Source organism: Gymnodinialimonas mytili (assembly GCF_037544085.1).
Taxonomy (GTDB): domain Bacteria; phylum Pseudomonadota; class Alphaproteobacteria; order Rhodobacterales; family Rhodobacteraceae; genus Gymnodinialimonas; species Gymnodinialimonas mytili.
This window is the reverse complement of sequence record NZ_JBBIFW010000001.1, coordinates 223,347-280,422: the sequence shown is the minus strand read 5'-3', so window position 1 is coordinate 280,422 and position 57,076 is coordinate 223,347. Positions and strand designations below refer to the sequence as shown.

Annotated in this window: 53 protein-coding genes (2 of these 53 only partly in view); 31 read left to right on the top strand and 22 right to left on the bottom strand. The window is 62.2% G+C overall.

The window, feature by feature from the left end; genetic code table 11:
- The 5 genes from V8J82_RS01465 to V8J82_RS01445 all read right to left on the bottom strand — a co-directional run.
- On the bottom strand, positions 1-221 hold the beginning of the coding sequence (locus V8J82_RS01465) for a DUF4962 domain-containing protein (RefSeq protein ID WP_339971379.1). It extends 2,098 nt beyond the left edge of the window; only the first 221 of its 2,319 coding nucleotides appear in the window; the start codon lies at positions 219-221; the stop codon falls past the left edge of the window.
- 102 nt (positions 222-323) lie between these two features.
- Positions 324-1,892: a type 2 periplasmic-binding domain-containing protein gene (locus tag V8J82_RS01460; RefSeq protein ID WP_339971377.1), complete on the bottom strand. Its 1,569-nt coding sequence runs from the start codon at positions 1,890-1,892 to the stop codon at positions 324-326.
- Positions 1,893-1,923: 31 nt separating this feature from the next.
- On the bottom strand, positions 1,924-2,805 hold the full coding sequence (locus tag V8J82_RS01455) for a carbohydrate ABC transporter permease (RefSeq protein WP_339971375.1): 882 nt from the start codon (positions 2,803-2,805) through the stop codon (positions 1,924-1,926).
- Positions 2,806-2,815: 10 nt separating this feature from the next.
- Positions 2,816-3,799: an ABC transporter permease gene (locus tag V8J82_RS01450; protein ID WP_339971374.1), complete on the bottom strand. Its 984-nt coding sequence runs from the start codon at positions 3,797-3,799 to the stop codon at positions 2,816-2,818.
- Positions 3,796-4,899: an ABC transporter ATP-binding protein gene (locus V8J82_RS01445; RefSeq protein ID WP_339971372.1), complete on the bottom strand. Its 1,104-nt coding sequence runs from the start codon at positions 4,897-4,899 to the stop codon at positions 3,796-3,798. The genes V8J82_RS01450 and V8J82_RS01445 overlap by 4 nt, the downstream gene beginning before the upstream one ends.
- Before the next feature lie 191 nt (positions 4,900-5,090).
- Between V8J82_RS01445 and V8J82_RS01440 the strand changes: the two genes are divergently transcribed.
- The 3 genes from V8J82_RS01440 to V8J82_RS01430 all read left to right on the top strand — a co-directional run bounded on the left by V8J82_RS01440 (position 5,091) and on the right by V8J82_RS01430 (position 8,509).
- Positions 5,091-6,341, top strand: coding sequence for an enolase C-terminal domain-like protein (locus tag V8J82_RS01440; protein ID WP_339971370.1), 1,251 nt, complete (start codon positions 5,091-5,093; stop codon positions 6,339-6,341).
- 67 nt (positions 6,342-6,408) lie between these two features.
- Entirely contained in the window at positions 6,409-7,095 is a 687-nt protein-coding gene (locus V8J82_RS01435; protein WP_339971368.1) for a GntR family transcriptional regulator, read from the top strand.
- A 49-nt stretch (positions 7,096-7,144) separates the two neighbouring features.
- Entirely contained in the window at positions 7,145-8,509 is a 1,365-nt protein-coding gene (locus tag V8J82_RS01430) for an MATE family efflux transporter (protein WP_339971366.1), read from the top strand.
- Here the strand turns inward: V8J82_RS01430 and kduD are convergent.
- From kduD to V8J82_RS01415, 3 genes are all read right to left on the bottom strand, one after another.
- Positions 8,506-9,231: a 2-dehydro-3-deoxy-D-gluconate 5-dehydrogenase KduD gene (gene kduD, locus V8J82_RS01425; protein WP_339971363.1), complete on the bottom strand. Its 726-nt coding sequence runs from the start codon at positions 9,229-9,231 to the stop codon at positions 8,506-8,508. The two genes, V8J82_RS01430 and kduD, sit on opposite strands and share 4 nt — an antisense overlap.
- Entirely contained in the window at positions 9,228-10,004 is a 777-nt protein-coding gene (kduI, locus tag V8J82_RS01420; protein ID WP_439650042.1) for a 5-dehydro-4-deoxy-D-glucuronate isomerase, read from the bottom strand. The genes kduD and kduI overlap by 4 nt, the downstream gene beginning before the upstream one ends.
- Before the next feature lie 63 nt (positions 10,005-10,067).
- On the bottom strand, positions 10,068-10,379 hold the full coding sequence (locus V8J82_RS01415) for a cupin domain-containing protein (RefSeq protein WP_339971360.1): 312 nt from the start codon (positions 10,377-10,379) through the stop codon (positions 10,068-10,070).
- Positions 10,380-10,530: 151 nt separating this feature from the next.
- Between V8J82_RS01415 and V8J82_RS01410 the strand changes: the two genes are divergently transcribed.
- On the top strand, positions 10,531-11,460 hold the full coding sequence (locus V8J82_RS01410) for a sugar kinase (RefSeq protein ID WP_339971358.1): 930 nt from the start codon (positions 10,531-10,533) through the stop codon (positions 11,458-11,460).
- 21 nt (positions 11,461-11,481) lie between these two features.
- Here the strand turns inward: V8J82_RS01410 and V8J82_RS01405 are convergent, their stop codons facing one another.
- Positions 11,482-13,452, bottom strand: a complete 1,971-nt coding sequence (locus V8J82_RS01405) for a putative bifunctional diguanylate cyclase/phosphodiesterase (RefSeq protein WP_339971356.1) — start codon at positions 13,450-13,452, stop codon at positions 11,482-11,484.
- 271 nt (positions 13,453-13,723) lie between these two features.
- On the opposite strand from V8J82_RS01405, the gene V8J82_RS01400 reads away from it, so the two are divergent.
- From V8J82_RS01400 to V8J82_RS01385, 4 genes are read left to right on the top strand one after another with little or no spacing between them, the layout of a single operon-like run.
- Positions 13,724-14,083, top strand: coding sequence for a hypothetical protein (locus V8J82_RS01400; RefSeq protein ID WP_339971354.1), 360 nt, complete (start codon positions 13,724-13,726; stop codon positions 14,081-14,083).
- A complete protein-coding gene (locus V8J82_RS01395) occupies positions 14,080-15,165 on the top strand; it encodes a Rieske 2Fe-2S domain-containing protein (RefSeq protein WP_339971352.1) in 1,086 nt (361 codons plus the stop codon). Before V8J82_RS01400 ends, V8J82_RS01395 begins: the two co-directional genes overlap by 4 nt.
- Positions 15,162-15,920 (top strand): hypothetical protein, encoded by a 759-nt coding sequence (locus V8J82_RS01390; RefSeq protein ID WP_339971350.1) that lies wholly within the window; start codon positions 15,162-15,164, stop codon positions 15,918-15,920. The genes V8J82_RS01395 and V8J82_RS01390 overlap by 4 nt, the downstream gene beginning before the upstream one ends.
- Positions 15,917-16,123 (top strand): hypothetical protein, encoded by a 207-nt coding sequence (locus V8J82_RS01385; protein ID WP_339971348.1) that lies wholly within the window; start codon positions 15,917-15,919, stop codon positions 16,121-16,123. The genes V8J82_RS01390 and V8J82_RS01385 overlap by 4 nt, the downstream gene beginning before the upstream one ends.
- 137 nt (positions 16,124-16,260) lie before the next feature.
- On the opposite strand, the gene V8J82_RS01380 is transcribed toward V8J82_RS01385, so the two are convergent.
- From V8J82_RS01380 to V8J82_RS01345, 8 genes are all read right to left on the bottom strand, one after another.
- Positions 16,261-16,977, bottom strand: coding sequence for a hypothetical protein (locus V8J82_RS01380; protein WP_339971346.1), 717 nt, complete (start codon positions 16,975-16,977; stop codon positions 16,261-16,263).
- Positions 16,974-17,360, bottom strand: coding sequence for a hypothetical protein (locus V8J82_RS01375; RefSeq protein ID WP_339971344.1), 387 nt, complete (start codon positions 17,358-17,360; stop codon positions 16,974-16,976). Before V8J82_RS01375 ends, V8J82_RS01380 begins: the two co-directional genes overlap by 4 nt.
- Before the next feature lie 86 nt (positions 17,361-17,446).
- Positions 17,447-18,319 (bottom strand): dynamin family protein, encoded by an 873-nt coding sequence (locus V8J82_RS01370; protein WP_339971341.1) that lies wholly within the window; start codon positions 18,317-18,319, stop codon positions 17,447-17,449.
- On the bottom strand, positions 18,316-20,421 hold the full coding sequence (locus tag V8J82_RS01365) for a dynamin family protein (RefSeq protein ID WP_339971339.1): 2,106 nt from the start codon (positions 20,419-20,421) through the stop codon (positions 18,316-18,318). Before V8J82_RS01365 ends, V8J82_RS01370 begins: the two co-directional genes overlap by 4 nt.
- A gap of 29 nt (positions 20,422-20,450) precedes the next feature.
- Complete coding sequence (locus tag V8J82_RS01360) at positions 20,451-21,641, bottom strand: hypothetical protein (RefSeq protein WP_339971337.1); 1,191 nt, start codon at positions 21,639-21,641, stop codon at positions 20,451-20,453.
- Between the two features lie 4 nt (positions 21,642-21,645).
- A complete protein-coding gene (locus V8J82_RS01355; protein ID WP_339971335.1) occupies positions 21,646-22,530 on the bottom strand; it encodes a PP2C family protein-serine/threonine phosphatase in 885 nt (294 codons plus the stop codon).
- Entirely contained in the window at positions 22,523-23,524 is a 1,002-nt protein-coding gene (locus V8J82_RS01350; RefSeq protein WP_339971333.1) for an FHA domain-containing protein, read from the bottom strand. The genes V8J82_RS01355 and V8J82_RS01350 overlap by 8 nt, the downstream gene beginning before the upstream one ends.
- Before the next feature lie 26 nt (positions 23,525-23,550).
- A complete protein-coding gene (locus V8J82_RS01345) occupies positions 23,551-24,909 on the bottom strand; it encodes a serine/threonine protein kinase (RefSeq protein ID WP_339971331.1) in 1,359 nt (452 codons plus the stop codon).
- A 434-nt stretch (positions 24,910-25,343) separates the two neighbouring features.
- Here V8J82_RS01345 and pufB point away from each other — a divergent pair, with 434 nt between their 5' ends.
- The 4 genes from pufB to V8J82_RS01325 all read left to right on the top strand — a co-directional run bounded on the left by pufB (position 25,344) and on the right by V8J82_RS01325 (position 28,081).
- The gene (gene pufB / locus V8J82_RS01340; RefSeq protein WP_339971329.1) at positions 25,344-25,499 is read left to right on the top strand and encodes a light-harvesting antenna LH1, beta subunit; all 156 of its coding nucleotides are present in this window, start codon (positions 25,344-25,346) and stop codon (positions 25,497-25,499) included.
- Positions 25,500-25,515: 16 nt separating this feature from the next.
- Entirely contained in the window at positions 25,516-25,878 is a 363-nt protein-coding gene (locus tag V8J82_RS01335; protein ID WP_339971327.1) for a light-harvesting protein, read from the top strand.
- Between the two features lie 102 nt (positions 25,879-25,980).
- A complete protein-coding gene (locus V8J82_RS01330; RefSeq protein WP_339974486.1) occupies positions 25,981-27,402 on the top strand; it encodes a PucC family protein in 1,422 nt (473 codons plus the stop codon).
- Between the two features lie 37 nt (positions 27,403-27,439).
- Complete coding sequence (locus tag V8J82_RS01325) at positions 27,440-28,081, top strand: hypothetical protein (protein ID WP_339971325.1); 642 nt, start codon at positions 27,440-27,442, stop codon at positions 28,079-28,081.
- Here V8J82_RS01325 and V8J82_RS01320 read toward each other — a convergent pair.
- The 3 genes from V8J82_RS01320 to V8J82_RS01310 all read right to left on the bottom strand — a co-directional run bounded on the left by V8J82_RS01320 (position 28,078) and on the right by V8J82_RS01310 (position 30,022).
- Positions 28,078-28,452 (bottom strand): DUF1801 domain-containing protein, encoded by a 375-nt coding sequence (locus V8J82_RS01320; RefSeq protein WP_339971323.1) that lies wholly within the window; start codon positions 28,450-28,452, stop codon positions 28,078-28,080. The genes V8J82_RS01325 and V8J82_RS01320 overlap by 4 nt on opposite strands.
- Before the next feature lie 15 nt (positions 28,453-28,467).
- Positions 28,468-29,007 (bottom strand): GNAT family N-acetyltransferase, encoded by a 540-nt coding sequence (locus V8J82_RS01315; RefSeq protein WP_339971321.1) that lies wholly within the window; start codon positions 29,005-29,007, stop codon positions 28,468-28,470.
- A 169-nt stretch (positions 29,008-29,176) separates the two neighbouring features.
- The gene (locus V8J82_RS01310; RefSeq protein WP_339971319.1) at positions 29,177-30,022 is read right to left on the bottom strand and encodes a LysR family transcriptional regulator; all 846 of its coding nucleotides are present in this window, start codon (positions 30,020-30,022) and stop codon (positions 29,177-29,179) included.
- A gap of 149 nt (positions 30,023-30,171) precedes the next feature.
- Between V8J82_RS01310 and V8J82_RS01305 the strand changes: the two genes are divergently transcribed.
- From V8J82_RS01305 to V8J82_RS01235, 15 genes are all read left to right on the top strand, one after another.
- Positions 30,172-32,622, top strand: coding sequence for a GcvT family protein (locus V8J82_RS01305; protein ID WP_339971317.1), 2,451 nt, complete (start codon positions 30,172-30,174; stop codon positions 32,620-32,622).
- A complete protein-coding gene (locus V8J82_RS01300; protein ID WP_339971315.1) occupies positions 32,619-33,191 on the top strand; it encodes a hypothetical protein in 573 nt (190 codons plus the stop codon). Before V8J82_RS01305 ends, V8J82_RS01300 begins: the two co-directional genes overlap by 4 nt.
- Complete coding sequence (locus V8J82_RS01295) at positions 33,188-34,066, top strand: homocysteine S-methyltransferase family protein (protein ID WP_339971313.1); 879 nt, start codon at positions 33,188-33,190, stop codon at positions 34,064-34,066. The genes V8J82_RS01300 and V8J82_RS01295 overlap by 4 nt, the downstream gene beginning before the upstream one ends.
- Positions 34,063-34,482, top strand: coding sequence for a DUF2867 domain-containing protein (locus V8J82_RS01290; RefSeq protein ID WP_339971311.1), 420 nt, complete (start codon positions 34,063-34,065; stop codon positions 34,480-34,482). Before V8J82_RS01295 ends, V8J82_RS01290 begins: the two co-directional genes overlap by 4 nt.
- The gene (locus V8J82_RS01285; RefSeq protein WP_339971309.1) at positions 34,479-35,309 is read left to right on the top strand and encodes an isocitrate lyase/PEP mutase family protein; all 831 of its coding nucleotides are present in this window, start codon (positions 34,479-34,481) and stop codon (positions 35,307-35,309) included. Before V8J82_RS01290 ends, V8J82_RS01285 begins: the two co-directional genes overlap by 4 nt.
- A gap of 1 nt (position 35,310) precedes the next feature.
- Positions 35,311-36,846: a trimethylamine methyltransferase family protein gene (locus V8J82_RS01280; RefSeq protein ID WP_439650041.1), complete on the top strand. Its 1,536-nt coding sequence runs from the start codon at positions 35,311-35,313 to the stop codon at positions 36,844-36,846.
- A 125-nt stretch (positions 36,847-36,971) separates the two neighbouring features.
- The gene (locus V8J82_RS01275; protein WP_339971305.1) at positions 36,972-37,946 is read left to right on the top strand and encodes a membrane dipeptidase; all 975 of its coding nucleotides are present in this window, start codon (positions 36,972-36,974) and stop codon (positions 37,944-37,946) included.
- Positions 37,943-39,613: a hypothetical protein gene (locus V8J82_RS01270; RefSeq protein ID WP_339971303.1), complete on the top strand. Its 1,671-nt coding sequence runs from the start codon at positions 37,943-37,945 to the stop codon at positions 39,611-39,613. Before V8J82_RS01275 ends, V8J82_RS01270 begins: the two co-directional genes overlap by 4 nt.
- Complete coding sequence (locus tag V8J82_RS01265; RefSeq protein ID WP_339971301.1) at positions 39,610-40,221, top strand: DUF3726 domain-containing protein; 612 nt, start codon at positions 39,610-39,612, stop codon at positions 40,219-40,221. Before V8J82_RS01270 ends, V8J82_RS01265 begins: the two co-directional genes overlap by 4 nt.
- A 170-nt stretch (positions 40,222-40,391) precedes the next feature.
- Positions 40,392-41,000, top strand: coding sequence for an FHA domain-containing protein (locus tag V8J82_RS01260; RefSeq protein ID WP_339971299.1), 609 nt, complete (start codon positions 40,392-40,394; stop codon positions 40,998-41,000).
- On the top strand, positions 40,997-42,964 hold the full coding sequence (locus V8J82_RS01255; RefSeq protein ID WP_339971296.1) for a PP2C family protein-serine/threonine phosphatase: 1,968 nt from the start codon (positions 40,997-40,999) through the stop codon (positions 42,962-42,964). The genes V8J82_RS01260 and V8J82_RS01255 overlap by 4 nt, the downstream gene beginning before the upstream one ends.
- Positions 42,965-42,995: 31 nt before the next feature.
- A complete protein-coding gene (locus V8J82_RS01250) occupies positions 42,996-43,859 on the top strand; it encodes a hypothetical protein (protein WP_339971294.1) in 864 nt (287 codons plus the stop codon).
- Between the two features lie 9 nt (positions 43,860-43,868).
- Complete coding sequence (locus V8J82_RS01245; protein ID WP_339971292.1) at positions 43,869-45,866, top strand: FHA domain-containing protein; 1,998 nt, start codon at positions 43,869-43,871, stop codon at positions 45,864-45,866.
- 16 nt (positions 45,867-45,882) lie between these two features.
- Positions 45,883-46,341, top strand: coding sequence for a hypothetical protein (locus V8J82_RS01240; protein ID WP_339971290.1), 459 nt, complete (start codon positions 45,883-45,885; stop codon positions 46,339-46,341).
- Positions 46,342-46,345: 4 nt separating this feature from the next.
- Positions 46,346-47,296 (top strand): TSUP family transporter, encoded by a 951-nt coding sequence (locus tag V8J82_RS01235; protein WP_339971288.1) that lies wholly within the window; start codon positions 46,346-46,348, stop codon positions 47,294-47,296.
- Between the two features lie 279 nt (positions 47,297-47,575).
- On the opposite strand, the gene V8J82_RS01230 is transcribed toward V8J82_RS01235, so the two are convergent.
- The gene (locus V8J82_RS01230; protein ID WP_339971286.1) at positions 47,576-50,524 is read right to left on the bottom strand and encodes a protein kinase domain-containing protein; all 2,949 of its coding nucleotides are present in this window, start codon (positions 50,522-50,524) and stop codon (positions 47,576-47,578) included.
- A 107-nt stretch (positions 50,525-50,631) separates the two neighbouring features.
- Between V8J82_RS01230 and V8J82_RS01225 the strand changes: the two genes are divergently transcribed.
- Complete coding sequence (locus V8J82_RS01225) at positions 50,632-51,288, top strand: tyrosine-protein phosphatase (RefSeq protein WP_339971284.1); 657 nt, start codon at positions 50,632-50,634, stop codon at positions 51,286-51,288.
- A 1-nt stretch (position 51,289) separates the two neighbouring features.
- Here the strand turns inward: V8J82_RS01225 and V8J82_RS01220 are convergent, their stop codons facing one another.
- Positions 51,290-53,512, bottom strand: a complete 2,223-nt coding sequence (locus tag V8J82_RS01220; protein WP_339971281.1) for a protein kinase domain-containing protein — start codon at positions 53,510-53,512, stop codon at positions 51,290-51,292.
- Between the two features lie 187 nt (positions 53,513-53,699).
- Between V8J82_RS01220 and V8J82_RS01215 the strand changes: the two genes are divergently transcribed.
- The 3 genes from V8J82_RS01215 to V8J82_RS01205 form a co-directional block, all read left to right on the top strand.
- Entirely contained in the window at positions 53,700-55,076 is a 1,377-nt protein-coding gene (locus V8J82_RS01215; RefSeq protein ID WP_339971279.1) for a 5'-nucleotidase C-terminal domain-containing protein, read from the top strand.
- Between the two features lie 137 nt (positions 55,077-55,213).
- Complete coding sequence (tig, locus tag V8J82_RS01210; RefSeq protein WP_339971277.1) at positions 55,214-56,542, top strand: trigger factor; 1,329 nt, start codon at positions 55,214-55,216, stop codon at positions 56,540-56,542.
- A gap of 77 nt (positions 56,543-56,619) precedes the next feature.
- On the top strand, positions 56,620-57,076 hold the 5' portion of the coding sequence (locus V8J82_RS01205; protein WP_339971275.1) for a GNAT family N-acetyltransferase. 56 nt of this gene lie beyond the right edge of the window; 457 of the gene's 513 nt are visible here — the first part of the coding sequence; its start codon is at positions 56,620-56,622; its stop codon lies beyond the right edge, outside the window.

The following is a 57,076-nucleotide window of genomic DNA, read 5'->3' as shown; positions in this document are numbered from 1 at the left end:
TCGTGGGGCGTGAAGAAGTTCAGCGGAATGCCGGTATAAACCCGCGTTTTGCCGTCAGGAAATTTCGCATTCTGCGACAGGCGCAAGACATAAAGCGCGCCGTCTTCGATCACCGGCAGCCATGAAAACCGCGGTGGGTTCTCTACAATGGCGCTGTCCGCATCGGGCGCGTATTGGATCGTCAAGCGGCCCGGTTTCGGCTCGTCGAGGAATGTGGCCATCTTGCCTTGCATCACGTGTCTGTCCTGTCGGTCTGGCGCAGAGGATCTATCGGAGCTCTGCGGCCCGGATCCGGGCCGCAGAGCGGGTTGGTTCAGGGCATATTAGCCGCCATATTGGCGTTCATAGGCCGAGTTCATGACCTCAATCACCTCGGCGTAGCCCATGTTGTTCAGGTCATCCATGTAGTCGTCCCAATCGGCCTGGATGTCGCCGGAGCCAAGAACCCATGCCTGCTGGCGTTCCAGCATGTAGGTCCGCAGGGACGGCCAATAGCGGTCGTAGATCGCCTGTTCATCTTCATTGAACGCAACGCCCAGGAATTGCGGCACCAGAAGATCATTGGCTTCGTAAAGCTCGATGCCTTCGCGTGCCGCCTCGGACGTCCACTGCCATTCGTAGCGATAATCCTGCCAATAGCCGCGCTGGATCTGGGCGCCTTGGTCATACATCTGGCTGTTGACCGCACGGTCGGAATTCAGCACCTCATCGGTGAACACAGGCTCCCCATCGACCATATTCCAGGTCTCGCCCTCGACACCGAAGTTGGACAGAAGGCGGCCTTCCTCGGTGAACCAGAAGTCGAAATAGCGGATCGTCTCCACCACATGTTCATTGGTGTAGCTGATCGCCCAACCATCGGGCTTCACCGGGATGCGGCGGTGTTCTTCCATCCGCACGCCGCCCGCGCTTTCGGGTGGCAGGAAGGGGATGAAGTTGAACCCGTCAATCTGGTCGGCCAGGGCCGCATTGTAGCCCGAAGTCGAGGCGAACCAATCATGGGTGAACCCACCCAGGTTTTCCGATAGCAGGTAATCGCGTGAGGATGATCCGCGGGTGAAGACTTCGGGGTCGATCAGGCCCTCTTCGTACCATTGCGCCACATTGGCCAGCGCATCGCGATAAGCCTCTTGTGCATAGGGATGAATGACTTGGCCCGCGTCGTTCACGTAGAAATCGTGATAGGTATCCGACCCGGAGGAGCGGGCATCCCACAGCGTCACCAGGCGAATGGTCTCTTCCCAATTGCGCGCGAAGAACGGGATCTCGTCCTGAAGGCCGTTGCCATTGGGGTCTTGGTCGCGGAAGGCGACAAGCGTCTCGTAGAGCTCATCGACATTGTCGGGCTGCTCCAGACCCAGCGCGTCCAGCCAGTCCTGGCGGATGAAATAGGCGCGACCGAACTGACCATCGGGCAGATAGGGGATGTAGTAGATGTTCCCGTCATAGGCCTGGATCGATGCGAAAACCTCGGGGTGGCTATCAAAATAAGCCTGAATGTTGGGCGCATGTTCGGCGATCAGATCGTTCAGCGGCACAAAGGCGCCTTGTGGCCCGTACTGGTTGACCGGCTGACGGATCAGGTGACCCCCGACGATATCGGGCAGATCGCCCTGGGCCAGCAGCAGGTTCATCGCCTCGCCAGCATCGGTGGAATTGCGGCCCGCCGTGGCGTCGGTCAGGTGGATGCCTGTCATCTCGCGGGCGGCCTGTTCGACGGGGTAGATCTCGCTTGGGCTGCCGCCGACGCCATAACCTTGGGCGCGCGGCCAATGCATGTGGATGGTCAGTTCCAGCGGTTCTTCGGTGATCCTCAGGTGACCATCCGCCAAAACCGGGCCGCTCAGCGCGGTTGTGGCCAAGGCAATAGATGCCAATGTCAGTTTACGCATAATTTCCTCCCATTTGCGTTCGTCTCTCGGGTCATTCCTTCACCCCGCCCAGCAAAATGCCCTTGCTGAAGTATTTCTGAAGGAACGGGTAAATCAGCAGCACGGGGATGATCGAACAGACGATGATCGCGGCGCTGACAGTCTCGACCGAATAGGCGCTGTCCAGCAGGGTCGAGGCGAATTCCTCATCATCCTGCAGTTCCAGGATCACGTGCCGCAGATAGACCTGTAGCGGGATCTTGTCTTCGTCCTGCAGCAGAACCATCGCCCAGAAAAACCCGTTCCAGCGTGACACGATACAAAACAGAGCTACGGTTGCGATGGCCGGTTTGCTGAGCGGTACGAACACCTTCCACAGCACCTGGAATTCATTGGCGCCATCCATCCGCGCGGCTTCTTCGAAGCTTTTGGGGATCGATTCAAAGAAGTTGCGCAACAGGATCAGGTTAAAGCCATTCACCGCAAACCCGATGATGATCCCGAAATAGCTATCGAGCAGCCCCAGATCGCGCATGTTCAGGAAGAATGGGATCAGGCCCGCATTGAACCACATGGTAAACGCCACCATCAGGTTCCAGAACCGCCGCCCGTAAAGTTGCGGGCGCGACAAAGCGTAGGCGCCGGGGATGATGAAGGCGAGGCTCATCAACGTTCCGCCAATCGTGTAGATGAAGGTGTTGCGGTAGCTGATCCAGAACAGCGGCTCGGATAAGACCTGCTTATAGGCTTCCAGTGTGAAGCCCACGGGTGTCAGGATCACGTTTCCGGCGCGCGCCTCGAACCCCGTGCTCATCGACAGCGAGGCGATGTAGATAAACGGATAAAGCGTCGAGATCGCGAACAGCCCGACCAGCACCATGTTGAGGATCACAAAGGCTTTGTCGCCGCGGGAATAGAGGTTCATTTTGGCCATGTTGCGCCCCTCACCACAGGCTGGTGCGCGAATAGCGCTTTGAAACGGCGTTGGCGCTCATCACCAGGACAAAGGCCACCACTGCGTTGAACAGGCCCGCCGCCGCGGCCAGATCGTATTGGCCGCCTTGGATGCCCTGGCGATAGATGAAGGTGTTGACCACATCCGCGGTCTCATACGTGGCGGGCTGGTAGAGCAAGATGATCATCTCGAACGAGACTTCCAGCATGTTGCCGATGCGGATGATGAGCATGATGATGATCGTCGGCATGATCGAGGGGATGGTGATCTTCCACATCATCTGCCAGCGGCTGGCGCCGTCAACCACGGCACTTTCGTAGAGCGTGGGCGAGACACCTGCGATGGCGGCCAGATAGACGATGGATTGGAACCCGGCCTCTTGCCAGATCCCGGTGCCGATGAAGATTGGCCTAAACCATTCCGGGCGTGTCAGGAAGTAAATGGAATCCACCCCGAACCAGCCCAGGATCGTGTTCACGATCCCTGCCGAGGGCGAAAAGGCCGTGATTACGATGCCCGCGATGATCACAGACGAGATGAAATGCGGCAGATAGACAATGGTCTGCGCGGTTTTCTTGAAGGTCTGGTGCAGGATCTCGTTGAACATCAAGGCCAGAAGGATCGGCATCGGAAAGCCGAAGATCAGGCTGTAGAAGCTTATAACAATTGTATTGCGCAGGGCGCGGATGAACTGATCGCTGTTGAACAGCGTCTCGAAATGCTCGAACCCGATCCAGGGGCTGGCCGCGACGCCTCGGAAAATCGAATAATCCTTGAAGGCGATCTGCAGGCCATACATCGGCTTATACAAGAATAGCAAAAGCCAGATGATCGTCGGCAGCAGCATCGCGTAGATCTGCCATTCGCGCTTGAGGTGATCGATAATGCGCTGCGAACGGGTCAGTTTGCCCATGGCCATCGGCGGCGCGGGTTTGCTCGGCGCGGCGCCGCGGATATCGGGCTGCGTGGTCATGCGGCGTGGACCTGGCCGGGCAGGGCGGCGCCGGTTTTGGCATCAAAGACGCGGATCAAATTCGGCGTGATGGTGAAGCCCGAGACGGCGTTCAAGCTGTCCATCTTGCCCAAGGTTTCGGTACGGATCACAAAGGGTTCCCCAGCAAGACGGGCGTGGATCAGCGCCTCTGATCCCAGCGTCTCGATCAGATCCAAGTCAATGGGAACGCCACCGGGCGTCTCGCCGCTGGTCACCGACACAAATTCGGGACGAATGCCCAGGATCACATCGCGCCCGATGCTGTTCTCCAAGGCGGTCAGCGGGGGCAGGGCGATTGTCGTGTTTTCAAATTTCGCGGCAGGGCCGCTATCGCCGCCGGTGATCTCGGCATTGATCATGTTCATCGGCGGCGCGCCGAGGAACCCGGCGACGAAGGTGTTGGCGGGGTTCAGAAACAGATCCATCGGCGTGCCGATCTGCTCGATCCGACCGTCATGCATAACCACGATCCGGTCGGCGAGGGTCATCGCCTCGACCTGATCATGGGTCACATAGATGCTGGTGGCGCCCAGCCGCTTGTGCAGGCGCTTGATCTCGGCCCGCATCTGCGTGCGCAGCTTGGCGTCGAGGTTCGAGAGCGGCTCATCGAACAGAAAAACCTTAGGGCGCCGCACAATCGCGCGCCCCATGGCGACCCGCTGGCGCTGCCCGCCGGATAGATCGGCCGGGCGCCGATCCAGATAGTCGGTCAGCCCCAGAATACCGGCAACCTCGGACACAGCCGCATCGATATCCGCCTTACGCTCTTTGCGGATGCGCAGACCGAAGGCAATGTTGTCGGCGACATTCAGGTGCGGGTAAAGCGCGTAGTTCTGAAACACCATGGCCACGTCGCGATCTTTCGGGGCCACGCGGTTCATCGTGGTGTCGTCGATGGTCAAATGCCCATCAGTAATTTCCTCAAGGCCGGCGATCATCCGCAGCGTCGTGGATTTGCCGCAGCCCGACGGGCCGACCAGCACCACAAATTCCTGTTCCTGCACCTCCAGATCGATGCCGTGCACAACCTGCAGGGCACCATAGGCCTTCACTATTCCGTCCAGCCGAACACCTGACATGGCGCCTCCCCTTCCCGGATTGTCCAATCTGCGTTGGATGTGCCGGGCAACATTCTGGATTTTCGACACGCAACTCAGGGTGGAGTACGATTCGAAAAGTTTCCACTGGTATACTAGTAACAAATCTGGGATACTAGTCGGAAGATGAAAAAAGATGCACTTGATAATATTTCTCTAAGGGGCGCCGTGCGATGAAGGTGGCGGAGGTTCGGATCACCCCGATTGCGATCCCGGATGTGCCTTTGGCCAACACCAAAGGCGTGCATCCGGCGGTGTTTCTGCGCGCGATTGTTGAGGTCACGACCGATTGCGGGCTTGTGGGCCTGTCTGAGACCTACGGCGCCACCCGCACGCTTGAGGGTCTGCGCGCCGCTGTCCCCGGGTTGACCGGGCTCGATCCCTATGACCTGCGCGATCTGCGGTATCGTATTGAGATGGCGCTTCCGGGTGCGGGTGGCGTGAATGCGCCAACCGCGCTGGCCGATCACAAGGTTGTCGATGTCGTGTACAGCGCGTTTGAGATCGCTTGCCTGGACATCCGCGGCAAAGAGGTCGGACGCCCGCTCTACGATCTGCTGGGGGGCGCGGTGCGCAAACAGATCCCTTTCGGCGGCTACCTGTTCTTCAAATTCGCCAAGCAGGATCTTACCTTCGGCCCTGATATCATGGGCGAGGTGATGAGCCCCGATGCCATGGTCGCCCAAGCCCAGCATATGGTCGCTGAATACGGCTTCAAATCGCTGAAGCTGAAAGGCGGCGTGCTGGAGCCCGATCTTGAGATCGAAACGATGCTTAAGCTGCGTGCAGAATTCCCCGACCACGGTTTGCGCATCGATCCGATGGGCGCTTGGACGGTGCCGACGGCCAAACGGGTCGTTGATGCCCTGGGCAATATTCTGGAATATCTCGAAGATCCCTGCCGCGGCATGGATGCGATGGCGGAGCTCTCGGCGCAGATCGAAATGCCCCTGGCCACCAATCTGGTTGTGGTGGAATTCGAACAGATCATCGAAGCGGTCAAAAAAGATGCCGTACAGATCATCTTGTCCGATCACCATTATTGGCGCGGCGCGACGGGCGCCGTGCATCTGGGTGAGATTTGTCGCGCTGCGGATCTGGGCGTGTCCATGCATTCCAACTCGCATCTGGGCATATCACTGGCCGCGATGTGCCATGTTGCCGCCGCGACGCCGAACCTGACCTATGATTGTGACACGCATTATCCGTGGTCCACGAAAGAAATCATCAAGGGCGGGCGCCCGCCTTTCGTGGATGGCACGCTCGCCGTGCCCGAAGGCCCCGGCCTGGGGGTTGAGCTGGATCTCGACGCCGTGGGGGAACTCCATGACCTCTATCGCGCGGCCATGGTGATCGACCGCGACGACACCGATGAGATGCTGAAATATGTGCCGGATTACATTCGCAAGGTGCCAAGATGGTAACCGCTTATTCCCGTTCGACCCGGCACACCGACTTGACCCGCCCGCCCGAAACCCGGAGAACACCCCTATGGCTGTGATAAATAAGATCAAGGATCGCCGCACCAGTGTGGATGCGATTTTTGACTATCTCTATGCGGAAATCTCGTCTCTCAGGCTGCGTCCAGGCGACAAGATTTCCGAGGCCGAGATCGCCTCTCAATTCGGGGTGTCGCGCCAGCCGGTTCGCGATGCGTTCAGTCGGCTAGAGAACATGGATCTGTTGTTGATCCGCCCCCAGCGTGCGACAGAGGTGAAACGTTTTTCCGCCCGGGAAATCACCAAATCCCGCTTCGTGCGCTCTTCGGTCGAATCTGAGGTGCTGCGCCGGGCCACGGCCAATTGTTCTGCCGAAGACGCCGAGGTGTTGACCGCCTGTCTGGAAGCGCAGGCCAAAGTCATCGAACAGAACGATTATGCGGCATTCAGTCGGTTGGATTACGAGTTTCACAAGACCATGTGCGAGATCGCGAAAGTCGATTTCGCGTTCGAGGTGATTTCCGCCGAAAAGGCCAAAGTCGACCGGCTGTGCAACCTTAGCTTGGCGCAGGAAGACCGCATGCCGCAGCTTTTGGGCGATCACCAGAACATCGCCAAGGCGGTGATATCGGGCGATTCCGAGGCGGCGGTGGATTTCGGGATGCTGCATCTGTCGCGGCTGGATTCCACCATCGCCACGATCTCGTCGATGAACGCCGACTATTTTGAGGCGGAGTAACGCGGGGCCTCCCGCTGATCCGCGTGCCTGGCCCCCGGCCTGAGGCCCCATGACAGAGCGCAACGTGCAAAGTGATATCCCGCCGACGCGGGCCATTTTTGGCCTGGCTTGGCCCATGGCCGTAAAGGCCGTTATGCTGCATGGGATTGTGGTGATTGACGCCTATCTGGTGGCCGGGTTCGGTGAAACGGCCCTGGCGGCATTGGGCGTCGCGGGGGCCATTGCGGGGCTTGTCCTGGGGGTGTTGTTCGCCTTTTCCAGCGCCACCCAAATCCGGGTGGCCCAGGCCCATGGGTCAGGTGATCCCAGCTTTCTGAAGTCGGCTCTGGTGGCGGGGCTGATCGTCAATCTGGGTGCGTGCTGTCTGGGATTTGTGTTTCTGGCGCTGACCGCAGGTCCACTGATCGACAGCTTTGCCCATGATGCAAACGTTGCCGCTGATGCGCGACGCTACTTGGCCGTGTTCAGTGCCGTGATTCTGGCAGAGGCCATCGGCCAATGCATCTCCAGCTATTTCAACGGCATCGGGAACACGAAGCTCCCGCTTTACAGCTATGCTGTCGCACTGCCAGTGAACATCGCGGCGAGCCTGATGTTTATTTACGGCTATCTCGGCGCACCTGCGATGGGCGTGGTTGGCGCTGCGGTGGGCAGCGTAATCGCCACGTTGCTTCAGGTCGGCATTCTATTGGTCAGCCTGCGCGCACTTGCCGGTGATAATTTGCGTGTGACGGGGTGGCGCAATGGCACATTCGCGGCCACGCTTTTGCGGCATTTGCAGTTTTCCTGGCCGATCGCCGCCACGTTCATCAGTGCGGCGTTGGCAAACAATGTCTGCCGCCTGCTCTATGCGCGTATGCCGCTGACGGACTTTGCGGCGATGACGTTGATCACGCCTTGGATCATGGTGGTGGGCACAATTGGCATGTCCTGGGCGCAAGCCACCGGGATCTATGTGGCGCAGCTTTTGGGCAAACATGTCGATGGTCCGGCGATGGACCAATTCCTGAGCCGTGCCTGGCGCGGAGCGTTCTGGGCGGCGGCGCTTGTGGCCCTGATTTACGCCCTCATCTGTTTGATATCGAGCAAGCTCTACGCGGATTTGCATCCCGACACGACCGCCGCCATCCTTAGCTTTCTCCCGATCCTGTTGTTGCTGCCATTTCCCAAAGGATCCAACGCGATTTGCGGCAACACGTTACGGGCGGCGGGTGACACACTCTACGTGATGCATATCTTCGTTTGGTCGCAATGGCTGTTTCGCGTGCCTGCGACTGCCGTTTTGGTCCTGTATCTGGATGTGCCGGCCATTTGGGTGCTGTCGCTTCTTCTGCTGGAAGAATTGATCAAGCTCCCCGCCTTCCACGCGCGATTGTTCAAGGGGGATTGGAAAACGCGCGACGTTGCGGTCTAGCGTGCGAGCCAGCCGCCATCAACATTCAGAACCGCGCCGTGGATGTATTTCGAGGCGGGCGCGCTGAGAAACACGGCGGTTTCGGCGATGTCATCGGGGTCGCCCCAACGTCCAGCGGGGATCCGATCCAGGATCGCTTGGTTTCGACCAGGATCAGCACGCAACGCCTCGGTATTGTTCGTCGCGATATAGCCCGGCGCGATGGCGTTTACGTTGATGCCCTGGGCGGCCCATTCGTTGGCAAGGATCTTTGTCAGCCCGGCAACCCCATGTTTCGATGCGGTATAAGACGGCACTCGGATCCCCCCCTGAAACGAGAGAAGCGAGGCAATGTTGACGATCCGCCCGGCACCGCGGGGCAGGGCGGCGCGCGCAAAGGCCTGCGCGGTGAAAAACAGCGCCTTCAGGTTCACATCCATCACATCGTCCCAATCGACCTCGGCGAAATCGACGGAGTCGGCGCGCCGGATGATCCCGGCATTGTTCACCAGAATATCGACCGGCCGTGTCTCAAAGAGATCGCGCGCAGCCATCGGGTCGGCGAAATCCAACGCCATTGCTTCGGCGCTGTCGATCATCCCGACGGTTTCGTCACAGGCAGAGCGTCCGGCGCAGATCACATGGGCGCCCGCGCGGCCCATCGCGACCGCAATCGCCTGGCCGATTCCAGTATTTGCACCGGTGACCAGCGCGGTTTGCCCGGACAGCGAAAAGGCTGTCACCGCAAATCCTCCATCGCGACCATCTCGACATCTTTGTAATCGACATTGTCGCCGGCCATCGCCCAGCAGAACGTGTAGCTGCCAGTGCCCGCGCCGCAATGGATCGACCACGGGGGCGAGACCACGGCCTCTTCATTGCGCATCACGATATGGCGGGTTTCCTGGGGCTTGCCCATGAAATGGAACACGCGGTTATCCTCGGCCAGATCGAAATAGAGATAGGCCTCCATCCGCCGGTCATGCAGATGGGCGGGCATCGTGTTCCAGACCGATCCGCCATGGAACATCGTGTAGCCCATGACCAGTTGGCAGCTTTCCATCACCTCGGGGTGAATGAACATGTAGATCGTGCGGTCATTTGCGGTCTCGGCGGATCCTAGGCTGAGGCTCTCGGCCTCTTCAAGGCTGACCAGGCGGCTGGGCAGGCTGCGGTGTGCCGGGGTCGAAATGATGTAGAACCGGCCGGGTGCCGCGAAGTGAATCGGCCCCGCCCCCATACCCAGATAAAGGATATCCCCGCGCCCTAATGTGTGGCTGTCATTGCCCGCACTGACCTCGGCAGTCTCGCCGATATTCAGGATGCCGATCTCGCGCCTCTCCAGGATCGATGGTGTTCCAGCCTCTGCCACATGGTCCAGGATCAGAGGCGCGCCTGCCTGGGGCACCGCGCCCCCCACGATCATCCGGTCGTAATGGGTGTAGGTCAGGTTGATTTGGCCCGGCACAAAGATCCCATCGATATGGAACGCGTCGCGCAAGCCGTCTGTATCCATTGCTTTGGTTGTTTCGGGGTCGACGGCGTAGAGTGTTTTAACGTTCAGCACGGATTTGGAACCTCACAAAAAGTCGTCACGTCGGGGGGTGAATGTGTCGATCAGCGTCCCGGCTTCCAGGCAAACGCAGCCATGGATCGCGCCGGATGGAATGACAAAACTGTCGCCGGGCCCGACCTCGCTGGTGGTGCCGTCGATGGTGAATCGGAAGCGGCCGCTTTGCACATAGGTCGATTGGACATGGGGATGGCTATGGGGCGTGCCCTCGGCGCCTCGGGCGTTGAAGCGAAAGGCGACCACCATCAGCTCGGCGTGATCGGCCAGCACCTGTCGGGTGACGTTCTCGCCGCTGGTTACCTCTGGATACTGCGCCATTTTTGGTCCTTAGCTGTCTGCGTCGTGGGGCCTTGGCCCCGAGATTGCGGCCCCGTCACCATTGGCCTTGGGCTGTTTGATGTTCGACTAGTATGATAGTATACCAGTTTTGGAAATGGAAGATGTCGCAGCAATGAATACCCCCCCTTTGATGCCGCAAATCGCGCTGGGGCGCGTGTTGTCGATTGGCGAATGCATGGTCGAGATTGCGCCCTCCGATACGCCCGATCGATACGCGCTGGGATTTGCGGGTGATACGTTCAACACGGCCTGGTATCTTAAGGCGCTGCGCCCCGATCTTTCCGTTGCCTATCTTAGCCGTGTGGGGCGCGATGAAATGTCGGATGCGATGCTGCGGATGATGCGGGAGGCGGGCATCGAAACCGACGATATCGGTCGGGATGCACAACGCAGTGTGGGCGCCTATCTGATTTCGCTGCGCGATGGAGAGCGCAGTTTTTCCTATTGGCGGGACCGTGCCGCGGCACGGCTATTGGCCGAAGATCCTGCGGCTTTGTCCGCCGCATTGGCGCGGGCGGATGTGATCTATTTTTCCGGCATCACGGTTGCGATCCTGGAAGGGGATGGGCGCGAGGCCCTGCTGGGCGCCGTGGCAGATGCGCGGTCGTCGGGCACGCGCATCATCTTCGATCCCAATCTGCGCCCGCGCTTGTGGGAGAATGCCGATGCGATGCGCGATGTGGTGATGGCCTCCGCGCGGGTCAGTGACATGGCGCTGCCGTCTTTCGATGATGAGGCCGATTGGTTTGGCGATGCAGATGGCACGGCGACACTGGCCCGCTATGCGGAGGCCGGATGCCAGACCGTCATCGTCAAAGACGGTGCAAAGCCGATCCACTATCAACACGCCGATCAACGCGGAATTGTGGCTTTGCCTGCCGTTGCGGCCGTCGTGGATTCGACCTCTGCCGGGGACAGCTTCAATGCAGGGCTTTTGGCGCAACTGGACAGCGGCGCCGATATTGAAACCTGCCTGCGCAATGCCGCCGCCGTGTCCCGCCAGGTGATTGGCCAGCGCGGGGCGCTGACGCAATTGGATCGCGGCGCGCTGGCCTTCTGAGGCCGTCAGACCTGAAGCGCATCATGCAACATCTGCATCTATGACCATTGCGATCTCGCGAATTTCATCCAGAAGCATTGGCTTTCCGAACAGGAACCCTTGGACAGCGGCGCATTGTTCGGCCTGCAAGAATTCCAGTTCATCATTCTGTTCAACGCCTTCGGCGAGCACTGGGATGCCAAGCGCGTTGCCCAGCAGAAGCGTTGAGCGGACGATGGCCGCGCGCTGATGGTTCAGGTGCACATCCTGCACGAAGCTGCGGTCGATCTTGATCTTGTCGAATGGGAACGATTGTAGCGTGGCAAGCGACGAATAGCCGGTGCCGAAATCATCCATCGCAATCCGTACCCCCATCGCTTTGATGCGATGCATGATCTTCAACGTGTGGGCCTGGTCGTCGATGATGCTGGCCTCGGTCACCTCCAATTCCAGGCGCTCGGGCGCCAGACCCGATGACATCAGGATATCGGACAGGCTTTCAATGAACGAAGGCTGTGCCAATTGCTGGGGGGCAACGTTGACCGCGATGCTGAAGGGGCGATCCCATCCGGCCGCTTCGTGGCAGGCCTCTCGCAGGACCCACAGGCCGATTTCGCGCACCAGCCCGGTTTCTTCAGCTAGTGGGATGAACTCCGCCGGAGAGATATTGCCACGATCCGGGTGGGTCCATCGCAGCAATACTTCGCAACCGGTGGGTTCGAGGGAGGTCAAATCGTTCTGCAACTGATAGACCAAATGAAACTGCCGGCGCGGGATGGCTTGGCGCAAATCGTTGATCAACATGGTTTTATCGCGGCTTTGCTCGTCCATGGCCGCGTTGTAGCGGCACACTTTGCGCTCGACACTGGTCTTGGCCCGGTACATCGCCATATCGGATTTTTGCACCAACTGCGCCATATCCGTGCCGTCGCTCAGACTTGACGCGACGCCGATGGAGGCCCCGACAACCAGCGCACCATTCGCCGTTTCAACAGGCTCGATGAGCGCGGCGCGCAGACGTTCGGCAAAGGCCATCACCTCTTCAACGCGACGGAATCCCGTTTTGATCGCGACAAATTCATCGCCGCCGGTTCGTGCGATGAATTCGTTTGGCCCGATCTCGCGCGAGAGACGTGCTGCGGTTTCCTGCAGCACCAAGTCGCCGACGCTATGCCCATGCAAGTCATTGATTGGCTTGAACATATCTAGATCGATCGTCAAGGCTGCGGCGCGCGCCGTCTCGTCGCGATCCAGCAACTCGTCGCAATCCTCCAGATGGGTGTTCAGCTTTGCCCGGTTTGGCAGGCCCGTCAGCTGATCATGTGCCGCTGAATGCTGCAATTGCTCCAGCGCCTCACGTTCAACATTCGCTTCCAAACTGATCGCCGCGAAGCCCACGAAAAAAATGACGATTGTTACAGCGGACACCAACAACGCCATCGTGGCATCCGGTAGAACCTGCTCTGGCACTTCAAATCCTGGGATCAAGCGCATCGTCATTGCGCTCATCCCCGTGAAATGCATGGCGCAAATGGCCAAGACCATCAAAACGGTTGCCCCCAGCCAGCAATAGCGCGTCACGGGGTAAACCATCCGGTGATAGGCCGCCGCACCCAGCACGCTGCCCAGCAGGATCGATGCGATCACCGGCTCTGTCGCCCACTCGATGCGCCCGGGAATCTGATATGCCAACATCCCGACATAATGCATCACTGATATAACCAAACCGAATACCACGCCACCCGCGACGCGGTGCGCCTGGCGGGACGCATAGGCAAAGATGCCATTGGCCAACGTACAGCCGATTACGGCAATCCCAAGTGAGATGCCTGTGAGAAGGGGTTCGTATCCATGCGGGATCACCGGGTCATAGGCCAGCATCGCAATGAAATGTGTAGACCAAATCGTGGCGCCTGCGATCAGCCCGCTCAACATCAATTGCAGCCGCTTTCGCAATGGATTGGCGCTCATCAAACGGCGGGTGATCAGAACGGTCAGACAGGCGCCAATCATGCAAACAAACGCCGCCACCGCCACAAGACCATGATTATGATCATGGGTAAGACATTCAATTACGCGATTCAAATTGCCGCTCCGAAATAAACTGCCATTCGGATGCCCCCTGACAGGTTAATACGCGGTTAGAGCGGCTGGCCTTTTGCAGAAAAACTGCGCTATCCCTGTATACAAGCCCTTCAAATAGAACGAGAATAAGTCTTTTGGTCTGTTTGGGATTGCTGCTAGGCTGATGTCACCGACGCATGATCGCGGAGGGAGGGCAAGAATGGCGGCAACCTTAATTCTGGCGGTGCAGATCTACCTGGCTGTCGGGCTTGTCGTGGCAATCGCCTTTCTGGGATATGGCATCGACCGCGTTGATGAAAACGCACGCGGGGTCTGGATATTTCGGCCCCTTTTGATCCCTGGCATCGCGATCCTATGGCCGTTGGTTCTTTTGCGTTGGATCGCGCTGGTGCGGGGCAACGTTGAGGGGCAGGGGCGCTATCGGCCGCCATTGGCCCTGCAACCTGCGCTTGCACTGCTTCTGGCGGTGATTGTGCCCATCATGATCGCAGGCGCCCTGGTCATTCGCCAGGACGGCCCCAACGAGGCGCGTGCCGAGATGTTGGAGCCCCCGCGGTGAGTGTCAAATACGTCCCCGTTCAATGGAACGCCAACAAATGGGTCTATGACGCCGCGCTGTTGGTATTCGTGGCGATCTATATTGCGGTATTTCTCCGCCTCGGCACCCCAGAGGCAGATGTCTCACGCCCGATCGATGCGGCCATCGTACGGATGCGGGCCTTTGGAACCTGCGCCTTTTTCATGCTAACCGCGATCCTCTGCATCGGCCCTCTCGCGCGCCTGGATCAGCGATTTTTACCGCTGCTTTACAACAGGCGACATTTTGGCGTCCTAACGGCGGTCGTCGCCTTCACCCATGCCAGCTATGTCTACGGTTGGTACTTTAATTTCACCCAATTCGACCGGTTGGAGGCGATGTTATCGTCGAATACCGCGTTTGGGCAATTGCTCGGCTTTCCGATTGAGGCCCTTGGGATCTTCGCCCTTGTCATCTTGGTGATCCTGGCCGCGACAAGCCACGATTTCTGGTTGAGCTTCCTGACCGCGCCCGTTTGGAAACGGCTGCATTTGCTGATCTATGTGGCCTATATCGCGATCGTCGCGCATATCTGCCTGGGATATCTTCAGGACGCCGAAAATCCGCTATTTGCCATCTTGTTTGGCGCGGCAGCCCTTGCGGTCGCGGGAGTGCATTTGGCGGCATGGCGACGCGGGGCGGTGGGAAAAGCACGGGCAGAGGGGTGGATCGATGTGGCCGATCCAGCCGAGATCGCCAATGGCAGGGCCCGGATTTTGCAATTGGGCCCAAATGAGCGGGTGGCCGTCTTCCGCTACGATGGCACGCACTTTTCCGCCGTGTCCAACGCCTGCGCGCATCAAAATGGCCCGCTGGGCGAGGGTCGCATTCTGGACGGATGTATCACCTGTCCCTGGCATGGTTTTCAATATCGTATGACCGATGGGTGCTCGCCCGCGCCCTTCACCGAAAAGATTCCGACCTACAAATTGCGTCTGATCGACGGGCGGTTGCAGGTGTTCGCCATGGCCAACCCTCCGGGCACATTGGTCGATCCTGTGATCGTGCCTGATCTCGCTGCGCCGCCAGATCCCGACACGTTCCAGATGGAGCCCGCCGAATGAGTGCCCCAGACGCCGACGACGCGCCGTTTTTCATTGGTTGGGCGCGCCCCGACAGACGGTTGTGGGGCTTTCTGGTCCTCACTGCGGTGGTGTTTTTCGTGGGCGCGTTTGGCACCTCCTACTTGATCGCAGCGACCCAAAGCGATCCTGGCAATGGGGGGCGGATGGGCCGCGCCGAGGTGACAGGGATCGTGCAGGCCGCGCCCTATCCGATCCTGCATGTCCTGGAGAGCGCGCAATATCCCGACGGCGCGACGATTCTGCTGATGGGCCAGGGCAAGAATGGTGCCCAAAGCCGCGTCAACGATCTCGACGGTCAGGTTGTGCGTGCCACCGGCGCACAGTTGAACCGGGGTGACCTGGACGGGATGATCTTGCGTGGCGGTGCCAACGGCGTTCAGGCCGTTGACGGTTCCGGAACCTTGCCGGAGCCTGAGGATCTGGGACGTTGGCGTTTGACCGGCGAGATTTGCGACGGCAATTGTCTGGCTGGCGCAATGCGACCCGGCACCGGACTGGCCCATCGCGCCTGCGCCAATCTCTGTCTTGCCGGGGGCTTGCCGCCCGTCTTTGTAGCGACCGATACGGTGGGGGACAGCGCGTTTTTCCTGGTGGCGGGACCGGATGGCGGCCCGATGCCCGATGCGTTGCTGGATTTCACCGCTTTGTTGGTCCGGGCCGAGGGCCGGGTTGAGCGGCACGGGTCGATGAACGTGTTTTTGGTCGAGCCCGACAGCGTGGAGCTGGCGCGATGATCGGGCGTGTGGCTCAGATTGCCCTGATGGCGTCGGGCCTTGGATTGATCTGGTGGGGCTGGCAAGAATTGAACATCCTGCGCGGGACGATGTTTTTCGAATATCGCTATATCCTGCTGGGGGTAGGCGCAATTTTGATACTGACATGCGCGCAGAGCCTTGCGGGATGGATCGACCGGTTGACGAATGCCGATGATGCCTGACGGTTGGGATGTTTCGCCATCCGCCCGGAAACGCCAAGCCCAGGATCAGTTGCGTCCGCATATTGGTGTAGGCGCCCGGCATGGCGCAAAGCCGATGGCGACCGGCTGGATTGGCCGAATGGTCTCAGCGCCTTCGGCTAAACTGCGGTCATCGCGCCATCGACCGAGGCGACAACGATATGCCCCAGGCGCCCCGCGATCCGTATATGCCGACCATTGTCGCCTGGCCATCCCAGGGCCAGCTGCCCCTGGGTTTCCATCGCGGAGGCTAAGGGGGATGTTTCAGCCAGCAAAGTGTCGAGCATCGGTGCCGCCCACTCCGCAAGCTCTGCCGCCTCTGATGCATCGCCGCGCAGCAGATCGAACCCGCCATCCGTGATTTCCAGCGCCGTGCGTGTGCCGGAAGGAAGGCCCGCCTCTAGCTGGGCCAGCGGGTCGGTATCCTCCGCAGGCTCAGAAACACCAAGCGCCGTGCGCAATTGGCTGGCAGCGATCCCGCGGGATCGCGTGGCGCCGTGGCTATCCACCGCATGGATGCGCAGAACCACATGGCCGCCTTGCTCGATTGCGTCCCGAAGAAGCTTTGCGGCCTCTTCCGCGTCTTTCACATCCAGGTTTACGGTGCCATCGGAGGATTGGATGTGATGAAGGCGTGCGCTATCGCCCGACAGCGTCAATGTCGGGCCTGTCTTAGGCCGCAGGATGATTTGACGTGGCAAGACTGTCGCGGCGATCATGTCCGACAGATCGGCCAGCGTTTTTTCGGCATCCGAACTGGCGCGCACATCGCCGGGCGCGATCCCATCCACCGCGGCGCGGCGTAATGCTGATTTGATATCCTGCAATCCCGTCATCCGCGCGCTGCCTCCACCGTTTGCGATCCTTGAAGAGCCGCAGCATCCAACTCGGCCAGGATCTGCCGGGTCTCGGACAATAAGTCTGATAGGACAAGCCAAGGCGCGCAGATGCAGCAGATCACCAGGTCTGGCGCGTTCGGGTCCCGGATAAAGACCCGCGATCCGGTTGGCGTTTGGACCATCGCGTGATCAAAAATGCCATCGTCATTGGGCACGCTGAAGACAAGCGCCGCACAATCGCGCAATACATCCAGATATTCCTGCGGATAGGTCAATGCGCCGTCTGAAGCGAGGACGGTTCCAGCGCCAATATCGACATAGGCCGCCAGCTCGCAGGCCGGCAGGCGGGCGCGAAGTCGCGAAAGATCTGCTGCTTGCATCGGTGCCAAGGCCTGTCGTGAGCATATTCAACCCCACTATTGTGGCCTTTGCAGGTTAACATTCGTTGAAGGGTCGCCCGCGTCGCCTAAACCATTGGTCCATCGCCGATATGCGGCCGGGCGCTGCGCCGGATCCGTCCAACCACACGGCGTGGCATGACATGCAAGCCGCCCGGATCAGGGGCAGAAACCGCCCGGGGCTTCGACCCGTCGAGACGGATCGCCGTCCGATCCGGGGTTGCATCGCCGGAGGGCTCCACACGGCGCGGCGCGGTGGCGACTTCCGGTGCGTCTGCTGCAAGGCGGTCGATCATCTGCAGAACATCTGCGATGCCGCTGGACGCCCATGCTTCGGATCCAGGCGCGGCCTCCAATGCCTCCCGCAGCGCAACCGGCAGAACCGCGACAAACTGATCCTCTGTCTCTCGCACCATGCGGCCCACAACCCGGTCGCGATCCTTGCCCGACGCGATCTTGTCGATCCGCGTCAGCAGGAGCGCGCTGCGCCGATAGAGCCGCCCGGGCACATTTTCCCAGATTGCCGCCTCCGATTGGCGCCAGGCCTGGGTTGCGGGCGTACACCAGATCACCGCGTCGAATTCGGGCATCAGGGCATCCCAGGCATCTGATGCCATATTGGGATCGGAGCTGCCCGGCATATCGATCAGATCCAGCTTTTCGAGAAGCGGAGCATCGACATAGACCCGCAGCGCACGCGTATCGGCGGGGGACACCTGCGACAGCGCATCGCCGTCCAGCACGTGTTCTTCCCCATTGAGATCCACACGCACGGGCGCGCCAGTTCCGTGGGAATACCACACCGGGGGCATCTGGGTGGCGGTGACCTGTACGTGGGCGGTGGCTTGGCCGAGCAGCGCATTGGTCAGTGTACTTTTGCCAGCGCTGAATTCGCCCAGAAGGGCCAGGCGGGGTTTGCGGATCTGGGTGTCTTCGGTCATTCCGCGGCACTCCTCATATCTTCGGGGGCGACCCGCGCCAGAAGCGACAGGGCCTTGCCCACATTGCGGCGGCGCCGTTCATCCTCGATTGCCAGGTTCTCCGTCATCTGCGCGCGGTCGGTCTCGGTCAGCCCGGCCATGGTGTGCAGCCGCTCGCGCTGCCCGGCCAGAAAGGCGCGCAGATCATTCAGGACCGTCTGGCGATAGGGTTCGGCATGATCGGTGACCAACGCTTGCGCCATCGGCAAAAGCTCCGCCTCGATCAGCGCTGAAAACTCATCGGCATAGGCATCGTAGCTGCGCCGCCGACGCCACCAGCGCGACCACCAGGCGCCCTTGATATCCAGCGCAATCGTCTGGCCCAGGATCACCGGAGGCGGGGGGGCCACAACTTGCGGCGGATCGAGGTCAAAGCAGGCCTCGGGTAGGCGGAAGGTTTCCACCATCTGCCCCTTGATCCGGCGTGCGGCATCATCGAATGCGGCCTCTGCGGCGCGGGCCGCCTTGCTGGCAAAGACCTGATATCCGGTTCGCAAAAGCAACCGCAACCCGGCGGGATCGTAGGTCCAGACCTCGTTTTCGCCGTAGGTTTCCAGATGCGAGATCAGCCCGGTTGTGGCGCGCCCGAGAAATGTCTGACGGGCAGAGGTCAACCGATCCTCCAACGCGGCGTTCAGCGTTTCCATCTGCTGGCTCAACGCAGCCTCGGCGCGGGCGGCGAAGGCGTCGTATTCGGCCAGGACCTTTGCCTGATCGACAGGGCGCAGCGCCTGATCGCCAACCTGCCGCGCCGCAACGCGGGAGGTCACGGACAGCCCATGGCCGATATTGCGCGCCCGAACCGATAGGCGGTTCACGGCATCGGCGCCGTCCCCTTCTCCGATCCGCCGCGCGATCGCGGCCCCCAAGGCAGGCAGGCCCGAGAGCGCCCATACCATCGCTTCGACGCTGGTTTCCTCCAGGCCCTGGCGAACCTCATGTTCAGCCATCTTCACCAGAGTGTCGGCGCTGGCGCGGTTCATCCGTTCGAGATTGCCCTGCAAGCCGGTCATCGCCCAAAGCGCGCTGCCAAAAATAATCTCGGCATCGACCGGCCCGTTTTGTGCCTTCAATGTTGCCTGGATCGAGGCGTGGATTTCCGGGATGTCGCGGGCCGGATCCTCAAGCTCATCCACACGATTGACGAAGATGATCACCTGGCGAGAGGGGATGTTTGCGATCAACCGGATCAGAGCCATATCCACGGTCGACAGCGCCTGATGCGCCGACAGGACCACCACGCAGAGACGGCTGGCGCGGATCGCATTCACCGTGATCTGTTCGCGTACCATGAATGTGTCGTTCACACCGGGGGTGTCGCGGATGCAAAGCGGCATCGCCAGGTCGGTCTGGCGCAGAAACAGATCCGCGGACCGGGTCACATCGGCAAAGCGGCCCTGGCTGGCCTCAACGCCGTCGTCCTCGGTTTCATCACCGAGGCAGACATAGCGTTCAACCAATTCCGGATCGACATAGCCATAAGCGTGCTCTTGGCCCAACAGCATCTCGAACTTGTCGCCCAGCCGCCGCTTGGACGTGGCGCGCATCTTTTCCAGCTGCGCACGCACCTTCTCCAGCTCTTGATCGGCGCCGGCACGGCGGGCCAATTCGCCAACGCGGCCACCTTTCTGCAGCAGCGTGGCCCATTCCTCTTCGCTGAAAAAACGGAACTTGGCCTGTTCACCACCTTCGCGGATGCCGGGTGACAGATGGATCGAGGTGACGACGGAGGTCCACGGGTTGATATCGGCGGGCAACAGTCCGGGGCGCCCGATCATGGCGTTGACCAAGCTGGTTTTCCCGGCCTTCACCTGGCCGATCATCGTCACACTGGGTTCCACACGCCGCAACTCGCGGCGCAGGGCGCGCGCGTCTTCCTCCGCTGCGGCGTCCCCGGCTTCGGTCAGATGCGCCAGGGCGGCATCCAATGATGCCAGTTGATCGGCAATCGGCGCCAGGTCACGGTAGGCATGGGACAGCAGCCCAGGCTTTACGGCAGGCATATCCTCCGCAGAGCGTACCTCCGCAGGCTGGCTCGCGGTAATGTCACATTCATAGGCCATGTCATGTCCTTGGCGATTGGGCGGTCGCGTTACGCAACCAGGGCGTCTTCGAATTCTTCCCTGATTTGGGTTAACAATTGTGCTGCATCGCGGGCCTGATCTTCACCGGCCTCGATTTGCAGCAACACGGCCGTGTCGCAGGCATCCTCGACCCGGCGCATCAGGCGGCGCGCGGCGGCGGTTGTGTCGGGCCAGCGCACGGCACGGTCGCGCAGCCCTTCGGTCGTCTCGACGCAGTGGGACAGAACCATATGCGGCCAATCCTCACCCGGTTCCCAATCGAGCAACTCGATCAGGGCACGGGCACGACGGCGCAGGAACAGCATCGGCTCAGAGATGGCATCGACCAATTCCGGCGGCGGGGGTGCCGGGCTGCGCGTATCGTCGGCCAGGTCGGCAAACAGATCATCGGTGGTAAGCTCGGCGTCGGGTTGCGGCGCGGGATCTGTCGGTGCGGCATCGTCCGGCAATAGATGAGCGAAGCGATGCAGGAACAACTCGGCCGCATCAATGTCATGGCGCTGCGCCTCGCTGATATCATTCAGCAATTGCGTCATCAGGCGCGAGATCTGCCACTGGCTTTCGGCTGGATCATGGGGATCGGTGCGGAACACACCATCAAAGCCCACCTCCCGGGGCAGCCCATCACCCGGACCACCGCCGGTCAGCACGGCAAAGGCATGATAGCTCAGCCGTTCTGGCGCGTTCAGCCACATCTGCGCATCGGCGCCGGTGAAAAACGGCGCGCACCAGATGGCGACTTCCGAGCGTTTTGCGGCCCAGTTCAGCGCAGCACGCTGTTCGAACGCATCGGTGCCAAGCGGCACCAGCAGAACCGACATCGTCTCCAGCGCCTCGATCGGCACTTCCAGATCCATATAGATCGGGCCCTCATCCATCAGCGCCATACTGGGCCATCCGGCGCGGGTGACCTTGCTGCCATCTTCCAAGGTGGCGCGCAGGCGCGGCGTGGCGCGGTAGCTGAGCTCGAGCGTGGGGATCACGTCGGCCTCGGCAGGCAGCACCTCGTGCAGCAGCATACATTGCAGCAACCACAGCCCGTCTTCGGGGTAGGGCGACAGGATCGAGACCCGGGCGGGGTTCTGCAGCGCATCCAGCAATCGGGCGCCGCTGGCATATTCGCTCGCCGGTAGGGACGGAACGGTCAACAAAGCCTCAAGCCGGGCCTGGATCATATGGCGTGGCAGGGATGCGGCCATGGCGTTATCCTCCCACCCGGCGCGGCAGCATCCAGGCAAAGGCGCGGGCCAGTGGGCCGGGTTTGTGCACGGTGGGCGCGGCGGTAACCAGCTCCGGTACGTTACGCTCGGTTTTGATCACGATGATCGAGGTATTGTCCTGATGCGGATCACCTGCATCGGCGACCGCTGCGATCAGGTCTTTCGACAGGCTCCGGCTATCGGCCCCCGCACCGTTGCGCAGGATCTCGGTGATCAGCCCGTGAGCCAGAACATCGATCCCATCGCTGGCCACCAGGATCACATCGTCAGGGCGCAATTGAAACGGTTTGGGTGGGCAATCCACCTCGGCCAATTCGTCGCCCATTACCGCGGAGGTCAAGCAATTACGCTGTGGATGATCCTCGGCCGTGCGCGCATCCATCATGCCCTTGGCGACCATCAACTCGATCTGCTTGGCCATCGAATGCACGTCATTCAGACGCGACAGCGCCCCGTCGCGGAACAGGTAGAGCGCGCTATCACCCACCGAAATCCAGAAGAGTTGATCATCCAGCACCGCGGTCGCGATGACGGTACCGCCCATGCCATGGCGGTTCGGGCTGGCTTCCACATGGGCGCGCAGACTATCATTGGCCACGTTGACCGCATGGCGCAGCAACAGGGGCATATCGGGCGCCAGATCCTTGGGCTCACGGCCCCGAAGCGTCAGTTCGGCAAAGACCTCCGACACGATGATCCGGCTGGCCAGATCGCCCGCCGCATGGCCGCCCATCCCGTCCGATAGAACCGCAAAGCCCAGATCTGAGCCGTCGGGAAAGGCCACGGCCAACGCATCTTCCTGACGCTCTCGTTCGCCAAGCGACAGGGCAGAGGCGACGTTCAACGTCAAATCGCTCGGATTACCCATAATGGCCACCCTCCGCATCTTCCAATGCCTCAGCAGGCCAGGTGAAATCCGCGCCGCACAATGCGACGAAGCGAAGGGTCGTCTTGCCGATGCGGATCAGGTCGCCATCCAGCAGCTCTTCGGTCGACAAGACCGGTTGATTGTTGCGGCGCACGACATTGGACTTGCTGCCATGGCCCAGGAAAAAGCGGTTCTGTTCCAGATCGTAAGCCACCGCCGCATGGTTTTGGCGCGAGATCGAGGTATCGCCGAAATCGAGACAGATATCCTGATCGCTGCCCCGACCGATGGCCGAGACCGAGGTTGTGACGGCAAAAAACGCGCCCAGGCCGGGTCCATCGGTGACCACCAGCCATCCCGCTGGAAACCGGGGAAGGCGGGCTTGCGCATGGGCGGCGTGGTCCAACGCGTCGCCTTGGGCCGCATCGGCGTGGAACCCCAGGATGCGTGTCTTGGCCGGATTGCCGCTGACATGGCTGGGCCCTGGATGGTGGGGCGGGGCGCTGGGATGGCCATAATCTTCATAGCCATGGTCACGCGCCATCGGGGCACGATCATAGGAGGCCCCGAATTGCCGCGGCTGGCGCGGTTGGGTGTCCTCTGGATGCGGCGAGGTCGCATAGCGCGGCTGGCTCGGCGGGGCGACCGGGTTGCGCAACACCAAAGGCTCGGATGCGGGCGGCGCGTCATGGTAGTGCCCTTCGGACAGGCGCCGCGGCGCCTGTGGATGGGAGATCGGGCGCGGCTCGCTGTTTTGGTGCGCCGCGGCATAGGCTGCCGTTTGCGCATCGATCTCTGGGTTTGGCCGGGCCCCACTTTCATCGGCCTCCAGATCCCAGATCTGCCGCCGGGGGCGTGAAACGACGCGATTGTGGTTCGGCGCTCGGGGGTCAGAAACCGCATGGCGCGCCTGACCCGTGCCGATGGCGCGCGGCTCGCTGTTGCGTGCGGCGCCGTCGGCCTCAGGCTCTTCCGGCCCGGGTAGGGGCCGCATTCGGACATTTAGATCGCGCGGAGGTCTCATGGCTTCGCCTCGGTGTCAGATGTTGTAGGTGCAGAGTTCGATGTCGGGATGCGCAGGGGTTGATCTGCGCGTGCGCCCGCCCTTGGGCGCACAGTGTCATCCAACGCCCGGCTGACCGGGCGCGGGGTCTCAGCCGGCGCGTCCGATCTGACGGCTGCGGTCGGCCGGGGGCGACGTGGCATCACCCGGGTTTTGGGTGCCGGAGCGGCACTGGGCATGTCGTCATCGGACCGCTCGTCGTCTCCGATCAAATCGGGTGAGGACAGCGCCCGGGCCAGATCACTCATCTGCGGCGCATCTTTGGCGGGCGCGGCTTTTTCAGGCTTGGGTTTTGCCGCCGCCATCTGAGCCTTGGCCGCACCGCCAGCAGCCTCGAATTCCGTGCGGAATTCCGCAACCAATCGGGCGATACGCGCCTCAAGCGCCTCATCTTGTTCGGCCTCGTCCAGAAGGGCCTGCTGTCGCCGTTCCAGGTCGATCGAGTTGCGCCACTCGGCGGCAGAGCCCAGACGATCCTTGGGAAAAATGCTCAGACACGCGTTGATCGCGCCGATGAAATGGTCGTCATAGCCTTGGCCCGGCTCCAGCAAGACCAGCGGATCCGGCAAATCCCGCGCGGCGGCTGCCATCCTGTTGTGACTGGAGGGCGGCGCGGTGCGGCTGACCACATGGTAGAACGTCGCCGCCAAGGCATAGAGATCGCTGGAATAATCCTGATCGCTGCCGGTCAGGTAGAATTCCTGGGGCGAGTAGCCGTCTTTCACCGTCAGGATCTTCGACAGAGCGCGGCTGACCCGCGTGGCATCCTGGCGGGCGGCGCCAAAATCGATCAAGACCGGCAGATTGTCGGAGTCGATTAGAATATTATCGGGTGAGATATCGCGGTGCAGGATATCGTTGCTGTGGATGTAGCCCACCGCTTCGAGGATCTCGAGAAGCAGCTTTTTCACCGCATCGGGTGTCAGGCGGTCCGGATCGTTTTCGATCAAATCCAGCAGTGTTTGCCCCTCGACCAGATCCATCGCCATATAGGCGGTTCCATTGTCGCGGAAGAACTGATGCACACCGACGATATAAGGGTGTCGCAAGCCCGCAAGCGCGGTGGCCTCTTTCTCGAACAATTCCAGGATGGCGTCGAATTCCGCCTCGCTGCTGCGCGAGCGGGGGCGCACCTGGGTATCGGCCCGACAGCAGAGCGCACCGGGGAAGCACTCCTTGATCACAACACGGCGCCCCAAACTGTCACGGGCGGCATAGGTGATCCCGAAGCCGCCGGAATTCAGGTAGCGGTCAATGGTGTACTGCCCGCCGCACAGCTGCCAGCCGGCTGGAAGTTCGTCGCCATAAGATGTCATCGCGCCTGGTGCCATTTGCTCAATCGGTGTGCTCAATCGACTTATGTCCGCAGGTCCCATATGTCGGGTGACAGCGGGGCGTGCGGGTACTTTTATTGCGGTCTCAATTGGCGCTCAGAATGTGTCACAATCGTGCAAATCGACGGCACCAGAGGCGTCGTTTGCCAAGTGTTTTCATTGAAATTCTTCGAGATTTTCGACAATTGCAGCTGCAACTTGTAGGGAATTTTCGTCTTGTTTTGTTGGGCCGAAGGGCCATGAGTTAAGGCTGTCTAGTTTAATTTACAGTTGACGTGTCAATAAACTATGACATGCTATTGCCTGACACGTGGACCGCCCAAGTCAGGCCTGATCTGCCAGGTGATCCCCCTGTCGCTCATCGGCCCGCGACATGTCTATCCGGGCTCAAATGTGAAGGAAGAGGGAGGAACATCATGTCTGATGATCCCGATAAAGTCTGGCCCACCGGCCTGACCCTCAGTGAGGCCGAAGAGGTGCATAGCTACCTCATCGACGGCACCCGCGTCTTTGGGGGGATCGCTTTGGTCGCCCATTTCCTAGTCGCTGTTGCCACGCCTTGGTTGGGCTAGGGAGGAGCTTGATCGAATGAACAATTCAAAGATCTGGCTTGTCGTTAAGCCTACCGTTGGCGTGCCGCTGTTTTTGTCAGCGGTCGCTGTTGGGTCCTTTGCGGTCCATGTTGCCGTTCTTAGCAACACCACCTGGGTGGCCGATTTCCTGTCTGGGCAGGAACTTGGATCAGGACAGGCGGCGCTTGCGACGGAGGCCAACGTGTTGCCCGCCAGTGCCGATGGCGCTGCGCAATTGCCCATGTATCTCGATGCCGCTGCCTCCGATGGGGCGGTTGTGATCTTGCCCGATGGGCGGACCGCGCGGCTTGTCATCGATGACCCGGTGACGCTGGCCTCGGCACGAGCTCTCGTACCAACCGACACGGCGCGCGAATAGCGCCGCGTTCTGCACGACCGGGGGAAAGAGGCGGCAATCGCGCGCTTCTTGACCCGGCCGGTCGTTCCACTGACGTTCTTTGGCGGACCTGACGATTTCACAATGGGCCAATTCCGCACCAATATCCTACACCGTTTGACCCGCGTTGCGCCTCGCTACTTGCCGTTTGCCGATGTCGCGAGTGAGACAGCGCCGCTTTCGCGCCTGTTGCGTCTGTCGCTGTTTCAAGTCTCGGTCGGTATGGCGTTGGTGTTGTTGGTGGGCACGTTAAACCGGGTGATGATCGTCGAGCTCGACGTGCCCGCGTCGCTGGTTGCCGTGATGCTGGCCTTGCCGTTGGTTTTTGCACCTTTCCGGGCGCTGATTGGCTTCAAATCTGACCAACACCGGTCCGCCCTGGGCTGGCGCCGTGTGCCCTATATTTGGAAAGGCACGATGCTGCAATTCGGCGGATTTGCCATCATGCCCTTCGCGTTGTTGGTCCTGTCGGGTTACGCTGAAAGCGCCGATGCGCCGCTCTGGATTGGCCATTCCTCGGCGGCCTTGGCATTCCTGTTAGTGGGCGCGGGCGTGCACACGGTTCAGACCGTGGGTCTGGCCCTGGCCACGGATCTGGTGGATGTCGAAGATCAGCCCAAAGTCGTGGGCTTGATGTATGTGATGCTGCTGGTCGGAATGATCGTCAGCGCATTGGTTTTCGGCTGGCTGCTCAGCGACTACACGCCGGGCCGCTTGGTGCAGGTGGTCCAAGGCGCGGCGGTCGTCACCATCGTCTTGAACCTGATCGCGCTGTGGAAGCAGGAACCGCGCGACCGGGCGCGCGCCGCCAATCCCCCACCGGTGGAGGCCTTCTCGCAAGCCTGGTCGGTGTTCTCCGCCCGCGCGGGCACAATGCGCCTGCTGATCGTCATCGCCCTGGGCACCATGGCCTATGGTATGGCCGAGGTCTTGCTGGAGCCCTATGGCGGGCAGGTCCTGCAAATGAGTGTCGCCATGACAACCCGGTTGACCGCGGTGTTGGCCGCAGGCGGGTTGATCGGGTTTGCCATCGCAAGCCGCGTGTTGTTGCGCGGGGCGGAGCCGCTGAGGGTCGCCACCGCCGGGGCCGCCATCGGCGTGCCCGCCTTTCTGGCCATTGCCGCTGCGGCGCAGCTGGGCGGCATTGCATTGTTTACGCTTGGGACCTTTGTCAGCGGCATCGGCGCGGGCCTGTTTGGCCATGGCACGTTGACGGCAACGATGCGCCGCGCCCCACGCGCCCAGATCGGCCTGGCCCTAGGGGCCTGGGGCGCTGTGCAGGCCACCGCAGCGGGGATCGCCATTGCGGCGGGCGGCATTGTGCGCGATGTGCTCCTCGCGCTGCCCCAGACGACAGAGCCAGCCGCAGCCTATGTGCCGGTTTTCTTGGCAGAGGCGTTGCTGTTGGTCGCCGCTTTATGGGCGATTTGGCGCTTGAATGGGCGCTCCTCTCGAAAATCTGATCCGCAACCCTATCGTCATTCTTTAGAAACGCCTGATGTGTAGACCATCATTGCCGCGCATTATTTGCTAGGAGGCCCCCATGACCACCCTTGTCACTCGTCTCTATGATGATCCCGCCCATGCTGATGCGGTTGTTGCAAATCTGAAAGAGGCTGGCTTTCCCAACAACTGCATGGATGTGATCGCGCAAGCCTCGGGCGCCTCGGCCCAGGATCGGATCACAAATGCCGGTGTGCCAGAGGCGACGGCGCAGCAATATGCCCAACATCTGACCTCCGATCGCGCGCTTTTGGTGGTGCGTGCGCCGTTTGTGCCGTTCGGGGCTGCGCGCCGGGCGATTGAGCTGGCCGATGAACGCCCTGCCGTCGATGCGGGCGTGGCCAATGAAAACGTTAACCTTCCAGACGCGCCGAAAAGCGAGTATTTCCTGTCGGTTTTCGGATCGCATCGGCTGTTCCTGACGAACCGTTACGAAGTGCGCCAAGGCACGACGCCCCGCGGATTCTCCCATGCATTTGGCATTCCGCTGTTGTCGCAGAAAGGCAAGCGTATGCGGCCTGCGGTGATCCAGCGCGGTCCGATCTTTCGGATGAAGCCGCTGAGCCATAAGCGGACGACAAGCAATTTGCTGATTGACCGGTTTTTCGCGACGTTCGCGCTGCCGCATCTTTGGCACCGCAAACCGCCCCGGCAAACCCGTCATTCTCGGATCACGAATTAGACCTTGTCGCGGTGATAGGTCAGCGCCATCGCTGCGATTTGCTGAAACGCGACGTCCGGGAAGGGGCCGTCTTTCGGCATCTGCACCGCGCGGTTCCCGGAATAGGTGAAATCATCGGGAAACTGGCTGCGGTACCGGTCGATCAGATTGGTGCCGCAATGGACGTACAGCGTCGGTCGGCCGTCCGACACGCCCAGTCGTAGAGTCGTCCCCGCGCGCTTTGCGGGCAGATAGGCGGGCTGACCCCATTTCAGCGTTTCGGTGAGCGGCCCGGTCCCGGTCGCCTTGGCCGCGGCGAAGATCAGATCGCGCATGTGAAGCAGTTGCTCGCGGCTCATATCGGGCAAAGCGGCCTCAATCTCGGCGGTCATGGCGTGGGGCATGGCTTAGGCTATCGCATCCGGTCGGATTTGGAACAAGACCTGAGCCGCGCCAAAACGCATCACCTCAGCATAAGGGCGCAGGCCAAGACGCGTGAGAAGGCGGATAGAGCGCCTATTCGCCGCCTGGGTTTCGGCGATAATGCGTGGCAGGGCCAGTTGCTGAAATCCATATGCAAGCGCCGTTCGCCCTGCGTCAAAGGCAAAGCCCTTGCCCCAATGATCCGGCGCGAATTGGTAGGACAGTTCGATGTCCTCTCCATTTTTGTGACGGGTCAGTGAGATAAGGCCCAATGGGCTGAATCCGGTGCTTTCGACGATCCAGATACGCTCTCCCTCATCGGGCAGCACGGCGTTCCGGGACGCGACCGACAGGCTTTCGTCAGGCAAAGGCCCGCCGAGGAACTGCCGCACCGCAGGATCTTTGAGGAGGCGCCCGGCAAACGTCGCATCCGTTGCGGATGCTGGACGCAGGAGAAGCCCCTTCGCGGTTTTAATGCTCTTAACCAACTCGTGCCCTTTTCCACATCGCAAACACGGCGACACTACAGAACAGCTCCATCGGCATATATCGAAACCGCGAGCGCATTGACCTATACCCGACTGAACCGCGCAGGCTTTGGAGAGTTCATGCGGGATAAGGTTGTGCGATCTCGCCCTGCATATTCGCGCGAACGGGGTCTATCTGTCGGCTTGGGCGGGGCAACGAGAGGGGTCAGCCCGACACCCGATCTCGCAACACTTTCGCCATCCGCCTGTAGGCGGCGCGGTGTCGGTTTCGCAGATGCATGGCCACAAAAACCGGCTGAGCGATCTTCGGGGCGTTTGCCACGGCGCGCGCGGCGCCATCGGTGATCAGCGTATCGGCCATGTTGACCGGCAGATACGTCGTGCCGCCCAAGGCCTGCAGCAACCCACGAACCGCTGCCGCCTGGCCGCTGGAGACCGAACCTTCGGACAGGCCGGGTAGCATCGTGGCATGGGTCTGCGCAAAAGCGGGGGAGTAGTTCGGCAGAATATAATCGACAGGGGCCACCTGGCTGAGCTCCTCGACCTTGGTCGACACCATGCGGTAGCCCACATCGCCCATGCTTTCGAAATACAGATCGGGGGAGGGGCGGGGCGAAAACACGACGCCCAAATCCAGCGCGCCGCTTTCCAGATCGCGGCACATCTGGCCGCTGTAATGCCCCTCCACATAGAACCCGCAATCAGGCAGGGCGCTGCGCAAAGCGGCCAGCCAATCGGCCACATGATTGTCCAGCAGATCGTGCTGGATCCCGATGCGCAACATCACCGCGGCGCCATATGGTTTGACATCGGCCTGCGCATCCGCCCAGGCCCGACGCAGCACACGGGCATGCACCTCGAACCGAAGCGCCGCTGTGGTCGGCTGCGTGCCCGCGCGTGAGCGGTCAAACAGGCGTTCGCCCAGGGCTTTCTCCAACGCACGGACACGGCCCGAAATGGTTGATTGCGTCACGGCCAACCGTTCGGCGGTCCGGTTGAAGCTCCGCGTGTCAAGGAGGTCGAGGAAGGTTTCCACTTGGTCAATCTGCATGTGGTCGTGTCCTAATCGGTTTTGCCGATCAAATCAGATGTGACATACAAATTGAAGATGTAACGACCCTACGTAATACTGTCATATTAAGACATGTTAAGAGTCGCGCGCACCGGACCGCTGCGACCTTATAGCGGAGGGTTAAGCACATGGCGGATCTACCAAGCACGGCACGGGTTGTGATCATCGGGGGCGGGGCCGTGGGCACATCGACCCTGTACCATCTGGCGATGGGCGGTTGGACCGATTGTGTCTTGCTGGAAAAGAATGAGTTGACCGCCGGGTCCACCTGGCACGCTGCGGGCAATTGCCCGAATTTCTCGACCTCCTGGGCGGTGCTGAACATGCAGCGCTACTCGCTTGAGATGTATCGCGGGCTGGCCGACAAGGTCGATTACCCGATGAACTACCACGTGACCGGTGCGCTTCGCCTGGGCCATTCCAAAGAGCGCAGGCAGGAATTCGAACGCGTGATGGGCATGGCCCAGTACCAGGGCCTTGAGATGAACATGCTGACCATGGAAGAGACGAAGGAGATGTATCCCTTCATCGAGACCCATGATCTGTCAGCCGTGCTTTGGGATCCGCTGGATGGCGATATCGACCCCGCGCAGCTGACCCAGGCCATGGCGAAAGGCGCGCGCGATCTGGGCGCGCAGATCCACCGCTTCACCCCCGCTACGGGTGTGCGCCGCGAAAACGGCGAATGGATCGTGGAGACCGAGAAGGGTGAGATCCGCTGCGAATACGTGGTGAATGCCGCTGGGTATTATGCGCAGCGCGTGGGTGAGTGGTTCAAACCCCATGGCGGGCGCACCGTGCCGATGGTGGTGATGTCCCACCAATACTTCCTGACCGAGGAAATCCCCGCGGTGAAGGAATGGACCGAAGCCAATGGCCGCAAGCTGCCGATGATCCGCGATGTCGATAGCTCTTACTACCTCCGGCAGGACAAGCACGGCCTGAACCTTGGCCCTTACGAGATGAATTGCAAGGCCCATTGGGTCACGCCCGACGATCCGATGCCCGAGGATTTCAGCTTCCAGCTTTACCCCGACGATCTGGACCGGCTGGAATGGTATATCGAAGACGCGATGGAGCGGGTGCCGCTTCTGGGTGAGGGCGGTGTGGGCCGCAACATCAACGGCCCGATCCCTTATGCGCCCGATGGTCTGCCGATGATCGGACCGATGCCGGGCGTTGAGAACGCATTCGAAGCGCATTCCTTTACCTTCGGAATTGTGCAAGCCGGGGGTGCGGGCAAGACGCTCAGCGAATGGATCATGCACGGCCAGACCGAATGGGACATGTGGGCCGTCGATCCGCGTCGCTACACCGACTACGCGGACCACGATTATTGCCTGGACAAGGCGCTGGAGACCTATGGCCACGAATACGGGATGCATTTCCCGTGGAAATCCTGGCCTGCCGGGCGCGACAAGAAATTGTCGCCCAACCACGCCAAGGTGTTGGAGCTGGGCGGCCAGATGGGCAGCTTCGGCGGCTGGGAACGCGCGAACTACTTCGCGAAAGACGGCGACGATACCTCCATCGAGGCGACAGAAACCTGGGGCCGCGCCGGGCCTTGGGAACAACGGGTGCGCGAGGAATGCGAAGCGGTGCGCGACGGCGTCGGCGTGCTGGATCTGCCGGGCTTTAGCCGGTTTGAGTTGTCCGGCGAGGGCGCGGCGGAATGGCTGCGTGGTCGCATTGCAGGCGCGCTGCCCAAGATTGGCCGCATGAACCTGGGCTATTTCCCCGACACACGCGGCCGCATTCTGACCGAGATGTCGCTGATCCGGAAAGGTGAAGATGAGTTCACGCTGATCACTGCGGCCCCTGCGCAATGGCATGATTACGAGGTGCTGTGGCGCGATGGCCTGCCCGATGGTGTCAGTCTGACCGACCATACGACCGACGTGACCACGCTGATCGTGACCGGCCCGAAGGCCCGCGATTTGATGGAGAAGATCGGCACCGACGCGGATTTGTCCCTGGGCTGGCTGACCCATCAGGATGCGACGGTTGCGGGCCATCCCGCGCGCCTTTTCCGGGTGTCCTTCGCAGGCGAGCTTGGCTGGGAAATCCACGCGCCTTTCGACGTGATGCCCATGATCTACGAGGCTGTGCTGGCCGCAGGCGCCACGCCGTTTGGGATGTTCGCCTTGAACGCGCTCCGCATCGAAAAGGGCTACCGCGCGTGGAAGGGTGATCTCAGCACCGATTACACGCTGCTGGAAGGCGGGATGGAGCGGTTCATCAAGTTCGACAAGCCGCAGGATTTCCCCGGAAAGGCGGCGCTTCTGTCCGAAAAACAGCGCGGCGTGCAGAAGCGCTTCGTGACACTGAAGGTCGATGCCGGCGATGCCGATGCGCCTTACATGTCGACCATCACCAGGGACGGCACCGTTGTCGGCGAAACCACCTCGGGCGCCTGGGGTTACCGCGTGGGCCATTCCGTGGCGCTGGCCATGGTCCGCTCCGATTGCGCTGAGCCGGGCACCGAGTTGGACGTCAATATCTATGGCGAGGTCTGCAAGGCCACCGTCCAACCCGATGCCCCGCTTTGGGATCCTGCAAACGAACGGATCCGCGCGTGACATCGGCGCCCTTGTTCCGGGCGCAGCTATCTGGACGGGCCGAGATTGATCTGGAGATCCGGCGCGCTGAGATCGGTTTGTTTCGGAACGAGGGTGCGACATTTACCGCCGGGATCTGGCTGGAGGCCACGCAGCCCGGCATGACGTTGGACGACCGCGGCGACAAAAACTGGGATGCACCCGTCGCGCTCGACCTTAATCTCGGCGAGATCGGCACACCTGATGCCTCAGGGGCATTCGCCCCCAAACGCCGCGAGCAAGCGGTGTCGCCGACCCCTGACGACGGGTTTTTCTATTATTGGGATCATACGGCCTTCGTAGCGCTCGATTGGCACCTGACGACGTCGGGTGCGGGTCAGTTCCATATCAATATGACCTGCAAAAGTGCCGAAGGACACAGCGTAACCTGTGCCACCGAGATGCGGGGTATGACCGTGCATTTGGCACATTTCACCCCCACGGATCGGGCCCTTTTGCCGGTGCTGTTTGCGCGATCCGTCGAAGAGATCAAGGTCAAGCGACAAAGCAGTGGTGCTTTGTTGGCGCGCTGGCCGGAGCCTCCTAGGTGAGCGCGGTCACCCTTCTTGATGGCGGCATGGGCCAAGAGCTCGTCGCGCGATCCGGTTTGCCGCCGACGCCGCTCTGGTCCACGGATGTGATGCGCCAACAGCCACAATTGGTGCGCGAGATCCATGCGGATTTTTTCGCCGCCGGGGCGCAGATTGCCACGACCAACACCTATGCGATCCACCGTGATCGGCTGGTGCGCGCGAGGCTGGAGGATCAATTCGAGGCGCTGCACCATTTGGCCATCGACCAAGCCATCGCCGCGCGGGAGGCGTTTGGATCGGGCCGTGTCGCCGGGGCGATTGGCCCCCTCGGCGCGTCCTATCGCGCCGATGTGCACCCGGACCATATTGCAGCCGTCGCGCTTTATGCCGAGGTCGCGGCAATCCTCGCCCCGCGTTGCGATCTGTTGATTGCCGAGACCATCGCCTCGGTTGCGCAAACGCGATCCCTGGTCGAGGCCGTGCTGCCGTTGAACCTGCCGGTCTGGTTCGCCTTCACCGTCGATGACACCGACGGTTCCCGCTTGCGCTCGGGCGAGCCTTTGGCCGAGGCCGTGGCGATCTCAGACGGGGCAACGGCTGTGCTGGCCAATTGTTCCGCGCCCGAGGCGATGCCCGCGGCGCTTGAGGTTTTGGGCCGTGGCCGTGCGCCGTTCGGGGCTTATGCCAACGCCTTCACGCAGATCACCAATGATTTTCTCGCCGACGCCTCCACCGTCGATGCGCTGAGCGCGCGCCGCGATATGGGGCCGCAGATCTATGCCGACCATGTCGCCCGATGGATCGCCCAAGGCGCCACCATTGTCGGTGGCTGTTGCGAGGTCGGTCCCGCCCATATCGCCGCCATTGCCGCCCAATTGAAGGAGGCCGCATGACCGACCTGAAACGCCCCCTGCGCCCGCCCGATTGGTTCGATACGCATCGGGGCCATGTCCGCCCTGATCTGGCGACGGCCCGCGCCGCCTATGAAGTGGCGCTGGGCCAAGTGCCCCGTTGGGCGCATATCGCCCTGCATGCCCGGAATTGGTTGGTCCGACGGGCAGGGCTAAAAACACCCGATATGGGCCAGGGCATGGCGGATTTGCCCGTCGTGGCCGAGACCGACAGCCGCTATGAGCTGGGCCTTGAAGACCGCCATCTAACCTTCACCATCGAAACTCGCCACACCGACGGCATGGCCGAGGTGACCACGCGGATCTGGTTCAATCATTGGACCGGGCGTGTCTATCTGGCGCTGGTTCTGATCCCCCACAAATTGATTTTGCGCAGCGCGCTCAGGAGGTTGGCATGAGCACGATATCACGACACCAGAAGTTCGCGGATCTGCACGGGGCAGGGTGCTTTGTGATGCCCAATCCGTGGGATATGGGCAGCGCGCGGATGATGACGGCGATGGGGGCGGTGGCGCTGGCCACGACCTCAGCGGGTCACGCGTTCACGATGGGGCGGCCCGATCTGGGGCAATTGACCCGGGACGAGGCGCTGGATCACGCGGCCCAGATCGTATCGGCGACGCATCTGCCGGTCTCGGGTGATCTGGAAAACGGCTTTGGCGATGCGCCAGAGGAGGTGGCGCTGACCATCCGCATGGCGGCCGAGGCCGGACTGTCGGGCTGCGGGATCGAAGACATGTCCTACAGCGACGGGGTTTCGCCCTATCCGTTCGAACTGGCGGTGGAGCGGATCCGCGCCGCGGTCGATGCCGTCCGGGGTCTGGGTCGGCCCTTCGTGCTGACCGCGCGGGCCGATGGGGTGATGAATGGTGTCTACGATTTGGCCGAAGGTATTCGCCGATTGCAGGCGTTTGAGGCTGCCGGGGCAGGATGCCTCTATCTGCCCGTCCCGCCGGGCCAGGCGGAACTCGCCCAGGTTTTGTCCAGCGTCGCCGCGCCCGTCAATGCGCTGGCCGCGGGCCGGTTGCGGGATCTGCGCGTCGCGGATCTGGCTGCGATGGGCGTGCGCCGGATCTCTGCCGGCAGCCAAATCGCGCGGGTGACCCATGCTGCTTTGCGCGACGCGGTCGAGGCTGTGATGGCCGGTGATCTTGGCGCTTTGAAGGCGGCGGCACCAGGCGATGAGATCGATAACCTACTGAAGTTGGGAGGCTTTGATGGTTGACATGATAGAACGCAAGGGCCGCCGCGGCGGCGGACGTGCGGCGCGGGTTGCGGCGCGCGCGGCAAAGCTGCCCGATGAGTTGCGCCCGATCCGACCGGGGATGGAGGGCGGCAGCCTGCGTGTTTTGAGCGAGGCGCAGATCGTCCAGATCCACAATGCCGCGTTGGAGGCCCTGGAGACGATTGGCCTGGCCGATGCGCCGCAATCGGGGATCGAGTTGATGGTGGGTGTTGGCGCGATCCTGGGTGAGGACAGACGCCTGCGCTTTCCGCGCCAGGTGGTGGAAACCGCGCTGGGCCAGGCCGCACGCGATATCACCTTGATGGCGCGTGATCCGGAACACGACCTTCATCTGTCGGGCACAAAGGTGCATTTCGGCACGGCGGGTGCTGCGGTGAATATCGTTGATGTGGTCACAAACACCTATCGCCACTCGATCACGCAAGACCTCTATGATGCGGCGCGGATCACGCAGGAAATGGAGAATGTGCATTTCTTCCAGCGCCCGATGGTCTGCCGCGACATCGAAGACAATCTGGACCTGGATCTGAACACGATCTTTGCCTCGGTTGCGGGCACCACCAAGCATATCGGCACGTCCTTTGCCGATCCGTCCCATGTCGCCCCGTGTCTGGTATTGATCCATAGGCTGGCGGGGGGTGAGGCGGCCTGGCGCGCGCGGCCTTTCATCTCGAACACCAATTGCTTCGTCGTGCCGCCGATGAAATTTGCGACCGAAAGCTGCGAGGTGATGGAGGCCTGTATTCGCGCGGGCATGCCGGTGCTGCTGCTCTCAGCGGGGATGGCGGGCGCGACCGCGCCGTCCACCATTGCGGGTGCGCTGGTGCAATCCACGGCGGAATGCCTGGCGGGTCTGGTCTATGTGAATGCCATCGCACCGGGCCATCCAGCGGTGTTCGGTACCTGGCCCTTCAATCTGGATCTGCGCACCGGTGCGATGTCCATCGGCTCAGGCGAGCAGGCCTTGCTGAGCGCCGCCTGCGCGCAGATGCACCAATTCTATGGGCTGCCGGGCGGGGCGGCCGGTGGCGCCTCGGACGCGAAGATGCCGGATATGCAGGCGGGATGGGAACAGATGTGTTCCAACGTGATGGCGGGGCTATCGGGGTTGAACATGGTCTATGAGGCGGCGGGGATGCATGCCTCGCTTTTGGGGTTCTCGATGGAAAGTCTGATCCTGGCCGATGATCTGATCGGCCAGGCCATGCGGTGCGTGCGCGGCATCGAGGTGACCGAAGAGTCATTGGCGTTGGATCAAATGGCCGAAGTCTGTCTTGGCGGGTCTGGCCATTATCTGGGAACCGATAAGACACTGGCCTTGATGGAGTCGGATTTCGTCTACCCCAAACTCGGCAATCGGATGAGCCCGAAGGAATGGGAACAGGCGGAAAAGCCCGACTTGATGGCCAGCGCGATTGCCCGAAAAGAGGCGATCTTGGCCTCGACCGGCTCCTTGATCGCGCCGGATCTCGAAGCCGAAATACGCGAAAACTATCGCGTCTATTTCACCAGTTGAGCGTTCATGTGCCTTCCGGCGGAGCCCCCGCCACCCCACCCACCCACCCGTGGCGCGGCGCTCTGCCGGAAGGCACGTGAACGGGTATGCTTGACGGGGCGCGCTTGCCGGAGTGTGATCGAGCGATGTGGATCGATGGACTTCAATATTGCAACTGGTCGCGCGGCATTTTTGAACAGATGCGCGCGGGCGGCGTGGATGCCGTGCACGTCACCATAGCGTATCATGAGATGTTTCGCGAAACCGTGCTACAGATCGAACGCTGGAACCGGTACTTTGAAGACCATAGCGATCTGATTTGCCACGCCAAAACCGCCGCAGATATAGGCGAGGCCAAGGCGGCGGGGCGAACGGCGATTGTGTTTGGCGCGCAGAACCCGTCGCCCATGGAGGACGATATCGGCTTGATCGAGATCCTGCATACGCTTGGCCTGCGCTTCATGCAGTTGACTTATAACAACCAATCCCTGCTGGCGACCGGCTGTTACGAGGCCGAGGATCCCGGCCTGACGCGGATGGGTCGTGAGGTGATTGCTGAGATGAACCGGGTGGGGATGGTTGTCGATATGAGCCATTCCGCCGACCGCTCCACCATCGACGCGGCGGAGCATTCCGTGCGGCCCATCGCGATCACCCATGCCAATCCCCATGTCTGGCACGCGGCGCGGCGCAACAAAGCCCCCGAGGTCATCGATGCGGTCGTGTCCGGTGGCGGTATGATGGGCTTTTCGCTCTACCCGCATCATCTGGCGGGCGGCTCGGATTGCACGCTCGACAGCTTTTGCGGGATGGTAGCTGATATGGTGGAGACCCACGGGCTGGCGCATTTCGGGATTGGAAGCGACCTGTGCCAGGATCAACCGGACAGCGTGGTGGAATGGATGCGGGTCGGGCGCTGGACCAAGCGCATTGATTATGGCGAAGGCTCTGCCGCAGCCCCGGGCTTTCCGCCGCAGCCCGATTGGTTCCGCTCCAACGCGGATTTCCCTCGACTGGCTGAAGGCTTGCGCGCGGTCGGATTTGACGCGACCGGCGTGGCCGCGCTGATGGGGGGCAATTGGTTGGACTTCTTCGATAAGAATTTTGGGCCGGCGACATGAAGGATACCGCCGCCCCCGATATCCCGATGCGCGATCCGCAGGTGGTGATGCGCCTTGCACGGATGGGATCGTTTCATCAATCGCGCCTGTCCTTCATGCGCATCCTGCTACGCCGCATGAAGGCGGAGGCCTGGAGCTTTGCGTGCAATGCCTGGCAGATCGATGCGCAGGGTATGGGCCATGCCGTCTACACCGCAAAAGGCCCTGAACGCAGCTATTCCCTGGTTGCCTTTGCCCATGATCTGCCCCCCGATCAGCGCAGTGACCGGGTGATCGCAACCGCCTGGGACGCGACCTTCACGCTGTATGATGGTGTGCCGGATGCGACTGAGATCGCCCGCCTTCGCGCCAATGTGCCCCTGCAGGAGGCGGGCCGGATCACCGAACGCGAGCTGACGCTCAGCCGTGCCAACCGCTCTGTCCGGATGTGGGATCAGGTGGTGCAGGCGTTGGCTGCGGGGCGGCAACCCGACCATGCGCAGGTCGATGAGGTCGGCTATCTGATGCGTACCACGGCGGTCTATGGTTCGGCGAAGTTCGGTGCTGCAGATCGCGCTATGATCGCCGACCGGCCCGAGATGGCCGCGCCGTTTCAGGCTGAGATGCTGAGTGTCTACCTGATCCGGGCTTTCGTTATGGATTTGGTGGAGCATATGGCGCGAGCGCTTAACCCCGAAGCCCCGCGGCTGAGCCCCGATCTGCGCCGCCGCTTCGGGATCGGGAATTCGACCGGGCTTGGTATGGCGCCGTTCTTGATGAACCACCCGCGGCTGATCCACAATTGGATCGCAGCGCGGGAATGGGCGCTGGCGCAGGTCCGGGCATTGCCCGTTGCCTCCGAGGCTGAGATCACGTGCTTCCGGGATGTTGCGGCGCGCGCGGCGGTGAATGCCACCGACTGGGGGTCGGACCATCCGATCCAGCGAGCGAAATTGGCGGATCTACGGGCTGATATGGCGGCGCTGCTGACCCAGTTGGAGGCCACTGATTTGAGGGCAGCGCGCCCTTGGGATCGGCTTTGGTGCTGGGGTGCAGCGCATCTGAGCGTCGAGGGTCAGGAGCAACTCGCCGCGTTGCTGCTGGAACCCTATGGCGGGATCGTGGACCAGGCCGCCGATTGGATGGCCGCCGATGAAACACCCCATAAGATCGACGGCGCGATGGATGTCGCAGACCTCCGCACCCTGATCCAGCGCATTCACCCAGATGCGCTAAGCACGGATTGGACCACGCCAGAAGCCCAAGCGCGGGTCTGGTATGTCTCTGCCGAGAAGCTCGAACCGCGCTTGGGGGAGCGGGCCGAGGAGGATCTGGACGCGTATGCCCAGCCGCTCTGCCCGGCCCGCGATGCGGCGCAGCTTTACGAGGCGCTTAGGGAGGAAACCGGCCCCGTCGCGGCGTTTCTGCTGCACCACCCGGGCCATCGCCACAGCGTGCGCCGCCTGCAAATGGCCGCTACCCATCCCTATGCCGAGATCCGCGACAACACCCTGCATGCCGATATGGCGCCGATAGACCTGCTGCGCGCCAAGCTTAGCTTTTTCGGAACTACGCGGTTTGATCCCCGGTCGGATCGATGGCTGCGCATCACCATGTTCCAGAACGCGCCGTTTCCCGACGAATTGGCCACCGCCGACCCAGATGATTGGAGCTATCCGGCGCCATGAGCCTGGATTGGTCCTTGGGGGAGGTCGAAGCGCTTTCTGCCAAAGCCGCGCGCGGGGCGGGACGGGCCTACGGGGTGGCGCAAGAGGCGGGCTATGCCACCGCTTGGCTCTGTGCACGCGGTTATGACGGGGCAGGGGCCATGGCGGCGTTGCTGCGTGCAACCGAGGGTGTCGCCCATACCGATCTGGGTCCAGAGGTTGCCGGGCCGCTCTGCCCGCTTGTGCTAGGCTGTTTTCTATCGGATGGCGGCGCTTGGCGGGATTGGGCGCGGCCGATCCACGTGCCTCTGATCCTGGCGCCCTTTGTCATCCCTGCGCAGTCGGCGATCATCTTGCAAGCGGGTCAAGCGGGTCTGAAGCTGAGCGCACAGGGCGCATTGATCGGCGCCGATCCCGGATCCGATCCCGTGGAGGTACAGATCTCGTCCTGCGCGCCCTTCGATCCGCAGCCATTGCGCAGCCGCGCCGGGGTCACCCCGGCGGCGCGTGATGCTTTGATGGCGCTGGCCGAGCGCACCTATGCGCCCGCCACAGCGGCAAGCCGCGCCAAAGGGGCAGGCGATGGCGGATCTGCACCACACGCCGACGTGAGCCCGCGAACCGATTAGCTTCCGGTTTCCCGCCACTCGCGCGATGCAGCAAAATCCTTCAAGTTGGCCCGGAGTGTGCTACCAATCGAGCAATGGACCCGTCACCTTGCCGCAAACGGGCCAAACCGACCGCAGAATTTGGGCACGACCCCAAACGCCGTGCCCGCGACGACCAAAAGAGGATGCCCATGGCCAAGAAACCGATCCTGACCGATGATGAGTTGGACGGCGGCTTGCCTGACACTCAGCCTCAGGCGCCCGCCGCCGGCGGCGATGGCGCCACACGGCCCCTGGATGTATCCCCGCCACCGCCCGCCTCGGTCACCCGGCCGTTGGACGCGCCCGCCCCGGACTTGCCGGGTCGCGACGCGTCGGGCCATGCGCGGCCCAAAACACGGATCCATGGCTATATCGCGCCTGAAGCAAGCGCTGCCGCGCCCGCCGCCGAGGTTGCGCCGACGGTCGGCTGGCTGGTCGTCGTTGCAGGCCCCGGCCGCGGCACTTCGGTCTCTCTGGTCTCGGGCATGAACTCCGTCGGGCGCGGTGCCGATTGTCTGGCCCGTGTGGATTTTGGCGATGATACGATCAGCTCTGAACCTCATGCCTTTGTCACCTATGATCACGAAACGCGGCTGTTCCACCTCTCTCATGGCGGCAAGACCAATATCGTGCGTCTGAACGATGCTCCGGTTCTAAGCGCCGAGACGCTCAACCATGGCGACACGATCCGCATCGGCGCGACCGCCATGCGCTTCGTGGCCTTGTGCGGCGCAGATTTCGATTGGTCCGACGCGTGAGCGCGACACAGACCACGGGCGCGGCAGCGGGCGGCTACGACGTGGCCACGGCGCTGTGGCAAGGCAAGCGCCCGTATCAGGAAGACACGCTGCTGGCCGATTTCCATGGTGGGATGGACCGCGGTTTTGCGATCCTTGCCGATGGGATGGGCGGGCACGCCGCCGGTGACCTTGCCTCGCGTCTGGTGGTAATCGATGCTGTCAGCCATTTGAAATTTCTGATGCATGATGGTCCTGCGTTGGAAAAGAACCTTCAGCACGAGCTGAAGATGGCGATTGAAACCGCCAATGACATCCTGAAAGACCGCGCCGCCGAAGACAGCCGCCTGCAGGGTATGGGCGCCACACTCTTGGCTACGGTGATGTTCGAAGACCGGCTCTATTGGGCCTCGGTCGGGGACAGCCCCCTTTACTTGTGGCGCGAGGGGAAACTGCGCCAGCTCAACGAAGACCATTCCATGGCGCCGATCATCGATCAGATGGCCAAATCGGGTGAGATTTCCGCAGAAGAGGCCGAAAACCATCCTGATCGCAATGCGCTGACCTCGGTTCTGATGGGCCGCTTTATTAAATCCATGGATGTGCCCAAGACCGCCACGGTGCTCGACCCCGGCGATGTGCTGATCCAGGCCTCGGACGGGCTGCAGTATTTGGATGACGGCGCAATTGTGGACATCTTGAAGGGGCTCGGTGCCGGCGCCAGCAGCCGCCAGATCGCCGATGCGCTGATGGGCGCGTTGCACGATCTGGACGATCCGTCCCAGGACAATACCGCGATCCTGGTGCTGCAACTGACCGACGGTTTCGGGGGCGGCGGTGCCCAAATGCGTGTGGCAACGACCACCAGCACGACCACAACGGTATCCTCGGCCATCGAACGCGCGGTCGAACATGTCCACTCCTCCACGCCGAAAAACGAGAGCGCAGAAGCGGCGCCATCCGCCGCTGCGCCGTCGCCGGATCCCGATGACGCGGAGCGATCCGGCTTGTCGAAAATTCTGGTGCCAGCAGCCCTTCTCGGCGGGGCGGCACTGGCTTTGGGGCTGTATTTCAGCCAGCCGAGCGAACCCGATGTGACCGCATCCAACCCCGACACGATTGCGCCCGCACCGACAGATGCGGCGAATACGATCCGTCTTGACGGGACAGAGCCGCAGATGAGCGCCGAGGATGTCGCCGCCGATCTGCTTGGAACGTCTGAGGCCGATCCCGAGGTGGACCCGGAGAATGCGACACCGGAGGTGGACCTCTCCGCTGAGCCCAATACCGCGCCGATATCTGACCCGCAGACGCCCGAGGCCGGGCCCCCCGCGCCAAGCGAGCCCGCGACACCGCAGGACATGGCGGATACCGCGCCGGGTGCGGAGCCTGAGAACGGCGAGGCGGTTGAGGTGGAAACGCTGCCCGAGCCGCAATCGGGTGGCGGCTTGGGTGCCGCGGTGTTCGATGGGCGTGCTCAAAGCGGCGATGGCCCAAGTGTCGGCACCGAATTGACGCCAAATCCCGTGCCTGCCCCGGCGCAAGCCCCTGCGCCAACACCCGCACCTGCCGCACCAATTCCGGCCCCCGCGACGCCGACCCCGGTCCCCACACCCGTGCCAGCGCCAAATCCGACGCCCACGCCAGCACCCGTACCTGCTCCGACGCCAGCCCCGGCCCCCACACCAACGCCTGTTCCGGCGCCGGCCCCCAGCCAGGCGCCAAGCCCTGCACCAACTCAAATCGCACCCGGTCTGGCGCCGCTTCGCGAGGGGCTCGACGCTCCCGTTGCACCTGCGCCCGCGCCTCTGGGGCCGACCATTGACGAAACCCGCACCACGCCTGCGCCGCCGCCCATCGGCCAATATGCGCCGCGCCCGCGCTTGGATGTGGGCCTGCTCTGCAATGAGAACGGATGCCGCCCGGTGACCATACGGCGCGATCCGCTGCACAGTCCGCCACCCAATCCAAAGCCTTTAGATTAAAGCCATAAAAGACACGACGGGGAACGTTTATATGACAGAAGATGTTGAGATCTCGATCCGTGATGCGGGGACCGGTGCCGTGCTGTTGCAGACCGAGACCTTACGCCTTCCGGTGGAGATTGGCCGGTTCGGGGCCGACAATGTCGGACGGATCAGTGCGGGTGACGGGCGCGTGGTGCATTTCGGCGAAGGGTTTGGCACGCTGTCGCGGCAACATCTGTCGGTGATACGGGGGCCGGATGGCCAATTGATCGTCACCGATACCTCGTCGAACGGGGTGGCCACCATCGGGTCGGCAGGCGCACAGCCGGTGCCGATGGGGCGCGGTGGCACCGCGCGTCTGGCGGCAGGGGCCGTGCGCGCGTTCGAAACGGTCGGCCTGCGGATCTCGATCTGTGCCCCGAAACAGGCGCGTGTGGACGGCATCGGTCAACCCCTGCACCTGGTCTATGACAGCTCATCGACCGGGCGGCTGAAGGCGCTCGATCTCGACGGCGTCTCCATCGCGTTGGTCACCAGCGGGGCAGAGGTTCTGATGCGCCGCCGCCTCGGTCGAGCGGCAGAAGCTTTGCAGGCGGTCCGCGATGAAGGGGCCACATGCCTCGTCATGATCGGCCCTGATGGCGCGGGGGGCATCACCGCGATTTGCGGCGCGCCCGACGAGGTGTGGCACAATCGGCGGATGATGGACAGCGACGAGGCGGTGGCGATGGATCATCTGGATACCGTGGAAATCCGTGGTCAGCTTCTGCGCATCATGTCGTCTGAAGATGGCAAGGGCCTCAGCTGCACCAATCCCGAATGCCGCCAGTTGAATCCGTATTTGCCGGGTGAGAATTGCCGCTATTGCGGTCAACGCTTGGGCGACGGCACGTCCTATTGGGTTCATTCGTAAGGGGTTAAAATGATTACATTTCCTGTCCGCTTCCGTGTCCGGCAGATTGGGATCGATGGCAATAATACGGGCCCTTCTCGGATCCTGTTATGCGAAGAGCCCGGCGCCTTCGTGATCGGCAAATCGTCCGAGGCAGACGTGCCCTTGGCGGGCGATGCGGTCAGCCGGACCCATCTGTCTTTGGTTCTGACAGCCGAGGATGTGCGGGTGTGTGACGAAGGCTCCACCAACGGGACCTATGTGAACGGCACGCGGGTGGACGAACAGCCGCTGGAGACCGGTGATCAGATCTCGATCCCCGGCTGGGTGCTGGAATTGCTCGCCCCCGCCGACAGCCCGGCCAGCGCCACGCGGATCGCCGGGGTGCAGGTCGATGAAAGCCTCGTCTCGCGTCTGGTCATGACCGATGACGACACCCCGCCGCCGCCGCGCCGCAGCTTTCCCGATGCGGAATTTGCGGGCAAAGAGGTGGTCGGGATCGAGGCGTTGCGCGGCTCGGGCCATCCGATCGAAGAGGTGAAGTTCGTTGCCGTGGGCGGTGGTTTGGGCAGCTTTGTCTGGGTCGATCACCTGCGTTGCTACGGCGTGGATACCGGCGATATCCGCGCCATCGGCACCGAGGAGGTCTGTTATCAGACCTATAAACGCTACTGCAAGAACAGCCAGATCCCCGACCATGAGCGCCTGCGGTCAAACTCGCTTAGCCGGCCCGACAATATCTGGGGCTTCCCCGGCTATGCGATGCGCGAGGTCGGCAAGGGCATTGGCGTGAAGGGCATTTTCCAGGTCTTTGGCGAGCCGACTCTGTCCGAAAGCTACACGCCGCGAGCCGGTGATGTCTTCGACAGCCTGGATATCGAAGCCAAACGCATCGGCTGGCGCGAGATGTTCCTGAAGGCCCAGGTGCTGGGTCTGCGCAAAACCTCGGATGGGCGCTATGCCGTCGCCTACAAGCTCTGGGGCGGCGAGGCGACCGGTCAGACACGCAACCGCTACCTGATCGCCGATGTCGTGCATCTGGCCACCGGCTATCCGGCCACGCGCTTTGTGGATGACTTCCAGACCTTCATCACCAACCATCCCGACAGCCGCGCGCAGGTCGCCAACGCCTATGAGCCCCATGACCAGATGTATGTCGAGGCCGAACGTCGCGGCGGCCCCGTTCAGGTGGTTGTGCGGGGCAGGGGGATCGTGGCCAGCCGGATCATTCAACGCCTGTTTGAGGCGCGCAAAAAGAATCCCGATATCCGCATTCTCCACTCCATGCGCTCGGCCATCGGTGTGCGCGACGGCGCGGTCTTCCGCAAGGCCCGGCGTCTGGTGCGCAACAATGTCGAGATCCAGCCGTTCAATTGGCCGAAAAGCTGTTGGGGCGGCGATCTGCGCGTCGAGTACGAGAATGCGGGCGAAGAGGCGCGTGGCGTGATGCTCAGCCAATTGGGCGGCACCACAACCGCCGAACGCTCCGATTGGATCGCCATTGCCGAACGCGGCGCGGAAGAAGGATGGTACGAGCCGATTTACGGGAACATCTCGGGCCTTGACCCGATCGAAGGTGACCCGCCCGGCGTGAAGGTGACCATCGCTACGACCGACGGCAATGATGTGGTGCTGAATGGCGATTATCTGATCGATTGCACTGGGCTGATCGCCGATATCCGGCGCTCTCCGTTCCTGGCCGATCTGCTCGATATCTACCATCTGCCGCGCAACCACGCCTATCGCGTGACCAACGGCACGGCGAGCCAAGGTGGGCCGACCGGCCTGCGCTGCACCAATGATTTTGAGATCGAGGGGCTGCGGAATGGCAATGGCCGCGTCTATGCGGCGGGCACGATCACCACGGGCGGGCCCTATCTGGCCGTCGATAGTTTCCTCGGCCTGCAATATTCCGCGATCCGCGCCGTCGATCACAAAGTGACCGAAGGCCTCCACAAGGTCCCGAATCTCGGCCCGCTGCGGTCGCTGGCCGGGTGGACCAAGTGGATGGTCGGCGCACGGCCTTGAGCGAAGGAGTTTTCCAATGATCCCCACTCTCGCTGGCCGCATCCAGACGCGCCTGTTGTTGTTCCTGATCATCGGCCTGCCAATCACGCTGATCTATGGTTATGCCATTGCCGGTTGGATCTGGGATTGGCGCACGATCCAGATCTTCGTCTGGTTTCTCTGCACGATTACCGGGCTCGGCCTGTTGCTCGACCCGGTTTATATCTTCATCCAGACCACCCGATGGGACCGCGATTGGCCCTTTGCCTACCAATTCTTCTTTTCCTGGGTGGAATTCGGCATCGTGTTCTTTGTCGCCCGCGCAGGGCTGATCCCCTATCTGCCGGATTTCGCCTTCCAGGGCGGTGGTGGGCTGCGCATCGCGGGTGTGCATTTCCTGCTGGTCTTCATCCCGTCCTTCTTGGCGCTGCTCGGGCCGTTGCAAGCGATATTCGTGCGCTGGCGGTTCAAGGGCGGCCAATTGGGGAAGATGTGAGCCCATGATCTCCGCGATGAAGCCTTTGCTGAAGGTGTGGATCCCGATCCATTTGGCCCTGCTGTTGGCCGCCTATCTGGCGCTGTTTTGGCAAAGTGCCCTGACGGCTGAGGTGTTGGCGGGGCTTTGGTTCTTCTTTCCGGTCGGCATCATGGGCGCGATTATTGCCAATGCGACCGGCACCGGTGGTGGCGTGGTCTTTGTGCCGGTCTTCGCGGCCCTGCAAGACGGCGGCATCATGATCCCGCCCGAGCTTTTGCAGATCGCCACGCTGAAGCCAGAGGAATCGGTGGCGGTGTCCTTCACCATCCAGTGTTTTGGCATGTCTATCGGGGCGCTGACTTGGGCACATGCGATCTTCGTGAAGGATAGCCTGGCCTGGGATGAAAAGGTCTCGTCCCAGACCCTGGCGGCGCTGACCTTTGCACCCCTGGCCACGGGCATCCCGGCGCTTTTGCTGACCCAGGCCTTTGTCGATGTCGAAGGCGATCAGCTGATTGTTTGGTTCAAATTCTTCTCCCTGGCGCTTGGCATCACGTTGTTGATCTTCACCTGGCTGCAACGCCGTCAGGCTGCCAAGGACCGCAAAGTTTGGGTTAGCCCCGGAGAGTTGTGGGTGCTGTTGGGCCTGGGCATCATCGGTGGTGCAGTCACGGCGTTGTTTTCCGTGGGCATCGGTGAGTTTCTAGCCATCTACCTGATCCTGCGCCGGTTTCCGACGAAGGTTGCCATCGCCGTGGCGGTGTGGGTCAGCGTGATTTGTGTGATCACCGGGTTTTGGGACGGGTATTTCGCCGGGCTGGTGCGCTTGGAGATTGCTCTGATCGCGGTGCCGGGGGCCATTGTGGGTGGGTTCCTGGCCAAAGGGATCGCGCAGGTGCTGGGCAGCTTGTGGCTCAAAACGCTTGCGTCGCTCTGGATTATCGCGTCGAGCGTGTATCTGTTGGCGACCTAGGGCCGGATTGGGGATGCCTGAGTCTAGAACGGTGTTATGCTGCTAAGGGCGGCGTCTGAAAACGCGCTTCAGCGGGTTAACAGCGGCGAAGCCGCCCCGCATCGCCGGGCCACCCCCTGGCACGGCGATTTGGCTGAACTTATGCACTGACGCGAGGTTTGGCGGATTTTGATCAATAAAGCGCTCAGAAGTTAGGTTGGGTCGCCGCACCGTGGCCCGTCGCCGCGCGCTCAACGCGATGACTTTGCGGCTTTTGTAACGCAATAACCGCGCTCGTCCCTAATCCGTCGCTTGGTTCAACCGCCAGATCTGTGCGCTCGGATCGCCTTCGGCGCCAGTGGCCAAGAACAGGTTGTCGAAGCTGAAATAGCCCTCATCGGCAGCCCCGAATTGCTGGATCTCGGCGCCGGTATCGACGTTCAGCAGACGTGCAGGGCGCCCATCGATCGCGCCGATGAAGATCATCGCGCCATCGGGCGAGATCGAGATATCCGCGTCGCCATATCCTTGGCCCACGGGCCCGGATCCGCGGATCGTTCCGGTGGTCAGATCCAACACTTCCCAGGTGGTGGCATTGGCGCGGAAAAAGCTGCGCCGATCGCCGGAGAGGCGATAGTTGGTATAGGTGGCGCGCGGCGCGATATTGGCCAACTCGCGCTGGTTGATCGCATTGTCGAACAGCACGACCGCACCGGAGGAGCGTAGGATCAGCAGCCCATCATCGCGCCCAATCGGCGCCATTGCCGCGATCTGTCCCATCCGGTTCGCCGCCGAGCGCAGCAATTGTCCGTCCGGCGCGTAAAGCTGCACCTCACCGGGCCGGATGACGACGATATCGTTGCTCGTCTGGGCGAAGGCCACGCGCACCTGCTGGCCTGCGGGGATCGAGGCCAGGATGCGCTCGGACGGGACCACATTGGCATTTGCCGCTTCGGCCAGCGATTGGATCACGACGCTGGTCTGCCCGCTGGCATCGGCGCGGGTATAGATGAAATAGCGTTCATCGGGCGAGATGGCGCGCACCGCCGTCGTGACCGTGGTGGGGCTGAAGCGCCGGATCTCGCGGCCCGAAGGCACATGGAACAATCGGTCGGGCGTACCGCTGGCAGTGGTGGCGATCATATAGCCGCCGCCATTGGAAAATCCGATCCGGGTGATTTCTTCGGGGATGCCGCGGGCCAGGTGGGCGCGATAAGCGCCGGTCTCCCGATCATAAAGCGCGATGCCCCCGGTGCTGTCGGTCAGCGCAACAGTTTGATTGTCCCACGAAAAGCGCGGCAATAGCGCAACGGTGCCATTGGGCGCCGGCAGAATTGCTCCCTCAATCCAGGCGCGCGGATCGGGTGGGGCCGTTTCATCTGGGCCTGATGCTGCCAGCGCCGCCTCGGCCCGGGCCAAAGCGTCTCGCAATGTTGCATTCTCCGCCTCAAGCGCGGCGACCCGATCGCGCAGACGTTCCACTTGCCCGGCATTGCCATCCCTGACCGGCACGTCCGCGGCGGTGGCGATTTGCGTCATCAATTGATCACGCTGTTGTTCCGCATTCTCCAGGGCGCTTTGCAAGGCGTCCAATTCGGCTTGCAGGGCGGTCAGATCTTGTCGCCCCTCCAGGGCCGCGGCCAGGTCCGCCTCGAGGGTGGTGGCGCGATTATTGGCGGCATATAGCGCCGCTTCGGCCTCGGTCAGGTCTGCTTCGACCTGTGTCAGCCTCTCGGCTTGCGGCGTAAGCACGTCGATCTGGCCCAAGGCGCTGGTCAACTCGGCCCCTAAAGCGGCGATCTGTTCGGCGGCGGCGACGCTTTCCGCTTCCAGCTCGGCGACGCGGGCCAGGGCGGCATCGCGTTCAGCGCCCGCTTCGGTCAGCGCAGTTTGTGTGGCGGCCAGATCTGCGAGATCCGCCTCAAGCGCGGCGATTCGCGTTGCGGCGGCGTCACGGGCGCTGCGGGCGGCGTCCAACTGGGCCATCGTGGCGCGCATGTCACCATCGCTGTTTTCCAGGCGAGTCAGTTCCGCCTCCGCCGCAGCTAGGGTTCCTTGCAGCGTGCCCAATTCCGCCTCTGCGGCGGCGCGGGCGGCTTCGGCGCTGGCCAGGCTGTCTTCCAGCGCGCCCATGCGCGCCTCCATCTCGACCATGCCGGGCATCAACCAACCGGGCTGGCTGGCCCAAATGCCACCGCCCATCGCGCCCATGGCCAGCGCCCCCACGATTAAGCCCGGCACAAAGCGCCCGCGTTTTTGGGGCGGCGTTTCCGTGACGGCGGATGGGGTCGCCAGAATGGTCGTGGGCGCATCGGCAAGCTGTTCCAGCCACGCCGTCGCCGTTTCGGGACGATCCCCCGGGCTCATCCGCAAGGCGCGGTCGATCAGGTGCAGCAGGCGGGCATCTTGCTCGTGATAGGCGCTTGCGATGGGTTGATACGGATCGGCTTGACCGGTTGCCAGGGCCGAGGCGCGTTCATCGGCCGCGATTGGTGCGGCCCCGGTGATGCAATGGTGCAGCGTCGCGGCCAGCGCATAGAGGTCGGAATGCGGGCCCTGCTTGGCGCCAGACACGTAGAATTCATGCGGGCTGTAGCCGTCGGTCACCACCCGGAATGTGCCTGCCATCCGCGAGCGCGCCTGGGTTTCCGCCCGCGCGGCACCGAAATCGATCAGCATCGGCGCGCCAAACCGGTCGATCCGGATATTCTGCGGTTTGATATCGCGGTGTAGAACCGATTGGTTATGGACGTAGTCCAGCGCGCCCAACAGATCGCGGGCCAGTTCCAGCACACGAGCCGGGGCCATGGGCGCGCCTTGGGCGACGATCTCTTCCTGCAAATCACGGCCATGGATGAAATCCATCGCCATATAAGCGGTCCCGTTTTCCTCGAACAGGGTCTGGACTCGCACCACATTCGGGTGATCCAGACGCGCCAGCATCCGCGCCTCGCGCAGGAATTGCGCCCGCGCCGTGTCGAAGTGTTCGGAGGTTCCGGCCGATGTCGCACTGACCACATGGGTGGCGGCTTGCCGTTGCGCCAAACCAAGCGGGAAGCATTCCTTGACGGCCACGTCCCGCTCCAACGTATCCCGCGCCAGATAGGTGATCCCAAATCCGCCCGAGGCGATCAGGCGCACGATCTCATATTGGCCGCCCAGCAATGTCCAGCCGGGTGGCAGTTCACCGGCAGGCAATTGCATGGTGCGACCCTCGGGATCGCCGGAGGAAGGGATGCCGTCAGACATAACGGCGTGAGTGTCGCGCGCCTTTGGGTAACTTGTAAACGGATGTTTTCCCGCCCCCCGCGCGGCGGGGTCTTGCAAAATGCCCCGCTCTGGATCAGGTGAAGGCCATGGGCATCACCGTGTCAGACAAGGTCCGCGCCGCACGCGCGGTGATCCGTGGGCCCTATACGCCCGAGATCGACAGCGATCTGGGCCGCTGGCAGGCGCGCTTTTTTGAGCAATGGGTCGATCACGGTATCCTGCGGCATCTGTGGCGGAATGAGGGGCAGATCGCCCCGGGCCTCTACCGCGCCAACCATCCCGATGCGGCGATGCTGCGTCGCTGGAAGGATCGCGGCATTGTCGAGGTGATCAGCCTGCGCGCGCCCGAAGGCGCCACCTATCTGCTAGAGGCCGAGACCTGCGCCGCCTTGGGATTGCGCCTGCGCTCGGTCAACCTGGCTGCGCGCAAGCCACCCACCGCGCGCAACCTGCTGTTGCTGCTTGATATCTTCGACACGCTCGAACGGCCCGCGCTGATCCATTGCAAATCCGGCGCCGATCGCACCGGCTTGGCGGCGGCGCTATGGCATATCCATATCGAGGGCGTTCCCGTCGCGCAGGCCCGTAAGGCGTTGAACCTGCGGCATCTGCATCTGAAATGGTCAAAGACCGGTGTGCTTGACAGGTTTCTGGATGCGTATCAGGTGCGACTGAGCCGGGACCAGATCCCCTTGCGCGATTGGATCACCACCGAGTATCAGCCCGATAGTCTGAGGCTCTAGGCTAGTTCAACCAACTGGCCACATGCACTGTCGCATCGCAGCTTCGGCCGTCCAACGTACCGACCCAGACATCGATACGGCCTTCGATGGCCTCCGCGCCAGTCAGGTTCAATTCCGGAAGCAGACTGTCATTGGCATTGTCGTTGAAATGCCACGCCGCATCCGCCGTGTTGACCAGCAATGTCGGATCGCAGCCCTCGGCGGTGACGTTGATCTGCAACCGCTCAAACAAACTCATTTCACTCAGCTCAAGCGTGTAGTTCGGTGCACGGTCGGTGAAGCCGCTGACATTACCGGGCAAACCAGCGCAATCGGTCAGGGCGGTGCCGCCGCCGCCCACGGTTTGCAGCGCCTGGGTCGAGAAGATCTCGGGCCCGGTAAAGGCGCGCCCGGGGCCGGGATCGGCAAAGCTGGGGCAGCCGGTAATCGCCGCGCTCCCCGTGGCACCGCTGGTATTGGGCCCCGGGTTGGGCGTGGCGGCCGCGGCGCGTGCCAATTCGATCTCGGCACGGACCGTGCGCAATTCGCCATGCAGCCGGTTGGCTTCGGCTTCGGCCTCCGACAGGTCCTCGGCCATGCGCCGCAGATCGGACCGGGCGCGATCCACATCGCGCAATGCGCGGTCGCGCGCCTCAATCGCCTCTTCCAATTGGGCCGTCGCGTCGCCGCCATCGAGCAACTCGCGCAGGCGCGCCACTTCGGCTTCCAACCGGCTGGCTTCGGCTTGTGCGGCGTCGCGCGCCGAGACGATGGTGGTCACTTCGGGTGTTGGTACGCTGAGTGCCGCGGTTAATTCCAACTGCAGGTCTTCGAAGTCTTGCTCCATCGCGGCCAGGGCGGCATCGGCCTCCTCCCGCGCCGCTTCCGCCTCGGCAAGCTGTTCGCGCAGCGTGGCCATTTGCGCATCATCGCCTTCTGCAGCCGCATCAAGCTGTTCGCGCAGGTCGCTGACACGGGCCTCCAGATCGTCGGCGCGGTCGGCTGCGGCGCTGCGCAATTCTTCCGCCTCGCGAATGCGGGCTTCCAGCATCTCTATCGTGCCCGACATCTCGGTGGCAGAGCCGCGCGCTTCGTCCAATTGGCGGCGCATCTCGTCCATGTCGCCTCCGCCCGCGGGCAGAAGACCCGGCGCCAGGGCAACGGCCCCGCCGCCGAGGAGGGCCAGCGCCACGCCGCCAAGCGCCGCGCCTTTCCAAAATCCGCTTGATCCGGGGGGCGGCGGGGGCGTCGCGATGGGCGTCGCCGGTGTTTCGTCAGGCTCAACGATGCGCGTCGTCGCGTCGGGGATGGCCGCGAACCAGGCCGCCGCATCGGCGGGGCGGTCTTTCATGGGCCGCGCCAGCGCCCGGTCGATCAGCGCCAGAAGCCGCGGGTCATGGCCCGGAAAGCGGCCTGCAATCGGCTCATAGGGGTCGTCTTCGCCGTTCGAGACCTTCTGCGCGCGTTCATCGGCAGGGGCCGGGGCCGCGCCGGTGATGCAATGGTGCAGCGTCGCCGCGAGGGAGTAGAGATCCGAGGCCGGGCCTTGTTCGGTGCCCGCCACATAGAATTCATTCGGGCTATAGCCGTCGGAGACCACGCGAAACGTGCCCGCCGCGCGGCTTTGTTTCTTGGTTTCCTGCCGGGCCGCGCCGAAATCGATGATCACCGGCGTATCGAGCGGATCGATGCGAATATTGGCGGGTTTGATATCGCGATGCAGCAGGCGTTCCTTACCCTTGGCGGGCGCATCGCGGTGCAGATAATCCAGCGCGCCCAGCAGGGCGCGGGTCAGCTCCATCACATAGGCCGGTGTCAGCAGGCCGGGATCGGTATCAATCACCTCCTGCAGATCGCGCCCATCGATGTAATCCATCGCCATATAGGCAGTGCCGTTTTCCTCAAACAGCGTCTGGACATGCACGATGTTGGGATGGCGCAGCACCGCAAGCGTCCGCGCCTCCCGCAGGAACAGGTTGCGCGCGGTCTCAAACGGCTCAGACGTCGAGGCACTGGCGGCGGAGACTGTGAAATCGCCCGCGCGCAAAGCCAGACCCGCCGGGAAACACTCCTTGATCGCCACCTTCCGGTCGAGGTTGTCGCGCGCCTCATAGGTGATGCCGAACCCGCCTGCCGCGATCCGGTTGGTCACGCGGTACATGCCGCCCGACAGCTCAGCCCCGGCCGGCAGCTCACCGGCTGGCCCGTCGAACAGGACCTTGGTTTTGCTGGGATCGTCAGACATCTGTCGCTGTGTCCTTGAACCGATGGCAGGGAAGGGGGCCGCACATGTGTCAAATATGACGAAACCTGACACAATGGTAAATGTCCGGTTTCCCTTACGCGCGACGCTGTTTGGCAGATGTCACATCCGCTTCATCAAGCAAGGCTAACCGGGCGCGTGCGCAACAAAGACCCGAAAGGAATTGCCGATGTCCCGTCCTGCCACACTTGCCCTGTCTCGCCGTCTGGTCCTGTCGGGATTGGCCGCATTGCCCGCCGCCGCCGCATTGCCGCGCCGGGTCCGCGCCGAGGCCCATGGCGGGGCCGAGGTGCTGGCCCTGAGCATGGCCGATCTGCACTCACCCTATGCGCGCCTCCCGCAAGTGCTGGCCGAGATCGACCGGATCGGCGCCGAAACCGGGCTCCCGATGATCTTCATCATCAACGGCGATACGTTCGAGCGGGGAAATGTCGCGGCCCTACGCTCCGGCGGTTCGGTCGATCTGGCCTTTTGGGACGCGCTTGTGCGCCGCGGTCCGACGATCCTGAACCTTGGCAACCACGAAACCGCGCTGGTCGACGATATGGCCACCGCCGTCGCGCAGGCCGAGGGGCTAGGCCTGCACGTTGTCGGCAACTTGATCGACAACCGCCGCGGGCGCTTCTTTGCGCCTTATGCCACGTCCATCACCGCGGGTGGCCACCGTATCGGCGCCCTGGGCCTCGCCGCCACAAACCCGTTTGTCTATCGCGAGCCGGTGCGGCAGACGCTGCAATTTCTGGACCCGGCCGCCTTCGCCGCCGAGACCTTTGGGGCCGTGGTTGAAGGCAATGACATGTCCCTAATGCTCAGCCATGCGGGTGTGGCCGATGACAAAGCCATTTTGCCCACATTGCCCGAGGGCGTTGCGATGATCGGCGCCCATGATCACCTGAGCTTCGTGGATGAGAGCATGCCGGTGCCCTATGTGCATGGCGGGTCCTGGGCCGGGGCGTTGACGGTGATCGGATTGGCGCCTGGCGCGCACCCGACGGTTGAGATGCGGCCCATCGGCGTGGAGATGGACGCCGACGGCGCGTTGGCCGAGATGATCGCGGCCACGCTCGCCGAACATCTGACGCCCGAGGAAACCGCCGTGATCGGCACAACCAACGTGGCGCGCGATCTGCCCGCCTCGATCCTGTTCGCGGCCGAGGCCGTGCGCGCGGCGGCGGGGGCCGATATCGCGATGCTGGGCCATACGACCTTTGGCCAGCCGCTGCCCCAGGGTGAGGTGACCCGTTATGACTTCGACGCCTATATCCGCTTTGACGGCGATATTCAGATGGTCGAGCTGAGCGGTGCGGATCTTACAGCCATCATGGGCCGTGCCAATCAGCACCTGGCCACCAGCCTCGATCAGCGCAGTGGCGATTTCGTCCACGCAGCCCAGATCGACATCGATCCCGAGGCCAGCTACCGGCTTGCCGTAAACGGCTGGACCGCGATCAATCAAGGCGCCTATCTGGGCCGCGAGGACCTGGAATTCAGCGCGGTGGAGGGCCTGCACCTCAAACAGGTCGTCGCCGACGCGCTTGCAGGCTAGAAACCTTTGCAATCTTGGCCCGGACCCCCCTTGCGGACCGGGCCGCGCGCCCCTAGAACGGCGCAAATTTTCACCCGACCCTTGGGGGTTCGGGCACATCGCGTTGCCCACCCCGAGTTTGCCGCCACGAGGATAATATGCAGATCACCGAAACGCTCTCCGAGGGCCTGAAGCGCGAATACCAGATCACCGTCACCGCGGATGATTTGGAAACGCGCGTGAATTCCAAGCTGGAAGAGGCGCAGCCCGAGGTCGAGATGAAGGGCTTTCGCAAGGGCAAGGTGCCGATGGCGCTGCTGAAAAAGCAGTTTGGCCAGCGTCTGATGGGCGAAGCGATGCAGGAAAGCGTCGATGCCGCGATGCAGGGCCACCTGGACGAATCCGGTGACCGCCCCGCCATGCAGCCCGACGTGAAGATGGTGAACGAGGATTGGAAAGAGGGCGACGATGTCGTCATCTCCATGACCTACGAAAAGCTGCCCGAAATCCCCGATGTCGATTACAAAGCCATCAAGCTGGAAAAGCTGACCGTGGCGCCCGCCGATGCCGATATCGACGAAGCGCTGGGCAACCTGGCTGAAAACGCCCAGAACTTCGCCACCAAGAAAGGCGGCAAGGCGGCCGATGGCGATCAGGTTGTGATGGATTTTGTGGGCAAGGTCGACGGTGAAGCCTTCGATGGGGGCTCTGCCGAAGATTTCCCGCTGGTCCTGGGCTCGGGTCAGTTCATCCCGGGCTTCGAGGAAAAGCTGATCGGTGTGAAGAAGGGTGAAGAGATCGATGTTGAGGTCACCTTCCCTGAGGATTATCAGGCCGAGAACCTGGCCGGGAAGCCCGCCATCTTCTCCTGCACCATCAAAGACGTGAAAAAACCTGTCCCGGCTGAAATCGATGATGAACTGGCCAAGAAATTCGGCGCCGAGGATCTCGACGCCCTGAAAGGTCAGATCACCGACCGTCTGAAATCGGAATATGCCGGTGCCGCGCGCGCGGTGATGAAGCGCGGTCTGCTGGATCAATTGGACGACGTGGTCAGCTTCGACTTGCCGCCGTCGCTGGTGCAGGCCGAGGCCGATCAGATCGCCCACCAGCTATGGCACGAGGAAAATCCCGATGTCGAAGGCCACGATCACGATAAGATCGAACCGACGGAAGAGCACAACAAGCTTGCCGAACGCCGCGTGAAGCTGGGCCTTTTGCTGGCCGAGCTGGGCCAGAAGAACGACGTTCAGGTCACCGATGCCGAGATGACCCAAGCGATCATGACCCAGGCCCGCCAATATCCGGGCCAGGAACGTGCCTTCTTCGAGTTCATTCAGCAGAACCAGCAGGCCCAGCAGCAGGTCCGCGCGCCTTTGTTTGAAGACAAGGTCGTCGATTTCATCACCGAGATGGCCGAGGTGACCGAAAAAGAGGTCTCCAAAGATGAGTTGAAAGAGGCGGTGGATGCACTCGACGAAGAATAAGCACATCTCCACCTGATGCGATTGCGCGCCGCCAAGCCCCTTGGCGGCGCGTTTTCGTTTGGGGCAGGGTGGGGGATATGCAGCCACCCGATGTGACCCTGCGCCCGATGCGCGACAGCGATGCCCGGATGCATCAAGGTTTTCCGCCCACCGCAGAAATCAACCGGATGTATGGCGGCGATCCCGCGCGCCTGCCGCAGGCGACGGCACAGCGCTCTGCCGAATGGCTCGCCTGGATGCGCAGCCAGCCCTACGCGCGGGTGATCGAGGCGGATAAGTCCGCCGTCGGCGCGGTGCGCCTGCACAACCTGTCCGAAGATGGCCGCGAGGCATGGCTTGCCATTGGACTCTTCGCGGATCGCTTTTTGGCGCGCGGTATAGGGCGTCGCGCGATCCGACTGGCCCTGGACCAAGGTCGCGATGGAATGGGGTTACGGGCAGTCTCGCTGAAGGTTTTGGCCTACAATACCCGCGCCATCCACTGCTATCGCGCCTGCGGATTCGTCCATATTCAGACCGTCCCCGCCGGTCTGA

Excerpts from the sequence above, each read along its gene's own strand:
- V8J82_RS01460 (WP_339971377.1), bottom strand. The coding sequence starts at position 1,892 with ATGCGTAAACTGACATTGGCATCTATTGCCTTGGCCACAACCGCGCTG.
- V8J82_RS01455 (WP_339971375.1), bottom strand. The coding sequence starts at position 2,805 with ATGGCCAAAATGAACCTCTATTCCCGCGGCGACAAAGCCTTTGTGATC.
- V8J82_RS01450 (WP_339971374.1), bottom strand. The coding sequence starts at position 3,799 with ATGACCACGCAGCCCGATATCCGCGGCGCCGCGCCGAGCAAACCCGCG.
- V8J82_RS01445 (WP_339971372.1), bottom strand. The coding sequence starts at position 4,899 with ATGTCAGGTGTTCGGCTGGACGGAATAGTGAAGGCCTATGGTGCCCTG.
- V8J82_RS01440 (WP_339971370.1), top strand. The coding sequence starts at position 5,091 with ATGAAGGTGGCGGAGGTTCGGATCACCCCGATTGCGATCCCGGATGTG.
- V8J82_RS01435 (WP_339971368.1), top strand. The coding sequence starts at position 6,409 with ATGGCTGTGATAAATAAGATCAAGGATCGCCGCACCAGTGTGGATGCG.
- V8J82_RS01430 (WP_339971366.1), top strand. The coding sequence starts at position 7,145 with ATGACAGAGCGCAACGTGCAAAGTGATATCCCGCCGACGCGGGCCATT.
- kduI (WP_439650042.1), bottom strand. The coding sequence starts at position 10,004 with ATGGATACAGACGGCTTGCGCGACGCGTTCCATATCGATGGGATCTTT.
- V8J82_RS01415 (WP_339971360.1), bottom strand. The coding sequence starts at position 10,379 with ATGGCGCAGTATCCAGAGGTAACCAGCGGCGAGAACGTCACCCGACAG.
- V8J82_RS01410 (WP_339971358.1), top strand. The coding sequence starts at position 10,531 with ATGCCGCAAATCGCGCTGGGGCGCGTGTTGTCGATTGGCGAATGCATG.
- V8J82_RS01405 (WP_339971356.1), bottom strand. The coding sequence starts at position 13,452 with ATGATTGGCGCCTGTCTGACCGTTCTGATCACCCGCCGTTTGATGAGC.
- V8J82_RS01400 (WP_339971354.1), top strand. The coding sequence starts at position 13,724 with ATGGCGGCAACCTTAATTCTGGCGGTGCAGATCTACCTGGCTGTCGGG.
- V8J82_RS01390 (WP_339971350.1), top strand. The coding sequence starts at position 15,162 with ATGAGTGCCCCAGACGCCGACGACGCGCCGTTTTTCATTGGTTGGGCG.
- V8J82_RS01385 (WP_339971348.1), top strand. The coding sequence starts at position 15,917 with ATGATCGGGCGTGTGGCTCAGATTGCCCTGATGGCGTCGGGCCTTGGA.
- V8J82_RS01380 (WP_339971346.1), bottom strand. The coding sequence starts at position 16,977 with ATGACGGGATTGCAGGATATCAAATCAGCATTACGCCGCGCCGCGGTG.
- V8J82_RS01375 (WP_339971344.1), bottom strand. The coding sequence starts at position 17,360 with ATGCAAGCAGCAGATCTTTCGCGACTTCGCGCCCGCCTGCCGGCCTGC.
- V8J82_RS01370 (WP_339971341.1), bottom strand. The coding sequence starts at position 18,319 with ATGACCGAAGACACCCAGATCCGCAAACCCCGCCTGGCCCTTCTGGGC.
- V8J82_RS01365 (WP_339971339.1), bottom strand. The coding sequence starts at position 20,421 with ATGGCCTATGAATGTGACATTACCGCGAGCCAGCCTGCGGAGGTACGC.
- V8J82_RS01360 (WP_339971337.1), bottom strand. The coding sequence starts at position 21,641 with ATGGCCGCATCCCTGCCACGCCATATGATCCAGGCCCGGCTTGAGGCT.
- V8J82_RS01355 (WP_339971335.1), bottom strand. The coding sequence starts at position 22,530 with ATGGGTAATCCGAGCGATTTGACGTTGAACGTCGCCTCTGCCCTGTCG.
- V8J82_RS01350 (WP_339971333.1), bottom strand. The coding sequence starts at position 23,524 with ATGCGGCCCCTACCCGGGCCGGAAGAGCCTGAGGCCGACGGCGCCGCA.
- V8J82_RS01345 (WP_339971331.1), bottom strand. The coding sequence starts at position 24,909 with ATGACATCTTATGGCGACGAACTTCCAGCCGGCTGGCAGCTGTGCGGC.
- pufB (WP_339971329.1), top strand. The coding sequence starts at position 25,344 with ATGTCTGATGATCCCGATAAAGTCTGGCCCACCGGCCTGACCCTCAGT.
- V8J82_RS01335 (WP_339971327.1), top strand. The coding sequence starts at position 25,516 with ATGAACAATTCAAAGATCTGGCTTGTCGTTAAGCCTACCGTTGGCGTG.
- V8J82_RS01330 (WP_339974486.1), top strand. The coding sequence starts at position 25,981 with ATGGGCCAATTCCGCACCAATATCCTACACCGTTTGACCCGCGTTGCG.
- V8J82_RS01325 (WP_339971325.1), top strand. The coding sequence starts at position 27,440 with ATGACCACCCTTGTCACTCGTCTCTATGATGATCCCGCCCATGCTGAT.
- V8J82_RS01320 (WP_339971323.1), bottom strand. The coding sequence starts at position 28,452 with ATGACCGCCGAGATTGAGGCCGCTTTGCCCGATATGAGCCGCGAGCAA.
- V8J82_RS01310 (WP_339971319.1), bottom strand. The coding sequence starts at position 30,022 with ATGCAGATTGACCAAGTGGAAACCTTCCTCGACCTCCTTGACACGCGG.
- V8J82_RS01305 (WP_339971317.1), top strand. The coding sequence starts at position 30,172 with ATGGCGGATCTACCAAGCACGGCACGGGTTGTGATCATCGGGGGCGGG.
- V8J82_RS01290 (WP_339971311.1), top strand. The coding sequence starts at position 34,063 with ATGACCGACCTGAAACGCCCCCTGCGCCCGCCCGATTGGTTCGATACG.
- V8J82_RS01285 (WP_339971309.1), top strand. The coding sequence starts at position 34,479 with ATGAGCACGATATCACGACACCAGAAGTTCGCGGATCTGCACGGGGCA.
- V8J82_RS01280 (WP_439650041.1), top strand. The coding sequence starts at position 35,311 with ATGATAGAACGCAAGGGCCGCCGCGGCGGCGGACGTGCGGCGCGGGTT.
- V8J82_RS01275 (WP_339971305.1), top strand. The coding sequence starts at position 36,972 with ATGTGGATCGATGGACTTCAATATTGCAACTGGTCGCGCGGCATTTTT.
- V8J82_RS01270 (WP_339971303.1), top strand. The coding sequence starts at position 37,943 with ATGAAGGATACCGCCGCCCCCGATATCCCGATGCGCGATCCGCAGGTG.
- V8J82_RS01265 (WP_339971301.1), top strand. The coding sequence starts at position 39,610 with ATGAGCCTGGATTGGTCCTTGGGGGAGGTCGAAGCGCTTTCTGCCAAA.
- V8J82_RS01260 (WP_339971299.1), top strand. The coding sequence starts at position 40,392 with ATGGCCAAGAAACCGATCCTGACCGATGATGAGTTGGACGGCGGCTTG.
- V8J82_RS01250 (WP_339971294.1), top strand. The coding sequence starts at position 42,996 with ATGACAGAAGATGTTGAGATCTCGATCCGTGATGCGGGGACCGGTGCC.
- V8J82_RS01245 (WP_339971292.1), top strand. The coding sequence starts at position 43,869 with ATGATTACATTTCCTGTCCGCTTCCGTGTCCGGCAGATTGGGATCGAT.
- V8J82_RS01240 (WP_339971290.1), top strand. The coding sequence starts at position 45,883 with ATGATCCCCACTCTCGCTGGCCGCATCCAGACGCGCCTGTTGTTGTTC.
- V8J82_RS01235 (WP_339971288.1), top strand. The coding sequence starts at position 46,346 with ATGATCTCCGCGATGAAGCCTTTGCTGAAGGTGTGGATCCCGATCCAT.
- V8J82_RS01230 (WP_339971286.1), bottom strand. The coding sequence starts at position 50,524 with ATGTCTGACGGCATCCCTTCCTCCGGCGATCCCGAGGGTCGCACCATG.
- V8J82_RS01225 (WP_339971284.1), top strand. The coding sequence starts at position 50,632 with ATGGGCATCACCGTGTCAGACAAGGTCCGCGCCGCACGCGCGGTGATC.
- V8J82_RS01220 (WP_339971281.1), bottom strand. The coding sequence starts at position 53,512 with ATGTCTGACGATCCCAGCAAAACCAAGGTCCTGTTCGACGGGCCAGCC.
- V8J82_RS01215 (WP_339971279.1), top strand. The coding sequence starts at position 53,700 with ATGTCCCGTCCTGCCACACTTGCCCTGTCTCGCCGTCTGGTCCTGTCG.
- tig (WP_339971277.1), top strand. The coding sequence starts at position 55,214 with ATGCAGATCACCGAAACGCTCTCCGAGGGCCTGAAGCGCGAATACCAG.